The sequence below is a fragment of the Christensenella sp. MSJ-20 genome (genome assembly GCF_044357945.1).
Lineage (GTDB): Bacteria > Bacillota > Clostridia > Christensenellales > QAND01 > QAND01.
Genome location: NZ_CP076563.1, coordinates 57672 through 114846 on the forward strand (window position 1 = coordinate 57672; position 57175 = coordinate 114846).

53 protein-coding genes and 1 riboswitch (1 of these 54 running past the window's edge) are annotated in these 57175 nt (G+C 56.7%); of the genes, 40 read left to right on the top strand and 13 right to left on the bottom strand.

Annotated elements, in window-relative coordinates; all coding sequences use genetic code 11:
• Positions 1–80 precede the first annotated feature (80 nt).
• Positions 81–1655, top strand: a complete 1575-nt coding sequence (locus tag KP626_RS00235; RefSeq protein ID WP_395977188.1) for a hypothetical protein — start codon at positions 81–83, stop codon at positions 1653–1655.
• Between the two features lie 57 nt (positions 1656–1712).
• Here KP626_RS00235 and KP626_RS00240 read toward each other — a convergent pair whose 3' ends face one another.
• A complete protein-coding gene (locus tag KP626_RS00240; RefSeq protein WP_395977190.1) occupies positions 1713–2252 on the bottom strand; it encodes a 4Fe-4S single cluster domain-containing protein in 540 nt (179 codons plus the stop codon).
• The gene (locus tag KP626_RS00245; protein ID WP_395977192.1) at positions 2245–4575 is read right to left on the bottom strand and encodes an anaerobic ribonucleoside triphosphate reductase; all 2331 of its coding nucleotides are present in this window, start codon (positions 4573–4575) and stop codon (positions 2245–2247) included. The genes KP626_RS00240 and KP626_RS00245 overlap by 8 nt, the downstream gene beginning before the upstream one ends.
• A gap of 94 nt (positions 4576–4669) precedes the next feature.
• Positions 4670–4833: riboswitch (cobalamin riboswitch) on the bottom strand.
• Between the two features lie 148 nt (positions 4834–4981).
• Between KP626_RS00245 and KP626_RS00250 the strand changes: the two genes are divergently transcribed.
• Genes KP626_RS00250 through KP626_RS00265 form a run of 4 tightly spaced genes read left to right on the top strand, consistent with a single transcriptional unit; the run spans position 4982 to position 7391 of the window.
• Positions 4982–5359 carry a GntR family transcriptional regulator gene (locus KP626_RS00250; RefSeq protein WP_395977194.1) on the top strand — a complete coding sequence of 126 codons (378 nt, stop codon included), beginning with the start codon at positions 4982–4984 and terminating at the stop codon, positions 5357–5359.
• Positions 5359–6219 (top strand): ABC transporter ATP-binding protein, encoded by an 861-nt coding sequence (locus KP626_RS00255; protein WP_395977196.1) that lies wholly within the window; start codon positions 5359–5361, stop codon positions 6217–6219. Before KP626_RS00250 ends, KP626_RS00255 begins: the two co-directional genes overlap by 1 nt.
• Complete coding sequence (locus KP626_RS00260) at positions 6216–6830, top strand: ABC-2 transporter permease (protein ID WP_395977198.1); 615 nt, start codon at positions 6216–6218, stop codon at positions 6828–6830. Before KP626_RS00255 ends, KP626_RS00260 begins: the two co-directional genes overlap by 4 nt.
• A 51-nt stretch (positions 6831–6881) precedes the next feature.
• Entirely contained in the window at positions 6882–7391 is a 510-nt protein-coding gene (locus KP626_RS00265; RefSeq protein ID WP_395977200.1) for a GNAT family N-acetyltransferase, read from the top strand.
• A 32-nt stretch (positions 7392–7423) separates the two neighbouring features.
• Here KP626_RS00265 and KP626_RS00270 read toward each other — a convergent pair whose 3' ends face one another.
• Positions 7424–8077, bottom strand: a complete 654-nt coding sequence (locus KP626_RS00270) for a class II aldolase/adducin family protein (RefSeq protein ID WP_395977202.1) — start codon at positions 8075–8077, stop codon at positions 7424–7426.
• Between the two features lie 117 nt (positions 8078–8194).
• Between KP626_RS00270 and galE the strand changes: the two genes are divergently transcribed.
• A complete protein-coding gene (gene galE / locus KP626_RS00275; protein ID WP_395977204.1) occupies positions 8195–9205 on the top strand; it encodes a UDP-glucose 4-epimerase GalE in 1011 nt (336 codons plus the stop codon).
• Positions 9206–9223: 18 nt separating this feature from the next.
• Positions 9224–9973 (top strand): MBL fold metallo-hydrolase, encoded by a 750-nt coding sequence (locus KP626_RS00280; protein WP_395977206.1) that lies wholly within the window; start codon positions 9224–9226, stop codon positions 9971–9973.
• A gap of 98 nt (positions 9974–10071) precedes the next feature.
• Here the strand turns inward: KP626_RS00280 and KP626_RS00285 are convergent, their stop codons facing one another.
• Positions 10072–13461, bottom strand: a complete 3390-nt coding sequence (locus tag KP626_RS00285) for a pyruvate carboxylase (RefSeq protein ID WP_395978897.1) — start codon at positions 13459–13461, stop codon at positions 10072–10074.
• 305 nt (positions 13462–13766) lie between these two features.
• On the opposite strand from KP626_RS00285, the gene KP626_RS00290 reads away from it, so the two are divergent.
• Positions 13767–14462: an AzlC family ABC transporter permease gene (locus KP626_RS00290; protein ID WP_395977208.1), complete on the top strand. Its 696-nt coding sequence runs from the start codon at positions 13767–13769 to the stop codon at positions 14460–14462.
• A complete protein-coding gene (locus KP626_RS00295; protein ID WP_395977210.1) occupies positions 14459–14782 on the top strand; it encodes an AzlD domain-containing protein in 324 nt (107 codons plus the stop codon). The genes KP626_RS00290 and KP626_RS00295 overlap by 4 nt, the downstream gene beginning before the upstream one ends.
• Before the next feature lie 185 nt (positions 14783–14967).
• On the opposite strand, the gene mtnA is transcribed toward KP626_RS00295, so the two are convergent.
• Positions 14968–16026: an S-methyl-5-thioribose-1-phosphate isomerase gene (gene mtnA / locus KP626_RS00300; RefSeq protein WP_395977212.1), complete on the bottom strand. Its 1059-nt coding sequence runs from the start codon at positions 16024–16026 to the stop codon at positions 14968–14970.
• A gap of 131 nt (positions 16027–16157) precedes the next feature.
• Here mtnA and KP626_RS00305 point away from each other — a divergent pair, with 131 nt between their 5' ends.
• Positions 16158–17030 (top strand): GNAT family N-acetyltransferase, encoded by an 873-nt coding sequence (locus KP626_RS00305; RefSeq protein ID WP_395977214.1) that lies wholly within the window; start codon positions 16158–16160, stop codon positions 17028–17030.
• 57 nt (positions 17031–17087) lie between these two features.
• Here KP626_RS00305 and nagA (KP626_RS00310) read toward each other — a convergent pair whose 3' ends face one another.
• Positions 17088–18299, bottom strand: coding sequence for an N-acetylglucosamine-6-phosphate deacetylase (nagA, locus tag KP626_RS00310; protein WP_395977216.1), 1212 nt, complete (start codon positions 18297–18299; stop codon positions 17088–17090).
• Between the two features lie 239 nt (positions 18300–18538).
• Here nagA (KP626_RS00310) and KP626_RS00315 point away from each other — a divergent pair, with 239 nt between their 5' ends.
• On the top strand, positions 18539–19597 hold the full coding sequence (locus KP626_RS00315) for a M14 family zinc carboxypeptidase (protein ID WP_395977218.1): 1059 nt from the start codon (positions 18539–18541) through the stop codon (positions 19595–19597).
• Positions 19598–19645: 48 nt separating this feature from the next.
• Here the strand turns inward: KP626_RS00315 and KP626_RS00320 are convergent, their stop codons facing one another.
• Complete coding sequence (locus KP626_RS00320; protein ID WP_395977220.1) at positions 19646–20860, bottom strand: AI-2E family transporter; 1215 nt, start codon at positions 20858–20860, stop codon at positions 19646–19648.
• Between the two features lie 171 nt (positions 20861–21031).
• On the opposite strand from KP626_RS00320, the gene nagA (KP626_RS00325) reads away from it, so the two are divergent.
• The 3 genes from nagA (KP626_RS00325) (at position 21032) to KP626_RS00335 (ending at position 23781) form a co-directional block, all read left to right on the top strand.
• Positions 21032–22246, top strand: coding sequence for an N-acetylglucosamine-6-phosphate deacetylase (gene nagA / locus KP626_RS00325; RefSeq protein WP_395977222.1), 1215 nt, complete (start codon positions 21032–21034; stop codon positions 22244–22246).
• A 374-nt stretch (positions 22247–22620) separates the two neighbouring features.
• Positions 22621–23109 (top strand): hypothetical protein, encoded by a 489-nt coding sequence (locus tag KP626_RS00330; RefSeq protein WP_395977224.1) that lies wholly within the window; start codon positions 22621–22623, stop codon positions 23107–23109.
• Between the two features lie 108 nt (positions 23110–23217).
• Positions 23218–23781, top strand: a complete 564-nt coding sequence (locus KP626_RS00335) for a hypothetical protein (protein ID WP_395977226.1) — start codon at positions 23218–23220, stop codon at positions 23779–23781.
• An 80-nt stretch (positions 23782–23861) separates the two neighbouring features.
• Here the strand turns inward: KP626_RS00335 and KP626_RS00340 are convergent, their stop codons facing one another.
• Positions 23862–24350, bottom strand: a complete 489-nt coding sequence (locus tag KP626_RS00340; RefSeq protein WP_395977228.1) for a GNAT family N-acetyltransferase — start codon at positions 24348–24350, stop codon at positions 23862–23864.
• A 117-nt stretch (positions 24351–24467) separates the two neighbouring features.
• Here KP626_RS00340 and asnB point away from each other — a divergent pair, with 117 nt between their 5' ends.
• The 12 genes from asnB to KP626_RS00400 all read left to right on the top strand — a co-directional run bounded on the left by asnB (position 24468) and on the right by KP626_RS00400 (position 39252).
• The gene (asnB, locus tag KP626_RS00345; RefSeq protein ID WP_395977230.1) at positions 24468–26267 is read left to right on the top strand and encodes an asparagine synthase (glutamine-hydrolyzing); all 1800 of its coding nucleotides are present in this window, start codon (positions 24468–24470) and stop codon (positions 26265–26267) included.
• A 188-nt stretch (positions 26268–26455) separates the two neighbouring features.
• Positions 26456–27172, top strand: coding sequence for a DUF421 domain-containing protein (locus tag KP626_RS00350; RefSeq protein ID WP_395977232.1), 717 nt, complete (start codon positions 26456–26458; stop codon positions 27170–27172).
• The gene (locus KP626_RS00355; RefSeq protein WP_395977234.1) at positions 27169–27549 is read left to right on the top strand and encodes a DUF4363 family protein; all 381 of its coding nucleotides are present in this window, start codon (positions 27169–27171) and stop codon (positions 27547–27549) included. Before KP626_RS00350 ends, KP626_RS00355 begins: the two co-directional genes overlap by 4 nt.
• An 88-nt stretch (positions 27550–27637) precedes the next feature.
• Entirely contained in the window at positions 27638–29083 is a 1446-nt protein-coding gene (locus tag KP626_RS00360; RefSeq protein WP_395977236.1) for an LCP family protein, read from the top strand.
• Between the two features lie 31 nt (positions 29084–29114).
• Positions 29115–30239: a GNAT family N-acetyltransferase gene (locus KP626_RS00365; RefSeq protein ID WP_395977238.1), complete on the top strand. Its 1125-nt coding sequence runs from the start codon at positions 29115–29117 to the stop codon at positions 30237–30239.
• A gap of 78 nt (positions 30240–30317) precedes the next feature.
• Positions 30318–30950, top strand: a complete 633-nt coding sequence (locus KP626_RS00370; RefSeq protein WP_395977240.1) for a cyclodeaminase/cyclohydrolase family protein — start codon at positions 30318–30320, stop codon at positions 30948–30950.
• Positions 30935–31789, top strand: coding sequence for a bifunctional 5,10-methylenetetrahydrofolate dehydrogenase/5,10-methenyltetrahydrofolate cyclohydrolase (locus tag KP626_RS00375; RefSeq protein ID WP_395977242.1), 855 nt, complete (start codon positions 30935–30937; stop codon positions 31787–31789). The genes KP626_RS00370 and KP626_RS00375 overlap by 16 nt, the downstream gene beginning before the upstream one ends.
• Positions 31790–31806: 17 nt before the next feature.
• Entirely contained in the window at positions 31807–32370 is a 564-nt protein-coding gene (locus tag KP626_RS00380) for a uracil-DNA glycosylase (RefSeq protein WP_395977244.1), read from the top strand.
• 181 nt (positions 32371–32551) lie between these two features.
• Positions 32552–33904 (top strand): SH3 domain-containing protein, encoded by a 1353-nt coding sequence (locus KP626_RS00385; RefSeq protein WP_395977246.1) that lies wholly within the window; start codon positions 32552–32554, stop codon positions 33902–33904.
• Positions 33905–33977: 73 nt separating this feature from the next.
• Positions 33978–35204 (top strand): exonuclease SbcCD subunit D, encoded by a 1227-nt coding sequence (locus KP626_RS00390; protein ID WP_395977248.1) that lies wholly within the window; start codon positions 33978–33980, stop codon positions 35202–35204.
• Entirely contained in the window at positions 35201–38020 is a 2820-nt protein-coding gene (locus KP626_RS00395) for an AAA family ATPase (RefSeq protein WP_395977250.1), read from the top strand. The genes KP626_RS00390 and KP626_RS00395 overlap by 4 nt, the downstream gene beginning before the upstream one ends.
• 47 nt (positions 38021–38067) lie before the next feature.
• On the top strand, positions 38068–39252 hold the full coding sequence (locus KP626_RS00400) for a S41 family peptidase (protein ID WP_395977252.1): 1185 nt from the start codon (positions 38068–38070) through the stop codon (positions 39250–39252).
• 490 nt (positions 39253–39742) lie between these two features.
• Here KP626_RS00400 and KP626_RS00405 read toward each other — a convergent pair whose 3' ends face one another.
• The gene (locus KP626_RS00405) at positions 39743–40648 is read right to left on the bottom strand and encodes a hypothetical protein (RefSeq protein WP_395977254.1); all 906 of its coding nucleotides are present in this window, start codon (positions 40646–40648) and stop codon (positions 39743–39745) included.
• A gap of 118 nt (positions 40649–40766) precedes the next feature.
• On the opposite strand from KP626_RS00405, the gene KP626_RS00410 reads away from it, so the two are divergent.
• Entirely contained in the window at positions 40767–41060 is a 294-nt protein-coding gene (locus KP626_RS00410) for a hypothetical protein (protein ID WP_395977256.1), read from the top strand.
• A gap of 85 nt (positions 41061–41145) precedes the next feature.
• A complete protein-coding gene (gene nth, locus KP626_RS00415) occupies positions 41146–41814 on the top strand; it encodes an endonuclease III (RefSeq protein WP_395977258.1) in 669 nt (222 codons plus the stop codon).
• A 43-nt stretch (positions 41815–41857) separates the two neighbouring features.
• On the opposite strand, the gene KP626_RS00420 is transcribed toward nth, so the two are convergent.
• Positions 41858–42010 (bottom strand): hypothetical protein, encoded by a 153-nt coding sequence (locus KP626_RS00420; RefSeq protein WP_395977260.1) that lies wholly within the window; start codon positions 42008–42010, stop codon positions 41858–41860.
• Between the two features lie 193 nt (positions 42011–42203).
• On the opposite strand from KP626_RS00420, the gene gdhA reads away from it, so the two are divergent.
• From gdhA to KP626_RS00435, 3 genes are all read left to right on the top strand, one after another.
• Positions 42204–43538, top strand: coding sequence for an NADP-specific glutamate dehydrogenase (gene gdhA / locus KP626_RS00425; protein ID WP_395977262.1), 1335 nt, complete (start codon positions 42204–42206; stop codon positions 43536–43538).
• Between the two features lie 318 nt (positions 43539–43856).
• Entirely contained in the window at positions 43857–45125 is a 1269-nt protein-coding gene (obgE, locus tag KP626_RS00430) for a GTPase ObgE (protein ID WP_395977264.1), read from the top strand.
• A gap of 15 nt (positions 45126–45140) precedes the next feature.
• Complete coding sequence (locus KP626_RS00435; RefSeq protein ID WP_395977266.1) at positions 45141–45428, top strand: YhbY family RNA-binding protein; 288 nt, start codon at positions 45141–45143, stop codon at positions 45426–45428.
• Here the strand turns inward: KP626_RS00435 and KP626_RS00440 are convergent.
• Positions 45418–46293, bottom strand: a complete 876-nt coding sequence (locus KP626_RS00440) for a hypothetical protein (RefSeq protein ID WP_395977268.1) — start codon at positions 46291–46293, stop codon at positions 45418–45420. The two genes, KP626_RS00435 and KP626_RS00440, sit on opposite strands and share 11 nt — an antisense overlap.
• A 191-nt stretch (positions 46294–46484) precedes the next feature.
• Here KP626_RS00440 and nadD point away from each other — a divergent pair, with 191 nt between their 5' ends.
• The 4 genes from nadD (at position 46485) to KP626_RS00460 (ending at position 50488) form a co-directional block, all read left to right on the top strand.
• Positions 46485–47084, top strand: a complete 600-nt coding sequence (gene nadD / locus KP626_RS00445) for a nicotinate-nucleotide adenylyltransferase (RefSeq protein ID WP_395977270.1) — start codon at positions 46485–46487, stop codon at positions 47082–47084.
• Entirely contained in the window at positions 47071–47979 is a 909-nt protein-coding gene (yqeK, locus tag KP626_RS00450) for a bis(5'-nucleosyl)-tetraphosphatase (symmetrical) YqeK (RefSeq protein WP_395977272.1), read from the top strand. The genes nadD and yqeK overlap by 14 nt, the downstream gene beginning before the upstream one ends.
• Before the next feature lie 240 nt (positions 47980–48219).
• Complete coding sequence (locus KP626_RS00455) at positions 48220–48927, top strand: ATP-binding cassette domain-containing protein (RefSeq protein WP_395977274.1); 708 nt, start codon at positions 48220–48222, stop codon at positions 48925–48927.
• A gap of 265 nt (positions 48928–49192) precedes the next feature.
• The gene (locus KP626_RS00460) at positions 49193–50488 is read left to right on the top strand and encodes a hypothetical protein (protein WP_395977276.1); all 1296 of its coding nucleotides are present in this window, start codon (positions 49193–49195) and stop codon (positions 50486–50488) included.
• A 99-nt stretch (positions 50489–50587) separates the two neighbouring features.
• Here KP626_RS00460 and KP626_RS00465 read toward each other — a convergent pair whose 3' ends face one another.
• Together KP626_RS00465 and KP626_RS00470 are read right to left on the bottom strand one after the other, a co-directional pair.
• Positions 50588–51412 carry a hypothetical protein gene (locus KP626_RS00465; protein WP_395977278.1) on the bottom strand — a complete coding sequence of 275 codons (825 nt, stop codon included), beginning with the start codon at positions 51410–51412 and terminating at the stop codon, positions 50588–50590.
• Positions 51409–52773: a D-alanyl-D-alanine carboxypeptidase family protein gene (locus KP626_RS00470; RefSeq protein ID WP_395977280.1), complete on the bottom strand. Its 1365-nt coding sequence runs from the start codon at positions 52771–52773 to the stop codon at positions 51409–51411. Before KP626_RS00470 ends, KP626_RS00465 begins: the two co-directional genes overlap by 4 nt.
• A gap of 118 nt (positions 52774–52891) precedes the next feature.
• Between KP626_RS00470 and KP626_RS00475 the strand changes: the two genes are divergently transcribed.
• From KP626_RS00475 to KP626_RS00495, 5 genes are all read left to right on the top strand, one after another.
• Positions 52892–53233 carry an SLBB domain-containing protein gene (locus KP626_RS00475; RefSeq protein ID WP_395977282.1) on the top strand — a complete coding sequence of 114 codons (342 nt, stop codon included), beginning with the start codon at positions 52892–52894 and terminating at the stop codon, positions 53231–53233.
• Positions 53234–53342: 109 nt separating this feature from the next.
• Positions 53343–54047, top strand: coding sequence for a response regulator transcription factor (locus KP626_RS00480; protein ID WP_395977284.1), 705 nt, complete (start codon positions 53343–53345; stop codon positions 54045–54047).
• On the top strand, positions 54034–55479 hold the full coding sequence (locus KP626_RS00485; protein WP_395977286.1) for an ATP-binding protein: 1446 nt from the start codon (positions 54034–54036) through the stop codon (positions 55477–55479). The genes KP626_RS00480 and KP626_RS00485 overlap by 14 nt, the downstream gene beginning before the upstream one ends.
• A complete protein-coding gene (locus KP626_RS00490) occupies positions 55476–56414 on the top strand; it encodes a GerMN domain-containing protein (RefSeq protein ID WP_395977288.1) in 939 nt (312 codons plus the stop codon). The genes KP626_RS00485 and KP626_RS00490 overlap by 4 nt, the downstream gene beginning before the upstream one ends.
• On the top strand, positions 56392–57175 hold the 5' portion of the coding sequence (locus tag KP626_RS00495; RefSeq protein WP_395977290.1) for a GerMN domain-containing protein. Its footprint extends 566 nt past the window's final position; the window shows 784 of its 1350 coding nt (coding positions 1–784); its start codon is at positions 56392–56394; its stop codon lies off the right edge, out of view. The genes KP626_RS00490 and KP626_RS00495 overlap by 23 nt, the downstream gene beginning before the upstream one ends.

Sequence of the window (57175 nt, forward strand, 5' to 3'; positions counted from 1 at the left end):
ATTATGTTACCGTATATGTGATAATCGATGTTATATATCTTGTGATTTGAGGCGGAATGGAGAAAGAGGGAGGAATTTCGATGCAAAGCAGGAGAGCGTATCGGCCGTTGGCCATCTTGTTCGCCTTTGTCCTCATGGCGGTTATGGCGCCGATGACGGTGTTTGCAGGGGGTGAGACGGTACAGATTACTTCGCAGCTGGGCATCACCCAGGATACCGATGACGCCACCTTGCAGGCGCAATCCAGCGGCGCTTTGACCATTGCTGCCAACGGGGATGGAACCCATACGGTGACGGTTCTCAAGGATATTTCCTCAAGCGCCCTTATCCAGTTTGGCGTATTTGATTACACCGGCCAGGGCGGCGAAGGAATCGGAGCGGATCAGCCCTATCTGATTCTGGATTTGAACGGCCATACCATTACCGGTACGAGCATTGTCATAGCAAACCTGGGGAACCTGATCATCCGGGATACCTCTGAGGGCAAGACGGGACGGATTGTTTTTGATAATCCCAGCGGATATCTTGTCGCGATCCAGAACGCGGGCTACAATCTGAAAATTGAGGGCGGTACCTTTGTGTGCAATGGAGCTGGCAGTGCTAGCTACAACGCCGTTGTCAGCACCACAGCGCCGAGCTCTCAGACGGTAATTGACGGAGGGACCTTTGATGGCGGAAACGGTCCGGCCATCAAGGGGTACGGCACCACTGTTATAAACGGAGGCACCCTAAAGGGCGCCTATGGAGCGGTGACCCAGGTTAGTGCCGAGGGACATGAGGGGAGCATCCTGTTCCCCGCGGATTCGGATGCCGTTGTGGAGGCCACCAAATTTGCCTTTGTAGCCACCGGCCATAGCAGCTATCCTGAAAAAACCGGAACCGTTACCGTGGAGGGGGGCTCCTTTGACGCTCCTGTCCTTGTGGGGAGATCCGGGGTTACCGCGGAAGCCAGCGAGATCGCTACGGTAACGGGCGGTACCTATACCATCGATCCTTCGGGCCTTGTGCCCGCTACCCAGGGAACCCCTGTTGCAAAGGTTACGCTGGGGAGCGACAGCGCGTTTGCAGTGGGCCAGAAGGCCATTGAGGAGCAGATGGAACATGCTGGAGAAGGGGATAAGGTTGACGTGCTTTCCGGCGATGTCCAGCTTGGAGGGCTGCCCGATGGAGTGACCGTTACCAATTCCGGCGCCGGGGACGTTACCGTCAATGGGAACCCGGTGACCACGGATCCGGTGATCAGCCATACCCATGCATGGGGGGAGCCGGTCTGGGCTTGGGCGGCGGATCATAGCGGTGCTACCGCCACCTTTACCTGTACAAAGGACAGCAGCCATCAGGAGATTGTAGCGGCCACCATTGGCAGCGAGACCGAGGCTGCCAGCTGTACGGCGGATGGCAAGACCGTTTACACCGCTACCGCGGCGTTTGGCGGCAAAACCTATACCGATGTTCAGACCGTGACCATACCTGCCAAGCATCAGTTTAAGGATGGGGTTTGCGCGGTATGCGGCGCGGCAGATCCCGCCTATGATACGGACATTCCCCAGATGGGCGACGAGGGCAACCTGGCCCTGTGGACCAGCCTGCTGCTCCTGGGCGGCATGGCCGCTGTGGGGATGGCCTTCTTCCTGCGGAGGAAGGCTGCGCGATAACGCGGATTGATATGATCAAGAAAAAACGGCTCCATTTGGAGCCGTTTTTTTGTTCTATCATTGGGGCGGCTGGGGCCCGCCGCCCCAGCGGAGGGAGGTTTCCCAGACGGCTTGACCCGCCGTGAGGGAAGCGGGGACGTTGAGAATCCGTTGGTTTTCGGAGCCTCGGAAGGGCAGGGCCAGATTTCGCCGTTCCCGCAGAAAGGGGCCGTCTACCACCACGTCCAACAGAGCCAGGAGCGCCAGGCGGTGGGGATCCCCTTCTTCCAGCAGCTCCTCCAGGATATAGCCGGTATAGGCGGCAAGCTCATAGCCCTTTTCCCGGAGAGCCCGGCATAGGGGCAAAAGGGCCTCCGCCTGGCAGAAGGGCTCTCCACCCGATAGCGTAACCCCTTTTAAAAGGGGATTGCGCTGGATTTGGGCCAACAGGTCTTCCCAGGCGGTGGGGACGCCTCCATGGAATTCCAGAGCGGTGGGGTTGTGGCAGCCGGGGCAGCGGCGGGGACATCCTTGAACGAACAGGGTAAACCGCAGGCCGGGGCCGTCGGTGATGGAATCCCCCACCGTTCCAGCCACCTGGATGGGCAGGTCAGACATGGTGCTTCACCCGGTCCCGTTCCTCGGCCCGCTTGGCGTCGTTGAAGCGGTCCAGGGTTCCCACCAGATAGCCGGTGATCCGCCGAATCCGCTCGAAGCCAACGCCGCCGGTGAATTCGCGCCGGCCGCAGCCGGGACACTCCTCATCGATGATGCCGTTATAGCCGCAGACGGGGTCCCGATCCACCGGATGGTTGATGGAGCCATAGCCCACCCCGCACTCCGCCATATAGCGTACCACCGTCTCAAAAGCCTCCAGATTGTTGGCGGTGTTGCCGTCCAGCTCCACATAGGTGATGTGGCCGGCATTGGTGAGCGCATGGTAGGGAGCCTCTATGGCGATCTTCTCATAGGCGGGAATATCGTAGTATACCGGCACGTGGAAGCTGTTGGTGTAGTATTCCCGGTCGGTGACGCCCAGGATCACACCGTATTTCTTCTTATCCATCCGGACAAACCGGCCGGACAGCCCTTCGGCAGGGGTGGCCAGCAGGGTGAAATTTAGGCCGGTCTTCTGGGAGAGATTGTCCACATAATCCCGCATGAACCCCACGATCTCCAGGCCCAGGTTCCGGGCCTCGAGGGATTCTCCATGGTGCTTGCCGGTGAGGGCAACAAGGCTCTCAGCCAGGCCGATGAACCCGATGGACAGCGTACCGTGGCGGAGGATCTCGCCCACCTCGTCATCGGGGCCCAGTCCCTTGGAATCCAGCCAGACCCCCTGGCCCATGAGGAAGGGGAAATTGCGGACCCGTTTTTTGCACTGGATGGCGAATCGCTCCAGGAGCTGGCCGGATACCAGTTCCATCTTCCGCTCCAGTTCATCGAAGAACCATTCCAGGTTTTTGTTGCTGTTAATGGCGATCCGGGGCAGGTTGATGGAGGTAAAGCTCAGGTTGCCCCGGCCAAAGGTGATCTCCTGGTTTCTATCATGAACGTTGCCCATGACCCGGGTACGGCAGCCCATGTAGGCCACCTCGCTTTCGGGGTGCCCGGGCTTATAATACTGGAGGTTGAAGGGGGCGTCCAGGAAGGAGAAGTTGGGAAACAACCGCTTTGCGCTGACCCGGCAGGCTAGCTGGAACAGATCGTAGTTGGGATCGCCGGGATCGAAGCTGACTCCTTTCTTCACCTTGAAAATATGGATGGGGAAGATGGGAGTTTCCCCCATACCCAGCCCCGCCTCGGTGGCCAGGAGGACGTTTTTAGTTATCATCCGGCCTTCGGGCGAGGTATCGGTGCCGTAGTTGATGGAGCTAAAAGGGGTTTGGGCGCCGGCCCGGCTGTGCATGGTATTGAGGTTGTGGATCAGGGCCTCCATGGCCTGGTAAGTGCTTTTCTCGGTTTCGGCATAGGCGTTGCTCCGAGCAAAGTCATGGATCCGGCCGTAGACGGCCTCGTCTCCGCCCAGGTGGGGAAGCAGGAAGGCCTCCCGTTCGGCGGCGTCATAGGTGTCGTCCTGGGTCAGGCGGGGGAAGAGACCCGTTTCCTCCCGGATGGCCGTTAAACGGTCTTTGACCTCCTGTGCGGAAAGATCAAAGCTGGCGCATAGGAGGGAAGCGGCCTTGTGGAAGTTGGCGGCATAGTGCTTTCTGTAGGTTTTGGTGACGCCGGGCGCCAGGCCGTAATCGAAGTTGGGGATGCTCTGCCCGCCGTGCTGGTCGTTCTGGTTGGATTGGATGGCGATACAGGCCAGAGCCGCATAGCTCTGGATGTCGTTGGGCTCCCGCAAAAAGCCGTGACCGGTGGAGAAGCCGCCCCGAAAAAGCTCCAGCAGGTCGATCTGGCAGCAGGTGGTGGTAAGGGTATAGAAATCCAAATCGTGGATATGGATATCCCCCTCCTTATGGGCTTTTGCGTATTTGGGCGCCAGGATGTACTTCTCGTAATAGTCCTTGGCCCCTTCGGAGCCATACTTCAGCATGGTGCCCATGGCGGTATCCCCGTCGATGTTGGCGTTATCCCGCTTCATGTCCGAAAGGCTGCTATCCGCAAAGGTAAGCTCGTCGTAGATGCGCATGAGCCGGGTGTTCATCTCCCTGCGGCGGGTCCGGTCGTTGCGGTATAGGATATATTTTTTGGCTACAAATGCGTAGCCGTTGTCCATGAGTACCGTCTCCACCATATCCTGGATATCCTCCACGCCGGGAGGGGAATCGGGGAACCGCTGGGCCAGCCGGGCCTCGCAGTCCTGGGCCAGGGTCAGGCTTTGGCCTTCGTCCCGGCGTCCGCTGGCCGCCATGGCTTTGCTGATGGCGGTGGCGATTTTCTCGATGTCATAGGGGACGCTTCGTCCATCCCGTTTTACGATGGTGTCAAACATGGTGAGCCTCCTTATTCTGCCAGCGGATGGCGCAAAAGAAAACGCCCCGAAGGGCGTAACTCCACAGATGCAGGAGCGGCCCTTCATCCTCACCGATGGCGGCATTGCCTTCGACCGGTCTCCTGGCTTGGGCCGTTGCCTACTTACTCCGCCTTCCCGTTGCCGGTGGCGCGTGGAGCGTTCGTGGCCGATACAGTAAAGTGAGCTGCTGCGGATTCTCACCGCATTCCCATCATCATCGAAAGCCGATATCTTGTTATCGATGGAATAGTATCACACTATATCTAGTGATTTCAAGGGAGTTTTTCTGAAAAATGCCCATTGGAATAAAATTTTCTTGACAGGGACATCTTTTTTGTCTATATTGTATATAAAGTATATATACAATGTTGCAATGGAGTACGCCATGGACATCGTTATCAGCAATGCCTCGGGGAAGCCCATCTATGAGCAGATCACGGGGCAGATCAAAGGTATGATTTTATCAGGGGTTCTTTTGGAGGGGGATGCGTTGCCATCCATGCGGCTATTGGCCAAGGAGCTGCGGATCAGCGTCATCACTACCAAACGGGCCTATGAGGAACTGGAGCGGGAGGGCTTTATTGAGACCGTCATGGGCAAGGGAAGCTTTGTGGCGGGCCGAAATATGGAGCTGATCCGGGAGGAACAGCTGCGGCTGGCGGAGGGTTATCTGGCCCAGGCTATGGAGGTAGCCCGTCAAGGCGGCATCCAGCGGGAGGAGCTTCACCGCATGCTGGACCTACTCTATGAGGAGGAAGAATGATGGAACAAGCACTGAGCGTCCGCGGCCTTAGGAAGCAGTATGATGGATTCTCCCTGAGGGATGTGAGCTTCGATTTGCCAAGGGGCAGTATCATGGGGCTCATCGGGGAGAATGGGGCGGGAAAGACCACCACCATCAGCGCTATCCTGGGGTTGATCAACCCCGATGCTGGCCGGATAGAGATTTTGGGAAAAGGGCCGGATGCTGACGTTCGGGAGGTTCATGAGAAACTGGGCGTGGTACTGGATGAGTTCGGCTTTCACGGTAATTTAACTATCCAAGACATCGACGCCATCATGGCCCGGATGTACCGCGGCTGGAGTCGGGAGGCCTTTCGCGGGTACTGTAAGCGATTTGGCCTGACGAGTTATAAGGCGATCAAGACCTTCAGCCGGGGAATGAAGACCAAGCTGTCCATCGCCGTGGCCATCTCCCATGACGCGGAGCTTTTGATTTTGGATGAAGCCACCAGCGGCCTGGATCCGGTGGTGCGGAACGAGATACTGGATATCTTTCTGGAGTTCATCCAGGATAAGCGCCGGTCTATTTTGATTTCCAGCCAAATCACCAGCGACTTAGAGCGGGTAGCGGATTATATCACTTTCTTCCATAGAGGTGAGGTGGTCCTCAGCCAGAACCGGGATGAGCTTTTGGAGCGGTATGGAGTGCTCCGGTGCGGTCTGGGGGACTTTGGCAAACTGGATCCTGCCCTGGTGGAGGGGGTCCGGAAAAACCAGTTCGGGTACGAGGTCCTGGTGCGGGATCGCAGGGATGCCGTCCGGCGGTATCCTAACTACCCGGTGGATCCGGCCAGCCTGGAGGAGATCGTGGTGTTTTATGTAAGGGGGAAGGAAGCATGACCGGTCTGTTGATGAAAGACCTTTTGCGCTTTAGGTGGAGCATTCTCGGTATGTTGGGAGTGATGGCGACCTGCGGGGTGGTATTTTCCATGAGGGGAGACGGCTCCGTAAGCCTTTTTTGCGGTATGTCCATTGTGTTGGTTCTCATCATTACCGATAGCTCTTTTCTCGACGACGCCTTGGCCCGGTGGGATCGGTACGCCCTGTGCCTACCGGTGCGTCGCCGGGATTTGGTGGCCAGCAAGTACCTTTTTGTAATCACATTGGCGGTGATCGGAGCCGCTCTAGCTTTTGTCATGGGCACAGTTATAGGCTTTTTGTGCCAAGAACTGTTGCTGGAAGAACTGGTCTCATCCATAGCAGCCGCCATCGGCGAGGGATTGCTAATTATGTCTATCCAGCTACCCTTGATCTTTAAATTTGGGATAAAGAAGTTTCGCTTCATAATCTTAGGGGCCATGTTGATTTCGCTGGTGATGATCAGCCTGCTTCCTTTGCTAAACCTCAGCATCCTGATGACCCAGGCTTGGCTGGCGCCCTTGGCCGGGCTCCTCTTTCTGGGACTCTCCTATTTTATATCGGTGGCCATCTTCCAACGGAAAGAGCTTTGATTTTTTGTGCGTACCTCCTATAATAGAGGCATATCACAGGAGGTGAAGAAGATGGCATGGACGCTTTGTGCGGTAACGGATGAAAATCAGGTAAATACCGTGGCTCAGGTGGCGCAAGAGATATGGCACCAGCATTATGGAGATTTATTGGGAAAGGATCAAGTGGACTATATGGTGGACCGGTTTCAATCGGCGCCCGCCATCTCCCGCCAGCTGCGGGAGGAAGGTTACCGGTATTATCTCGTTCTGGTAGATGGGAAGCCCAATGGCTATGTGGGACTGGTTCCAGAGGGTGACCGGCTGTTTTTGAGCAAGCTGTACCTGCGCGCTCAGGTCCGGGGGCAGGGGATTGCCCGTGGAGTGATGGACTTTCTTTGCAATCTATGCAGGCTAGAGGGGTATCAAACCATCTGGCTTACCGTCAACAAACACAATGCCGGGTCCATCGCGGTTTACCAGCATCTGGGCTTTCGGACGGTGGACAGCCAGGTGGCGGATATTGGCGGCGGCTATGTGATGGACGATTACATTATGGAGTTTACCGTGACCAATCCATGTTAAGAAAACGCCTTGGAAGGATCCAAGGCGTTTTTCTAATAAAGGCCGCGTTGCTTGCGGGACTGCGCCATGGCCTCTACAAGATATTCCTCCGGTAGGGCTCTGGGACGTCCCCTGCCTACGGCGGTAAGATAGATTTGGCAGAGGCGCTCTAAGTGGTCGGTCGCTGAAAGGGCGTCTTCTATGGAACGGCCTACCCCCACGCCTCCGTGATTTTGCAGCAGGACTGCCGCGCGATCCCGCAAAGAGGCACCTGTGTTTAGTGCCAGAGGGGCGCTTCCGGGCGGCGCGAAGGGAGCGACGGCGATGGAACCGCCCAGATAGAGAACCGCTTCAATATCCACGGGCGGGATGGTGGCGATCCCCTCCAGGCTGGCGGCGGTTACGGCATAGGGGGAATGGGTGTGGACCACTGCCATGACATCGGGCCGCAGCTCATAGATTCTCCTGTGCAGAGACATTTCGATGGAAGGCGGATAGGGGCCCTGGGCGCCTGAGCCATCCAGCCGCACCAGACAGAGGTCTTCCCGGGTCGTTATGGGGTAAGGCCGTGAGGAGGGCGTGATGACAAAGGCGTCTTCATGGGTCCGGACGCTGACGTTGCCGGACGTTCCCAGGGCATAGCCCCGCTGACAGATGGCCTGGATGGCGGCGATGACCGCGTCTCTGGCCTGATCCTGGGTATACATGGGCAGTCCTCCTATTCAGATGTTGTGTTTTTTTATAGTGTAACATGACGGGATGTTTCCATCCATCCCATTGAGGAATTTTGTGGTATGATAAAGGAAAAGACAAAGGAGGCGACTATGGCCAGAATCCTTGTGACCGGCGGAGCCGGGTATATTGGCAGCCACACCTGTGTGGAACTCCTCAACGCCGGGTATGATGTGACCATTGTGGATAATCTCTGCAACAGCAAACGGACGGTGGTGGACCGCATCCAGCGGATCACCGGCCGGCAGATAACCTTTGTTGAGGCGGACGTACGGGACCGGTCGGCGCTGCTGTCCGCCCTTGCCGGGGTGGACGGGGTGATCCACTTTGCTGGGCTGAAAGCGGTGGGGGAATCGGTAGCCAAGCCCTTGGCCTACTACGACAACAACCTGGGCAGCACCATTGCCCTTTGTGAGTCCATGGCAAAGAGGGGAATCCGCGCCCTAGTGTTCAGTTCCTCGGCCACGGTGTACGGTGATCCCGCTGCCGTCCCCATAAAGGAGGACTTTCCCCTTTCTTGTACCAACCCATACGGCTGGACCAAGCTCATGGGAGAGCAGATCCTGCGGGATACCGCGGCGATCCATGGAGACTGGGGCGTTCTGCTGCTCCGGTACTTTAATCCCATCGGAGCCCATGAGAGCGGGGAAATCGGAGAGGATCCCAATGGGATCCCCAATAACCTCTTGCCCTATATTGCCAAGGTAGCGGTGGGCCTGCTTCCCGCCCTCACCATCTATGGGAACGATTATCCTACCCGGGACGGCACCGGTATCCGGGACTATATCCATGTGGTGGATCTGGCCCGGGGCCATGTAAACGCCATAGAATACGCCCTAAACCATCCTGGTGTGGAGGAGATCAACCTGGGTACCGGAACCGGATCCAGCGTATTGGAGGTGCTTCACGCCTTTGAACGGGCCTGCGGCAGGCCCCTACCCCATGTGATTGGCCCCCGGCGGGCGGGGGATGTTCCCGCCTGTTATGCTGATATCACAAAAGCTGCCCGGCTGCTGCACTGGCGGGCGGAGAAGAACTTGGATCAGATGTGCCGGGATACCTGGAATTGGCAGAGCAAAAATCCCCATGGCTATGGGGACTAACGTAGAGGAGGGACGTTTATGCGGTTGACCTTGATGGGCACGGCCCATGGGTATCAGACCTACTGCCGGTTTGTATCCTCCTCCCTTTTGGAGGTAAACGGCAGAATGTATTTGATTGACGCCGGTCCTCCGGCGGATGGATTGATCATCCGGCAAGGGAAGGATGTAAAACGGCTGAACGGCGTATTTATCACCCATATGCACGAGGATCATGCTGGGAGCCTGCCGGGTATTGTAAAATGCCTCAACCGCCACCCTTATGAGGATCAGCATACCCACTTTGTGCTGCCCCAAGAGGGGGCTTACGAGGCCCTTATGGCTTGGTGCACCATGCTCCATACCAACATGAAGGAGGGGCTTATCTCCCATACCGTAGCTCAGCCTGGCGTATGCTTTGACGACGGCGTGCTGAAGGTAACGGCCATCGGGAACCACCATCTGCCCTGCGATGAGGGGTACCTCTCCTACAGCTATCTGATGGAAGCGCAGGGAAAGAGCATCCTGTTTACAGGAGATCTTTCCTTCGGATGCGCAGACTTTCCCATGATCGGCACGGAGCGGGATATCGATCTCTGCGTCTGCGAGTCCGCCCACATCACCCCGGAGAACACCTTAGATAAACTGATGCGGTGCCGGTTTGGACGGCTGGTGTTTAACCATCTCCATGAAAAATGGCATGGAGAGGGGGAACAAACCCTTTACGACAGCTATAAGAGCGTTCCCTATCCCATCCAGATCGGTCATGACGGGGACGTGCTTGAGCTATAAAAAGCGGCTTACGCCGCCCTGTTTGGAACGGGAGATATGAAAAAGACGACTGCCATTGGCAGTCGTCTTTTTTTAGAATGGACACGGAAAACCGCTATCTACTCCACTCGGAAGAGAAGTTGGCCTGCCGCTACATTATCGCCTTTTTCCACGTAGATGGCGGATATCGTACCCGCCCGGGGGGAGACCACGTTGGTTTCCATTTTCATGGCCTCGATGACGGCTAGAATGGTGTTGGGAGTGACGGCATCGCCTACCTTCACCGGCACCTTGGAGACCATACCGGGGATGGAGGCTCCGATCTGGGTTTGGTCGTTGGAATCCGCCATGGTGGGGGCGTTCCGCTGAGCGGCGTCCTCATCCACCTGGATGGAGACCGCCCGCTGTGCGCCATTGAGTTCGAACAGCACGTTTTGGGTGCCGTCCTGGTTGATCTCTCCAGGGCCGATATATTTGATGATCAGGGTTTTGCCGTCCTCGATGGTCAGCTCAGTGGAATCCCCGGGATCCATGCCACGGAGGAACACATGGGTGTCCATGGAGGAGAGGTCGCTGTATTCCGAAAGGAAGTCCAGATACTCCTCAAAGACCTTGGGATAGAGGCAGGCGCTTAGTACGCTGGCGTCGTCCCTATGGGTCTCGGGAAGGCTGGCTCGGACCGCCTCCAGATCCACGGGGGGCAGGAGCTGTCCCGGGCGGCAGGTGATAGGTTCCTCACCCTTTAGCACGGCCTTTTGCAGGTCCACCGGGAATCCGCCCTTGGGCTGGCCCATCATTCCCTTGAAGTAGGAGATCACGCTGTCGGGGAAGTGAAGGGTGGCGGCTCGCTCCACGATGTTGTCGGGGGTCAGGTTATTTTGCACCATGAAGATGGCAAGATCGCCTACCATCTTGCTGCTGGGAGTCACCTTGATGATATCGCCCAGCATCTGGTTGACGGTGGAATACATGGCCTTGACCTCCTCAAACCGATGGCCGAGGCCCAGGGATTCCACCTGGGGCTTGAAGTTACTGTACTGTCCGCCAGGGATCTCCAGCTGATAGATCTGGGTATCCGGGCTGTTGAGCCCCGCCTCAAATTGGGCGTAGAGAGGGCGCACCTGGGACCAATATTCGCTGAGCCGGCTGAGGGCCTGCTTATCCATACCAGGATCCCGCTCGGTGCCGGCCAGGGCATAGCAGATGGCGTTCAAAGAGGGCTGGCTGGTAAAGCTGCTCATGGAGCTTAACGCGCAATCCACGATATCCACCCCAGCCTCGGCAGCCAGCAGGTAAGCGGCCACCTGGTTTCCGCTGGTGTCATGGGTATGGAGATGAACTGGAATGGAGAGCTCCTCTTTTAGCGCCCGGACCAACCGCTGGGCGGCGTAGGGCTTTAGAAGCCCCGACATATCCTTGATGCACAGCATATGGGCGCCGGCCTTCTCCAACTGTTTTGCTAGATCCACATAATAGGAGAGGGGATACTTATCCCGGGCGGGATCGTCAATATCTCCGGTATAGCAGATGGTGGCTTCGGCGATCTTTCCGGCGCTGGCTACTTCGTCCAGGGCAAACGCCATCCCGGGCAGCCAGTTGAGGCTGTCAAAGACCCGGAATACATCGATACCCCTGCGCGCGCTCTCCCGGATAAAGCCTTTGACCACGTTGTCGGGATAGCTGGTATAGCCTACGGCGTTGGCACCCCGCAACAGCATCTGGAACAGCACGTTGGGGATCCGGGCCCGGAGCTCATCCAGCCGCTTCCAGGGGGATTCGTGAAGGAACCGGTAGGCCACGTCAAAGGTGGCCCCTCCCCACATTTCAAAGGAGAAGGCGTTTGCCATGGTATGGGCCATAGCCCGAGCGGGAAGGAGCATATCCAAGGACCGAACCCTGGTGGCCAAAAGGGACTGGTGGGCGTCCCGCATGGTGGTATCGGTAATTAAAAGGCGCTTTTCCGCCAGCACGGCGTCGGCTACCGCACGGGGGCCCTTTTCATCCAGAAGCTGTTTGTAACCATTGGGAAGGGGGCCATCGGGAACTCTGGGAACCTTGGGCAGCAGCACCGCGGGGCGGGGCTGACGATCGGACTTGATGGATTCCTGAGCGATATACCGGAGGACCTTGGTGGCCCGATCCTGAGGCAGCTCGAAATTGAACAGGGAGGGAGTGTTATCGATGAACCGGGTATCACACTTGCCCATGAGGAATACGGGGTTCTGCAAGACGTTGACCAGGAAGGGGATATTGGTCTTTACCCCTCGGACCCGAATTTCGTTGAGGGAACGGAGGGCTTTGCGGACCGCTCCCTCAAAGGATCGGTCAAAGGTGGTGATCTTTACCAACAGGCTATCGTAGTAGGGGCTGATCACCGCGCCGGCGAAAGCATTGCCGGCGTCCAGCCGAACGCCGTTGCCGCCGCCGCTGCGGTAGACCGTCATCCGCCCGGTATCGGGGGCAAAGTTGTTTCGGGGATCCTCGGTGGTAACCCGACACTGGATGGCGAATCCTCGATGGGAGATATCCTCCTGGCGCAGGTTCAACTCGGGAGAAAACAGGGAATAGCCCTGTGCGATCATAATCTGTGCCTGGACCAGGTCTACCCCGGTAGCCACTTCGGTGACGGTATGCTCCACCTGGATGCGGGGGTTCATCTCAATGAAATAATGGTTGCCATGCTTATCCACCAGGAATTCCACCGTCCCAGCGTTGACATAGCCCACCTCATGGGCGATCTTTAGAGCGTCCGCATACATGGCCTCCAGCTCGGACTTGGCCACCGTAAAAGCGGGGGTGAACTCCACCACTTTTTGATACCGCCGCTGGACGGAGCAATCCCGCTCATACAGGTGCACGATGTTGCCGTAGTTATCCCCCAGTACCTGGATCTCGATATGTTTGGGATCCTCCAGGTATTTTTCAATGAAAATATCGCCGTTGCCAAAGGCCTTTTCCGCCTCGTTCTTTACCAGCTGAAACTCGGAGCGAAGGCTATCGTCATCATAGCAAAGGCGCATGCCGCGCCCGCCGCCGCCTGCCGCTGCTTTGAGCAGAACGGGATAGCCGAACTCCTGAGCCAGACGAACGCCTTCTTCCACCGATTCCACCGGCTTGGTGCTGCCGGGAATGGTGGGAACACCGGCGCGTTTCGCGATGGCCTTGGCGGCCAGTTTATCGCCCATCTGGGCCAGCACATGGCTGGGAGGGCCGATGAAGATGATGCCCTTTTCCTCACAGGCTTTGGCGAATTCAGCATTTTCGCTTAAAAAGCCGTACCCTGGGTGGATGGCGTCCACATGCTTTTCTACCGCCAGGTCCACGATACGGTCGATATCCAGATACGCGGCAACCGGCCCCTGGCCGCGACCGATGAGATAGCTCTCGTCCGCCTTACTGCGGAAGAGGCTGGTGTTGTCCTCCTTCGTATAGATGGAGACCGTCCGAAGGCCGAGGTCGTAGCAGGCTCGAATGATCCGTATGGCGATCTCGCCGCGGTTGGCGACCATCACTTTAGAAATGGAGTGTTCCAAGTTATAACCTCCTAGAATTGAATCTTTCTTATCATATTATAGATGTGGATATTTTGCAATCTTAAAATTAAAAAATTGCAAAATGCGGTGTAGTGGAACGAAAAATGGAGGTGGGGGAGCGAAGGGCGGGAAGCGGAGAAGGACGGGGAGGTCCAAGAGCACGTCAGACCCAAGGAATTTTCCCGAAAACCCGGTTGACGGAAGGGGGGAAAGAACGTATCATAATACCATTCTAAAATGGACGGACAGGCGAAAAAGGCGGCCTCCGGAGGTTGTGGGAAATGGAAAGGATGCAGGATCATAGAGCGCGTATGGGCATGGCGGCAGCCATCCCCATCTGTGTAGGATATGTGCCGCTGGGACTGGCCTGCGGCATTGTGGCCGCAAAAGCAGGGTTGAACCTTTTGCAGGTGGCCCTGCTTTCGGTGTTCCTATACGCTGGCAGCGGCCAGTTTATGATCTCCAGCATGTTCGCTTCGGGAGCGTCGCCTCTGTCCATCGGGGTCTCGGTGGCCATGGTGAATATGCGGCATCTGCTGTATGGGTCGGCTTTGGCAAAGTATTTCTTTGGGGAACGGCGGTTGCATGCCGCGCTCTTTGCCGCGGAGCTCACCGATGAGGCATTTGGGGTCAATATGGGACGGTTTCAGCAGGGAAACTGGACGCCGCATTCCGCCCGTTTTGCCAATACCACTGCCCATCTTACCTGGATTCTCTCCAACTGCCTGGGGGTGGTGGTAGGGGGATTTTTACCCCTGGATACCACCATCATCGGCTTTAGTATGACCGCCATTTTTATCTGCCTTTTGATGATGCAGAAGAAGACGCCGGATCACCTTTGGTCCATGGGAGCTTCCGCTTTAGGGGTCGTGACGGCTAAGCTCATGGGATGGGGTCAGGTGGCCGTACTCCTGGGCGCTCTCCTTGGCGTGGCCGCGGGGATGCTTGCCGGGGAGAAGAGGGGGAAAACGAGATGAGCTGGCAGAGTTTTTGGATCATTTTTGCCATCACCGTGGGGTGCAACCTTCTCTGTCGGCTGACGCCGATGCTGGCTCTTTCCGGCCAGCGGATGGGGGAGAACATTACAAGGGCGCTGTCCTATATTCCAACGGCGGCCTTTGCGGCCCTGGTCATGAGCGACCTGTTCAACCCCGCGGCGCTATCCCTAGGGCTGTGGCCATTTTTGCGGCCCGCCGCGGCGGCGATTCCCGTACTGCTGACGGCCCGCTGGACCAAGTCTCTTGGCGCGTGTATTCTGGTGGGAGTTGGAGGATATTGGCTTTTGACACTTCTATAAAAATGCAAGTGGACAGGCAACGAACTGCAAATTTTGAAGAGAATGGGAGAAAAGAGTACGCCGAAAGGGATTCGACGTACTCTTTTTTGGCCGGGTTTGGCCAGGGATTGGCCGTAAAGGGCCGGTTCATAGGAGAAACGGAGGATGAGAGATGCCCTATTGGCGGCAGAACCCAATTTGTGGGATCAGCGGGTGTTTTCGCCGGCTAGGCGGGGAAGGCTCTCGGAAAAGGGCGGATAGGCCACGCCGTTTTCGGTTATGATGGCGGCAATGAGCTGATGGGGAGTTATATCGAAGGCGGGATTGTACACCGGAACATCCTGAGGAGCGGAGGGCGTTCCACAAAACTCGCGGACCTCCTGGGGATCTCGTTCCTCGATGGGAATCGCGTTGCCGTCGGGACATTGGAAATCCACGGTGGTAAAGGGGGCGGCGATGTAGAGGGGAATTCCATGATAGGCCGCCAGCACCCCCAGGCCATAGGTTCCGATTTTGTTGGCGGTGTCCCCATTGGCGGCGATCCGGTCCGCTCCGACGATCACGGCTTGGACCTTGCCCTGAGCCATGACCCAGGCGGCCATATCGTCACAAATGGTGGTGACGTCCGCGCCGGCGGCCAGCAGTTCATAGGCGGTGAGCCGAGAGCCCTGTAAAAGGGGCCGGGTTTCATCGGAATAGATTTTAGGCCGAATCCCCTCCTCCAAGAGGGTATAGATGGGAGCTAGGGCGGTGCCATAGGCTCCGGTGGCCAGAGCGCCGGCATTGCAGTGGGTAAGGATCCCATTGCAGCGCATCAATAAGGGCGCCCCCTGCCGTCCAATGGCTTTACAGGTTTCAATATCCCGCTCTAGCACCGCCTGCGCTTCTTGAAACAGCGCTTTTAGCATTACGGCTGGGGAGGTGTCCTGAGGCAGCCCATGGGCAAACTCCTCCATATGCCGGATGGCCCAGAAGAGGTTGACCGCCGTAGGGCGGGCGGTGGACAGATATACGCCGGTTTTTTCTAAAAGGGCGATGAGTTTCTGGTGGTCCTGAAAGGATCCGCATTTTGCCCCCAGGTACATGCCGAAGGCCGCCGCGTTCCCTATGGCGGGGGCGCCCCGCACCATAAGGGTACGGATGGCATGATGCATTTGCTCTGGGGTTTCCACCTGCACCACAATCCGCTCCTGGGGAAGCCGGGTCTGGTCTAGGATCAGGATTTTACTGTCTTCCGTCCACAAGGGCATCAGGGGTTGCGTCATGGGGAAGCCGCCTTTCTTTTGGAGTATGAATTTATCATAGCATGGGCGGCTAGCTGGGAAAAGGGAAATATGTTATGCTGAAAAATATAGGATTGCCTGCAGAAGGATATGGAAAAAGGTGGAGAAAAGCGATGGACCTACGGATGGTGGAACGGGTGCGGGAGGACCCGGTTGCGCGAAAAGGGTTCTTTGATTTGGCCCAAGAGGTGTTTGGCCTGTCCTTTGCACCATGGTATGAGGGAGGATATTGGACGGACCGGTACATTCCCTATCTGTTGATGGATGGGGAACGGGCGGCGGCCTGTGCCGCCGTGAACCTCATCTCCACTCGATTGGAGGGAGTTCCCCGGCGCTACGTGCAGATTGGCACCGTGATGACCCGCAGAGAATTTCGCGGCAGGGGATTGGCGCGGCGGCTTCTGGAAAAAATCCTCCATGACTGGCGGGACCGGTGTCATGGCGTCTATCTCCATGCCAATGATAGGGTACTGGACTTCTATCCAAGGTTTGGATTCGTGCCGGAACGGGAGTATCAGCGGATGGGGACGATCCAGCCCCGGCCTGGAAAGGTCAGAAAGCTGGATCTTTCCCATCCCGGCGACCTGGCTCTGCTTCACAGGTGTTACAGGGAGGCGCCCAATCCCTTTTCCGCCCTGCCTATGCTGGATAACCTGGGCTTATTGATGTTCTATTGCGGCGGCCCCTTAAAACACTGCGCCTATTATTTGGAGGATTTGAACGCCGTGGTGCTGTTGGATCATGCGGGTCCGGAAATGATCTGTTATGATGTGTTTGGCGGGCAGGGAAGCGCCCTTGGCGCGGTGTTGGAGGTGGCGGCTCCAGTGGGAGTGGAAACTGTGCGGCTGGGCTTTACCCCTCTGGATGAAACGGGCTGGCGGACAGAACCCTATGTTGAGGAGGACACCACGCTGTTTGTGCTCGAGGGGAAGGAAAACCCCTTTGCCGGCCGAAAAGTGATGATGCCTTTGCTATCCCACGCATAGCGCTGGTGAGATAAAAATAAAAAGGCGGTTCCATTGGAACCGCCTTTTTGAATGAACTCAATCGAAGGCTTCGATGAGCAGATCGTACATTTTAGGATTGGTGAGGTCGGGGCTGGTGGCCTTGTCATAGGCCAGCTCGCCCTCTACGAAGGTGGCGATGGATTCGTATTCATCATCAATCACTGCGAGGTCAGCATCCTTGGTGGGCAAGATAGAGCCCTTGTGCCGCTGGATCCCCATCAGCTCCGCCGGAGTACGGCTGGCCATCTGGATGGCGTCCTCCATGGAGACGCCCAGTTTTTCCACCAGGTTGCCGATGCCATACAGCACATATTTGCTAGAGCTGTTGATGGTGCCATCCTCCAGATGCATCAGGCCGTTTTTTTCGGAGATATTGATGACGCCTTTGATGTTGTACTTTCCGGGCCGCATGGCGCTCATGGCATCGGAGTCGCTCATGAGGAGAATCTTGTGGGTGGGCTTCATCCGCAGAAGGATCTGGATCATCTCAGGACAGACATGGTAAAAATCCGGGATCAACTCGTTGTATACCCGGTTATCCAACAGCACAGCGCCGTAGAGGGATACCTCCCGCTGGTGGATGGGACGCATGGCGTTGAAACTATGGATGCCCACCTTTACGCCTTTGTTGAAGGCGTGCATAGCCTCGGCGTAGGTTGCGTCGCTGTGGCCCATGCCAAGGATCATCCCACGCTCCAGGCAGAAATCGATGACCTCATCGGCTCCCGGTACCTCGCAGGCGATGGTCATGTAGGTGACGTGGCCCCGGCCCGCATCCCAGAATTGTTTCATCAGCTCCAGAGAACAGGGTTTCACATCCTTGGCTGCGGTACCGCCATGGCGTTTCACGTTATAGAAAGGCCCCTCCATGTGGATACCCAGCATCCGGGCGCCTTCATAGCCTTCTTCCATGGCGTCGGCGATGGCGGCGTTATTCTCCACTTGATAATCCCAAGCGCTGTTGGTGGGCTGAAAGGCCGTTACCCCTACACTGGGCAGGGCACGGGCCATGTTTTTGACCTCTTCCTTATCCAAGGTCTTGGCGGCCCAGCCTTTGAAGCCGTGGACGTGGAGGTCGATGATGCCGGGGATGATACGACTGTCGCCATAGTCAAACACCTGGGCGTCCACGTCCGGAATGGCGTCCCGCTGGAAAAGGGATGCGATCTTGCCGCCCTCTACCAGGATGGCGCCGTCCATCAGCCCGCCTTCCCCATAGATGCGACTGGATTTAATGAGTTTTTTCATGGTATCTATCTCCCTTTCTGGCCCTGCGGCCGTGTGGTCGAATGGATTCCTATTAGGATGCCCAGGCTTGGGAGAATCTATCCCAGCCATCAACAGGCGGGGTCAGATGATCTGACCAAATGGGCATGCGTTCCATTCCATACTACTATACTTCTTTCATGGGCTCAAGGGAAAAAAGGAAGGGTTTGGAATGGAAGCGCTTCCTACTATGATAAAATAAAAAACAGAGGAGGCGGGCCATGGGGCAGAGGAAACGGCGCATCTATTTAGGCGGGCTGGCTGCGATCCTTGCGGTTTGTTTTGTGGCGGCTGCGAGAGGCGTTCCGCAGCGTTGGCTGGAACGGCTTTTTGAGCTGGACCGGTTGAAGGAAAGCTATATCAGCGTGATTGGCCGGACACAGGAATACTCCTATGAACGGTGTAAAGCCGATATGGAGGAGTTGCAGAAGCGCTGGCCGGAGCTGGTTCGAGTGGAGAGCATCGGGACGACGGCCTTTGGACGGGATATCATGATGCTAACTTTGGGGAACCCCGATTCTCCCAACCGGATTTGGGTGGATGGAGGAATCCATGGCCGGGAATATATGGGGGCTCAGGTGATCCTCAGCCAGGTGGAATTCATTCTGCAAAATGAAAAGGATGGGAGGTTCCGGGGCTGGGAGATATCCGCTCTTTTGGAAAACTGCGGGGTATATATCGTTCCGATGCTGAATCCCGACGGCGTGATGCTTTCCCAGCAGGGGGTGTTTTCGGCTCCTGAGGCGTTTCGAGAGGAACTGGCGGCCATGAACGGGGGATCCCAGAATTTTTCTCGATGGAAGGCCAATGGGCGGGGAGTGGACCTTGGATGCAACTTTGACGCTCGGTGGGAGTTCATTGAAGGAAAACCGGCTCCGGGACCCATGGGGTATAAGGGAACAGCTCCTTTCTCGGAGGCTGAAAGCCGGGCGGTTCAGGATTATCTGGCGGACCGCCCCATGGGAATCACCCTAAGTTATCATGGGGCGGGGGCGGAAGTGTACTGGTGGTACTATCAAAAGGGGGAACGGCTGGTCCGGGATGAGCGCCTGGCTCGGGAGCTGTCTCGGATCACCGGGTATGACTTGGTCAGCGAGGAGCGGTCCAGGGAGAGCAACGGGGGGCTCAAGGACTGGTATTTATCCACCTATGGGAACCCGGGGTTTACCATCGAAATGCGGAGTCCCGAGCCCTGTCCCATCCCCATTCAGGCGTTTTTGGAGGTATATGAGGAGAACAAGCGGGTGATCCTATGGGCCATGGCTTGGATCGCGAAATAGAAAAAGCGCCGAAGGCGCTTTTTTGTTTTGTACGAGTGGATGGTGCGTTTAGTCGGTTAAATCGTCGTTCGTTGCTGTTCTCGGCGGGACGATGGGATCGTCGGGGGTATGGCCGGAGCGGGCAGCTTCCCGCTGGGATTTGGTTTTAATCCGCTGATTGATGAGCACTGAACAGAGGTTGTAGAGGATGGCCCCTACCGGTACGCTGAGGATCATCCCTAAAAGCCCGAACATGCCGCCGCCCAAAAGGATTACCACCAGGATCCAGAAGGCGGGGAGACCTACCTTGGTGCCCATGATCCGGGGGGTGATAAGGTTGCTCTCCAACTGCTGGGCGACCACCGAGATGATGACCAGCGTGATGATCAGGCTGGGATTTACGGTGAGCAGTAAAAGACCGCACAGTACCGTACCGATGACGGGGCCAAAATAGGGGATGATGTTGGTGACGGTCATAATCACGGCGAACAGCAGGGCATAGGGGAATTGGAAGACCAGGAAGGCGATATACTGGGCAAAGCCTAGGCCGATGCTGGTGAGGATTTTGACGCTGATATAGGCGGTAAAGACCCGGTTGGATTCCCGGAGGGTTTGGGTGGCATCCCGCCAAAGGCCCGTGGGCAGCAGGCAGAATACCAGCTTGCGGAACTGGCGAATGAACATCTCCTTGCTGAACAGCAGGTAGATGGAGATCACCACGCCCAGGAAGAAATCGAAGGTAAAGGTGGTGACCATGATTCCCACCCCGATGATGGAGTTTGCCGCCGTCCCCAGGGAGGACATGACCGCTTGCAGGATGCTTTCCCAGCTTAGGGAGATGCCGGCGATTTCCTGGCTGGATACATGGAACCGCTCCAGAAGGTTGGTTAGCATAGCCTTGAAGTCCTCCACATAGCGGGGAAGCTCCTCCATGACGGTAGCTACGTTGGCGGCCACATCGGGGACGACGTAGTATACCAGCAGTACCAGGGACAGGAACACCAGCAAATAGACCAGGGTGATGGACAGCCCGCGCCGGATGTTTTTATGCCGATCCCCCAGAAAGCGGTTTCGACCCAGCAGACGCTCCATTCGATTCATGGGACGGTTTAACAAAAAAGCGATGGCCACGCCGATGAAAACCGGCTTTAACACCGTCAGGAATTTGCCGATGGCCGCCCGCCATAGATCCCACCTTAGAAGCAGAAACACCAGGAGGATCAACAGGGTGCCGATGAGCAGCGAATATTTGACGATATCCCGCCATTTGTTGTTCTGATCCATGACGCCCCCAGAGAATCCCCATCATATGGGGAGAGTATTTCATACTTTACCATATTCCAGCCAGCCCAGCAAGGCGGAGCCCAAGGGCTTTCGGAAATACGCGTGTCTTTTATGGCAGGATATGGTATACTAAACTTATCTTTTAATTTGGTTACGGAAAGGGGCTATGACATGAAGAAACTCATCAAATCCAGCCGCATTTACAGCCATCGGGGCTTGGTGGACGGCGCCATTCTGGTGGATGGCAAGACCATCGTCCGGGTGATGCCCAAGAACCAGATCCCCCAGAATTTCGATGGGGAAGTGGTGGATTACGGTGATAGCCGGATCATTCCCGGCATCATCGATGTGCACAACCATGGGTTCATGGGCTGGACCGCTGAGACCGTGGATCCCCAGGAGATTACCAACTGCGCCAAGGGCTTGGCGAGCGTGGGCGTTACCGGCTTTTTGAGCACCAACGGCAAATGGGAGGGCGTTTTGGAGAACAACGCCATGGCCCACGAGTATATGAAGGAGTATCATCCCGGGGCTAAGATGCTGGGACTCCACATGGAAGGCCCCTTTATTAACCCCGATCGGCGGGGCGGATTTGGCGACGAGGGCATGACCGCGCCCGATCTTGACACCTGCAAAGCCTATTACGAGTCCAGCAAGGGCGCTCTAAAATACATGACCTTGGCGCCGGAGCTTGCTGGAAATCTGGAGATCATCGATTACCTGGTGGAGAAGGGAGTCATTGTGGGAGTGGCCCACAGCGACGCCACCTATGCCCAGACCGTGGAGGCCATTGACCGGGGGGGGTCCATCGGCATCCACACTAGCAACGCCATGCGGCCCATCCATCAGCGGGAGGTATCCGTGCTGGGCGCCGTGCTGCTGGATCATCGGGTTCGCTGCGAGCTGATCCCGGATTTCTACCATGTTTGCCCCGAGATGATCCAGATTATTCTCAGGATGAAGGGCAAGGAGAACGTGCTGCTGGTATCCGACTCCGGCCTGATGTCCGGCAATCCCGCCGGGAAGTACCGCTATGCCGACGGCCGGTATGTGTTCATTGAGAAATCCGGCCTGGTCCATCTGGAGAACGGCACCATCTCTGGCAGCAGCAAGTATGTGCTGTTTGGCATTGGCAATCTGGTGGAGAAGCTGGGCCTGCCCATGGAGGATGTTATCGTTATGAGCGCTCTGGTCCCCGCCCGGGTTCTGGGCCTGGAGGCCACGAAGGGTTCCATTTTAGAGGGAAAGGACGCCGATTTGGCCGTTATCGATGACAACTATGAATCCATTGCTACCTATGTGGAGGGCTCCTTGGAGTACGACGTGAACCACAAGGAGGATTTGATGAATCCCGAAGCGAAGAAGTATCTGGTGGAAGCCTATTAAAAGAGGGAAAAAACGGCCCGCAGCAAAAGCTGCGGGCCGTTTTTTAGATCCGCCAATTATGGCATGGAAAGCATGGAAAAACGGCATCCTAAGTTGTGTTTCAAAAAAATCGCGGAAGTGATCTCATGAAGGAGACGGCATCCTTTCATGGGAGAAACTCCCTTGGGCAAAATGGAAAAGGAGAGGGATAACCGGACCGCTGCCCGTTAATACTAAGGATGCATCCGCGGCCATGGAAGCCATTTCTAGGCTGGTGCGCCATTAGGGGGAGTTCCTCGCCGCGGACGAAAAATAAAGTCCCCTGGGGACGGAGGTTTTGGTTCTGCCCAGAAGGGCAAGGGAACCTATGCCCCCCGGGCAGGAGGAGGCGCGGTATGAAAAAACGGTTTGTTCCGGAGGGAAATCCCATCATCGTAACCCCCGGTGGGCGGCAGAACAACACCACCAAGCGCATGCTTTTGGGATTTGGGCTGATGCTGCTCTACGGCCTGGTGCTGGGCCCGGTGGTGCGGACTCTTTTGCCCAAGGCCTATCTTTTGGTGTCCATCTCGGCGGCCATGGCCGTGGTGCTTTTGCTGAACGCCACCAACAGGCGTGTGCTATATGTATACCGGGATCGCATCGTGGAAAAACGTACCCTGCGTCCCGCCCATACGTTTTATTTTTATAATGTGACCCAGATCAAAAAACGCCGTGGGCAGAAGTATCACATTCAGTTTGGGCACCGGCGGCTGACCATCCCACTGCATCTTACCAATGCTGAGGCCATTTTAAGCTCCATGGAACGGTACTTCAAGCACAAGGACAATGTGGTGCCCATCAGCCTGCTGCGGATTTTGAAGGAGATACAGGTATCCGCATAGGGAAACTGGGTATAAAGAAAGCATGAAATTACCGGAATGCGCCTAGGCAAGGACCGGGAATCATATTATAATGAATGCAAATCAGGGCATAAGGCCCCAAGGAGGATCATGGCTGGATTGTTTGTAAACCGGAATCGGACCGCAGAGGACTGCGTAGAGATCAAATATCCCCTTCAGGTACGGATCACCGCCCTGTTGCTCACCGCCTTTTCCATGCTTTGCTATGCCATGATTCTTTTGGGCTACATGCCCCTTTATGGCCTTACCCTTTTTGTGGTATCCACCCTGGTGCTGTTTTCCGTCATCATGCTGTGTAACGTCAGCATGAATTACCTCAACTGGCGGATTCAGGTCTATGGGGACCGGCTCATTGCCCGGAAGTGGAACATGGCTGAAAAGGAGCTGCCCTTTTCCGAATTGACCGCGGTTTGGGATCCCGCCATGATGAATGAGCTGCGCCAGATGCAGGGAAAGGCTCCCACGAAAAAGAGCGGCAAGCAGTATTGCGCTCTGGTCTTTGGAGGGGACTTTATCTTTGTGCCCATGGACAATGCCAATTCCCCGGCCCTGGTTCAGCGCATCCGCCGCTACTGCGAGGGAATGGATGGCCCGCAGGCTGAAAAGGTCCGCAGGACGCTGGCCTCCATGGAGGATGGCAATTCCAAGGACTAGCCGCATCTGGCCGCGGAATAGCTGGAGAACGGCGGCGCCAAAGAATAGAAAGAAAAGCCCGGCCATTGGCCGGGCTTTGTTTATGGATCCGCAAGAGGGGGACGCTCCATGATGTGATAAGGAAGTCCGGTTCGGGCGTTGGGAATGACGCGGGAGGTTTGGAACCCTGCCCGGCTGTATACCGTTATGGCGCGCTGGTTAAAAGCGGCCACCGAAAGCCGAAAGGGAAGGGGGCCGTAGAGACGTCTTCCGAAATCCAGCCCCACCCGCAGGAAGGATTCTCCTGCTCCACGGCCGCAGAGGCTGGGATGGAGCCCCAGGCCGATGTCCACCGCTGTAGGGGGATAGACATTGGGCAAGAGGGTAGGAATTTGGGCGGAAGGGCCGTAGCAGTACAGTCCCACGGGACAGGGCTGCTGATCGTCCACCACGGCAAAATAAGCGCCGTTCAACAGATGGGCGATGGTCTCGGGGCTGTTTTGAAAGCTGTATTGAGCATAGATACCGGGATAGGTCCAACGGGCGATCTCCTGAGCCCGTTCCCGGTCCATGGGCTGAACACGGATCATGGACGGACGCCTCCTTTGGCTATAATAGCATGCTCGGGGAGAAAAGACCAGGCGGCCACGCACCCATCGACAGCCCTTTGCGTACTCTGATATGGAGTCTATAAAGGGAGTGATACCATGAGTGCAATCGCGGGATTCTTGTGCTGGGACGCCGGCCGTAAAGAGGATATCCTTCTTCAGATGCTAAAGGCCCTCCGCCAAAGGGGCGTCCATGGCCTGGGAGAGTTTCGGGGGGAGTCGGTGGCCCTGGGCAGCGTCCGCTGCGGAGGAGATGAGATCCAGCCCCTGGTAAAGTCCATCCATGGGCGGCAGCTGGCGGTGGTCTTCAGCGGGGAAATTTACAACGAACAGGAGCTCATCCGGGAGCTGGGAGGCCAAGGACACCGGCTGATCCTAAAGTCCGCTCCTGAGATCGTCTTACATAGCTATATCCAGTGGGGGGAACGGTTTGTTACAAGGCTTCGCGGCGTATTCTCCTTTGCCATCACCGACGGCACCAAGCTGTATTTGGCCCGGGATCAGATGGGAGTTCAGCCTCTGTTCTTCTACCGGTATGGGGGGCAGCTTGCCTTTGCTTCTCAGATCAAAGCGCTGTTTCAGTATCCTGGGGTCAGTACCGTGGTGGATGGGGAGGGCGTAGCGGAGCTCATGGCCATCCTGCCCGCCCGGACACCTGGGTATGGGGTGTTTCGGGATCTGGAGGAGCTGCTTCCCGGCCACTATCTTGTCTACGATGGACGGGAGTGCAGGACGGAGTGCTATTGGCGGATCATGCCCAGGGTCCATGGGGAAAACTATGAGGATACCGTGGCCGCCGTTCGGGAACTGGTACGGGACGCCATCCTTAGCCAGAACGCCGATGGGGCCAATGCCAGCATGTTATCTGGCGGTCTGGATTCCAGCATCGTGACGGGGGTGCTGGCCCGGGAACTGGAGAAAACCGGGGGACGGGTCCACACCTTCTCGGTGGACTTTGAGGAGAATGAGCGCCATTTTAAGAGCAATCTCTTTCAGCCCGAGCGGGACAGCAGTTATGCGGAGCTGATGGTTCTGGAAAAGAAAACCCTTCATGAGGACTGCGTCATCTCCATCGACGCTCTCAGCGAGGCCATCCTTCCGGCCATGGGATTCCGCGATTTGCCCGGTATGGCGGACATCGACGCGTCGCTGTACCTCTTCTGCCGGGAGATCGCCGGGCGAACCCATGCGGTCTTCAGCGGGGAATGTGCCGACGAGGTCTTTGGAGGGTATCCTTGGTTCTATCGGGAGGAGCTCAGAAATACCGGATACTTCCCCTGGAGCCGGGACATGGACTACCGGGAGTCCTTTTTGAAAAAAGGTATCCGCCTGGATCTGCCCGGCCATGTAAAGGCCCGCTACGACGCCTATATGGCCGCGCTGCCGGAGTTTCCGGGGGATCAGGACGCCAAGGAGCTTTGGAAGCTTTTCAACCTGAACCTCTCCTACTTTGGCTCCAACCTGGTGGAACGTACCGAGCGAATGAGTTCTCACGCCGGGCTTATGGTGCGGATGCCTTTTGCGGATCCTGCGCTGGTGGAATACGTGTTCTCCATCCCCTGGGAGATGAAGTTTAAAGACGGACGGGAAAAGGGCCTTTTGCGGGATGCCATGCGGGAATACCTCCCCGAGGCCATCTTTGCCCGAAAGAAGAGCCCCTATCCCAAGACTTACCATCCTCGGTATGAGGAGCGAATGCGGGCCATGCTCGGCCAGGTGCTGGAGGATGGAGACGCCCCCATCTACGAATTGGTGGAGCGGCAGGCCCTGATGGATCTGGCCGAGGGAACCGTGGCGCGGCCCTGGTTTGGCCAGCTGATGGCGGGTCCCCAGCTCATGGCCTATATGGTGCAGCTCAACGGATGGCTGCGGGAGTATGACGTGCGGATTCGGATTTAGGGATGTCGATTGGCTTTAATCCTCTTTGTAGGCGAAGCCGCCGACGGCACGTGGCTGCCGCCGCGCGGCGGGGAGGTCTGCCGCCATGCCCATGGCGCCCTTGAGGAGGGGACGGTATCCGGCGCATGTTTTCAAGGGGTATTCGGGCATACTCTAGGGAGAAGCCTTGAGAAAAAGGAGGAATCCCTATGCTGGTTGTATTGGTGCGCTCCGCCATCCTATACATTACGGTGGTGGTGTTTATGCGCATGATGGGGAAACGGCAGATCAGCCAGATGCAGCCCTTTGAACTGGTTATCACCATCATGGTGGCCGATTTGGTGGCGGGGCCCATGGAAAACATGGGCATCCCGCTCATCGAAGGCGTGATTCCCTTGATCACCCTGCTGGTGATCCATAATCTCTTCGACGTCCTCTGCCAGAAAAGCAAGGTGATGCGGCGCATCATCTGCGGTTCTCCCAGCATTTTGATCGAGAATGGGGTGCTCAACCAGAAGGAGCTCCGCAAGCTCAACATCAACATGAGCGATCTGATGGAAAACCTGCGGAACACGGGCAATATGGATATCAGCCAGATCATGTACTGTATCATCGAGACCAACGGCACCATCAGCGTGATCCCCAAAGCGGCGAACCGGCCCGCCACCAGCCAGGAGGCGGGGGTAAAGGCCCAGGAGACCACCATGACCTATACCGTCATCTACGAGGGAAAGGCCGATAAGCAGAACTTGGCCGTTCTAAACCTTTCGGAGGCGACGCTGGAGCGGAACCTGAAGCGACTTGGCTTTCAGGGGATTTCCGATGTCTATGTGGCTATGCTGGATCTGGAGGACAAGCTTTTTGTTCAGCAGAACAAGACCATGAAGGCGTGCACCGCCAATTTGAAAAGGACGGGTACCCTATGAAGAAGATGGCCATATCCCTTTTGATTTTAGCTGTTTTCTGGGGCGGCTCCCTCCTGTGGCAAAACCATGTGGACGAGCATGTGCTATCCCTATCGGGCAAATGCCAGGAGGCGCTGGATAACATTGCCCTAAAAGAGAGCGACCGCGCCGAGGATGCCATGGCGGAGTTCCATCGGATGTGGAAGGATTCCACCGACCATTGGGCCATGATGATGGACCACGCCACATTGGCGGCCATCGAGGAGCATTTTGTGCTGGCTCAATCCTATTGCGCCGCCGAGGAATTTGGATTGGCCTATGGAGAGCTGGCGGCGCTGCTCAACGATTTGACGGGCATTCCGCGGCTCTATCGCTTGGAATGGAAGAACATCTTATAGCCCTCTGGATACAGAAAAGGTTGAAAATTGATGGGTTCTGTGTCACAATAAATCATGTTTTTACGATTCATGAGACGAGGTTATTAGCGTGAAACGTTGGTGGAAACGACATTGGAAGAAGGTTATGGCGGGGCTTTGCCTGGTGTTGATCGTAGGGCTGACCTGGCTAACCATCTACTTTAAGGATATCTATAACCCGCAGAACCTATTTGGGGATACCAAGCCGCCTTCGGTCGACGAACCCAGCGACTACGATACCCTTTTGAGCCAGGCCGATCTGGATTTCCTGAAAAACCGGGTGAATATCCTGCTGTTGGGCATCGACAGCGACAATACCCGCGCCAACAGCAACGATCTGTTCCGCACCGATACCGTGATGCTGTGTACCATCAACTTTGACACCAAGAAGGTGGATATCATCAGCATCCCCCGGGACAGCTATGTCGTCCTGGCCAGCGGTGGCAAAAACAAGATCAACGCCGCGTTCCCCTTTGGCGGAGGACTTAAGGGGAACGGGTTCCAGTCCACCATGGCTACCGTCCAGAAGCTGGCGGGGGGCATTCCCATCGATTACTATGTGGCTGTGGATATGAACGGCCTTTATACTGTGGTGGAGGGCATCGGCGGCGCCGACGTCAATGTGGAGGCGGAATACGTCCACTGTACCTTTGATAAGGCCCACAACAACTGCGGCACCCAGCACGAGCTGGGGGTTCAGCATTTGGACGGCTATCACTTCCTCTCCTATGTGCGGCAGAGGAAGGGCAGCAGCGACGTGGCCCGGGCGGGCCGCCAGCAGCGGGCCATTGTGGACGTGGTAAAACAGTTGAAAAAGAGCAATATGCTCACCCAGGTGACCACCCTCTACAATACTTTTGTTAACGATGTCTATACCAACCTTGATATTCGGCAGCTGGCGGCTTTGGCCGTCTTTGCCATGGATTTGGATATGGAGAACGGCGTGGCCACCCATACCGTGCCGGGAGACTTTTTAAACCTGAAGAGCGGCTCCACCAACATCAGCTACTGGGGCATCAACCAGACTGCCTGGAAGCAGATGGTTAAGGAGATCTTTGGAGTGGATATCAAGGTGGATATGTCCATGGATGTATCCAACATCAAGAGCGAGCTTCAGCAGAGCCAGCAGGCCCTTTTGAGCCTTATCAGCAGCGCCAACGGGGAGATTGAAAGCGCCAACAGCACGATGAGCAGCTTGGGAGAATATATGACCGCTGAGGAGAAAAGCAGCCTTTCCGGCGCCATTGCCAGCTGTTCCAACGCGGTGGACGGGGAGATTGAAAGCGACATTCGGTCTGCATTGTCCGATCTGCGGTCCATCCACAGCGCGGTGAAGACCGCTGCCCAGAACCGGAAGGCGTCCGCTACGCCCACCCCAAGACCCACTACCACGCCATCGGCGGATCCCAGTCCCACGCCGGGCCAGCCCACGCCTACCCCCTCGGCTCAGCCAACCCCTGTGCCGTCTACGGCGCCCACTCCCTCCGCTACCCCTGAGACGGTCCAGGGGGAATGAGTCCGTCATTGTTATGTAAAGGATTTGTGTGATGATTACAATCAAAGAGGTCAAAACCAACCGGGAGCTGAAGCGGTTTATCGAGTTTCCCATGAGCCTATACGGGGAGAACCCCAATTACATTCCGGACTTGGTCTCCGATGAGGTCAACAACCTGCGCAAGGATAAGAACCCTGCTTTTGAGTTCTGTGAAGCGAGGTACTTTATGGCCTATGAGGATGGCAGACCGGTGGGACGCATTGCCGGCATCCTTAGTAAAAAATCCAACGAGAAGTGGAATACCAAGCGATTGCGCTTTTCCCGTATCGACTTTGTGGACGATATGGAGGTTTCCGGCGCTCTCCTTGACGCCGTGGAGGAATGGGCCCGGGAGCTGGGCATGGAGGAAGTCCATGGCCCCATCGGATTTACCGATATGGACAAGGAGGGGATGCTCATCGAGGGGTTTGACCGGATGAGCAACTTCATCACCATCTATAACGCGCCGTATTACAAAGACCATATGGCGGCTCACGGTTACCGGAAGGATGTGGATTGGATTGAGTACCGGGTCAAGGTGCCGGACGCGCTGAACCCCAAGGTGGACCGGCTCAGCAAGTTGGTGCTGGAGCGCTATGGCCTCAGCATCTTTCAACCCAAGAGCATCCGAGAGATACGGCCCTATATGAAGCCCGTTTTCCGGTTGTTGAACGACGCCTATGGGGAGCTTTACGGCATGGTGGAGCTGACCCCGGCCCTTATTAATAAGTACTATAATCAGTTCATCACCATGATCAATCCCCGGTATATCTCGGGGGTGTTGGACCAAGAGGGCAATGTAATGGCCATCGGCATCGTGGTGCCCAGCATGGGGCAGGCCATTAAAAAGAGCAAGGGGAAGCTGTTTCCCCTGGGATGGGCACGCATCCTGCGGGCAACCCGCCAGAAAAATACCGAGCTGGATCTTTTGCTGGTAGCGGTGGATCCCAAATACCAGGGCAAGGGCCTCAATGCAGTGCTGATGAATCAGATGGTGAAGTCCGCCATCGAGGACGGGATGACCTACGCCGAGACCGGTCCCGAGCTGGAAACCAATGAAAAGGTTCAGGCCCTATGGAAATATTTTGACGCGGAGCAGCATCGCCGGCGGCGGTGCTGGATCAAGCGGGTTGACTAGAAAGGCCACCGCTATCATTTTATTGACTGAGGCCGCGCCTTTTTGTTTGGGCGCGGCTTTTTATGGGGAGGAATTGCTTTGATTGAGCAGAGCATACAGGGATTTGTGGAGGGGCTGGCGGCCTGTGAACCCGTGCCCGGCGGCGGCGCCGCAGCTGCTTTGGCAGGCGGAATGGGCGCCGCTTTGGGCGCCATGGCCATCCAGTTTACCGTAGGAAAAAAGAAGTATGCCGACCTGCGGGAGGATCTTGAGCGGGATCTGGCTCTTTTGGAGGAGCTGTCCCAGGGCTTTTTGTCCCTGGTGGAGGAGGATGCCGCCGCGTTTTTGCCCTTAAGCCGGGTATACGCTATGCCCAACGGCACGCAGGAGGAAAAGGAGGCCCGGGAGCTGGCCATGGAAGCCGCCCTGATGGATGCGGTTCAGCCGCCTCTCGGGATGCTGCGGCTTTGCCGCCGTACCGCCGACGCGTTGGAACGGATTGAACGGATGGTGTCCCCCTTGATGATCAGCGATGTGGGTTGCGCGGCGACTTTAACCCAGAGCTGCGCGCAGGCTGCTGCGCTGAACGTATTGGTTAACGCCAAGCTGCTGAGGGACGATACCGTGGCGCAGCGATTGATCCGGGAGACCCAGGAAACCTCCCATCAGGTAGCGGAGATCCTGGGGCCGGTGTATGCTAAGGTGGAGGGCGCCCTATGCCGCAGATATTAAAGGGAGCCCCGGTGGCGCGGGATATCCGAGAGGAGTGCGGCAGACGGGCAGCGGCCTTAAGAGAAAGGGGAATCGTCCCGACCCTTTGCATCCTGCGGGTGGGAGAGCGGCCCGATGATGTTGCCTATGAGGCCAGCGCCATGAAGAAGTGTGAGCAAGCGGGGGTTCGCGCTATCAGCCGGGCGCTGCCTGAGGGTGCGGACACCCAGGGACTGTTGGCAGCCGTGGACCGGTTGAACGAAGACGACAGCGTCCATGGCGTGCTGCTGCTTCGTCCCCTGCCGCGGGGGGTGGACGAAGATGCCGCTAAAGAGCGTCTTTTGCCGCAAAAGGATGTGGATTGCATGGGGGACGGGAACCTGTACCGTGTTCTGGGAGGCGATGAGAGCGGGTTTTTGCCCTGCACGCCTCAGGCTGTGGTGCGCATCCTCGATCACTACGGAATCTCCCTTGAGGGGAAGGAAGCGGTGGTCATCGGCCGGAGCTTGGTGGTGGGGAAGCCTCTATCCATGATGCTTTTGTCCCGGAACGCTACCGTTACTATCTGCCATAGCCGTACCGCCAATCTGGCGGAAGTGTGCCGCCGTGCCGATGTATTGGTTTGCGCCGCCGGTGTTCCCGGTATGGTGGACCGTACCTTCGTAAAGCCCGGCGCCATTGTGGTTGACGTGGGCATCCATCTGGACGGGGATGGGAAGCTCACCGGGGACGCACGATTTGACAGCGTCCAGGAGGTGGCGGGAGGAACCACCCCTGTGCCGGGCGGCGTGGGGAGCGTCACCAGCTGGCTGTTGGTGGAGCATGTGATCCGTGCTTGCGAGACCGCAAAAGCAGAATAGGGAAGAGGGGGAAATCCATGGACCGCTATGAGGAACTGGTAAAGGAGATCGCGCTTTGTAAGAACTGCGTTCTGCATGAGGAACGAAATATGGCGGTGGCCGGTTCCGGCAGCATCGGCGCCGACCTGATGCTCATCGGCGAAGGCCCGGGAGCGGAGGAGGATAAGAATGGCGTTCCCTTTGTGGGAGCTGCCGGCCGGCTTCTGACGGATATGCTGGACGCCGTGGATATTGATCGGAATAAGCTGTATGTTACCAACATCGTAAAGTGCCGGCCGCCCAAGAACCGTACGCCCAAGGACGAGGAGGCTGCTGCCTGCCTGCCCTATCTACAGCGGCAGTTGGAGATCGTCGATCCCAAGGTGATTTTATTGTTGGGGGCCACCGCCCTCCGATATGTTCTCTCGCCCAACCTTAGGATTACCCGGGACCGGGGAACCTGGCATCAGGTGGACGGGCGGTGGATCATGGCCACCTTCCATCCCGCCGCTCTGCTGCGGGATCCCCGGAAGAAGCCGGATTCCTTTGACGATATGGTATCGTTGAAGCTGAAAATCCGAGAGCTGGGGCTAGATGTTTAAGAATATGAATAGTATGAAATAATTCTGTAATATGTTAAATAGCCAAAAAACCATGGTTTTTTGGCTATTTTCTCTTAAATGCTCCGTTTGATGGCGTTTGACGGGGATTTGATTGTGGTATAGAATTGACGAGAAAACGAATGCTAAGGAAAAATCCTTTTTTGGAAATAGGAGGAAGGTTTTGAAGAAACGGATTCTGGGCACATTGGGAGCCGCCGTGGCGGCCATGGCGGTCTTCGTCACGCCGCTTCATAGGGCTGGGGCCGTGGAGCAGAATGCGGCCGCTGGGGAGGATCCCGCCGTTTTGGCGGAGGAGATTGCCCTGGGGAATATCTTCCTGTTTCCGGACGAGCCCGCCGCCGCTTCCGACGTGATCCCGGTGGACAATCCGGAGCCCGCTTCCGAACCCGCCGTTACCGAGGCGCGGGCCAAAGAGGAAGCCCAGGTGCGATCCGGCGCCAGCGATGAGGCGGAGGCGGTCTTTACCATGCATCAGGATGAGACCGTCCAGGTGCTGGAGCAGGCCGACGGCTGGTGCAAGGTGAGCTATGGCATCATTGAAGGCTATCTTCCCGAAGACCAGCTCTTTGTTTTGACCCAGGAAGGATATGACGGCACCGTAATGAAGGACGGCGCTGTGATCCGTCAGGCTGCTGAGGCCGAAGCTGCCGAAGTGGGCAAGCTTTACACCGGCAACGGCGTGCGGGTTATGGACTATCAGAACGGATGTTACAAGGTGTCCTACAAGGACGCAGTGGGATATGTGGAGGCCGCCAGCCTGAAACTGGAGGGAGACTTTACCGCTGAGGCCGAGGTGCGCTATCTTAAGAGCGGCATGAGCGGCGAGGCGGTGGTCAAGATGCAGAAGGAGCTGGCCAGCCGCAATTACTTTACGGGGGAGGCCACCGGAACCTTTGGGGACCTGACCGTAAAGGCGCTGAAGGAATTCCAAACCGACGCCAAGGTAACCGCCTCCGGCGAGGCGGACGCTAAAACTCTGGAACTGTTGTACGCGGACAACGGCATCAAGAAAGTGATTCCCACTCCTACGCCTAAGCCCACTCAAACGCCTAGCACTGGCGGCAGCAGCAATGTGCCCGCTACCCAGGTGAAGGGCAAGGTGCAGCTGGTGGATTGGAGCATCATCAACCGGACCATTCCTCGGGGATATACCGGGCTGCAGGTCATCGATGTGCGGACGGGCATCTCCTTTAACGCCAAGCGCAAGGGCGGCACCGTCCATATGGATACCGAACCCCTGACCGCCGCCGATACCGCCAAGCTGAAGCAGGCATACGGCGGAAGTTGGAGCTGGGCCCGCCGTCCCGTTTGGGTGGTGTATAACGGCAACTACTATGCCGCTTCCATGAATGGCATGCCCCACGCCGATTCCACCATCTCCGACAACAACTTCCCGGGTCATATCTGCATCCATTTCTTAAACAGTGAGACCCATGCGGAGCCAGGCATTCCGCAGAAGGTTGACCCGGCCCATCAGGCTTGCGTTCAGGAAGCCTTTAACGCTGGGAAGTAGAAGCAAGGCATGACGGCCGGCAGCACCCGCTGCCGGCCGTTTTTTGTTTGCTGGGGTTTCCAGGTGGAATTCCATGGGCTATAATCGGAGCAAAGGGGGAACGGGAATGCGTTTTTTGCACTGCGGCGATCTGCATATCGGCGCCGGCCGGGGAGACGGACGGGAGGAGGATTTTGCCACCGCATTTTTGGAGGTGGCTGCCCTTGCCGTCGATCGGCAGGTGGATTTTGTGCTCATTGCCGGCGATTTGTTTGATCGCCGGGAGATCAATCCTCAGGCTTTAGGACAGGCCTCTCGGGGCCTGGGGTTGCTGCGGCGGGCTGGGATCCCGGCCTATGCCATTGAGGGGAACCACGACAAAGCCCTCTATGTGGACCGGGAATCCTGGATGGATTATTTGGACCGGGAGGGGCTGCTCCACCTTTTGCGCCGCCCGGAGGGGGAACGCCTTTATCTGTCCTATGAAGAGGGGGGAAACGTAGCCTACTGCGGGAAAACGCGCATTGTAGGGCTCCCATACGCCGGAACCCGCACCCGGGAATTGGTGGAGCGGCTGACGGAAGAGATCCCCTCTTATGATGGGTTTACCATCGTTATGCTCCATTGCCCGGTGGGCAGCCAAATGGCCATGGATAACGCTTATCTTCCCTCACAGGTGGTGGAAGCCCTGGGGGAAAAAGCGGAGTATATCGCTTTGGGGCATATCCATACCGCTTATCGTCATCTGGACATCGCTTACAATCCTGGGGCCCCGGAAAGCGTTCGCCTTGAAGAGGGCATTGGCGGGGAAAAGGGGGTTTACCTAGGAGAGGTTGGTCCAGAGGGCCTCCGGGTGGAATTGATTCCCATCCGCCGCCGGACTGCCGTCCGGGGGGAAGCGCTGCTGACCCCTTATATGGATGTGCCCGGCGCAGAGACCGCGATCAAAAGAGCCCTTGCGGAGACGGTTCAGGAAGCTGGAGCGCTGGTATGCCTGCGGGTACGGGGAGAGGTATCCTTTGATCCCGCTCACTTGGATCTATTGGATGTGCGGGCCTATGGCCGGGAGCTGGGGATCAAGATGTTAGATCTCCAGATCCGGCTGCAGAACCGGGATTCCCTGGGAAGCGTTGCCATGGACATGGAGGAATTGGAGCGGGAGGTTCTGTCCACTCTTTGGCGGGAGAAGGGGTTTGAGGAGGAACGGCTGGTGGAGATGACCCTTCAGCTTAAGGAACGGATTCTGGAGGATCGCAACGCCTATGCCGAGATCGCCCAGGATGTGGAGCGGTTTGCCATGGAGAGGAGGGAGCAAGCGTGATCATCCAGCGGCTGGCACTGAAAAACGTCAAGAGCTATCGGGAGGGGGTCATCGACTTTGCCCCTGGTGTGAACCTGATCTGCGGGGAGAACGGGGCGGGGAAGAGCACCATCATCGAAGCCATCGGGTTCGCTTTGTTTGGGGTACAGCCCCCCATGAAGAAGGAGGAATTCATCCACAGCGGTCAGAAAAGCTGCCTGGTACAGGTGTGGTTTTCCGCGGGGGGACGGGAATATCGGGTGGACCGCTCCATGCGGGCCAGCGGAGGCGGTGAGCGCTGGGAGGTATATTTTGGGGAGGAGCAGATGGATCTCCATAACCGGGCCGATGTGCTTCCCTTCCTGCGGGAGGCTATGGGGATTGCCCCTAGCATCGATCTGGACGAGCTGTTTTCTCAGATGATCGCCATCGGTCAGAATGAGTTTTTGACCCCCTTTCTCATGACCCCAGCGCGCCGTATCGCGGAATTCAACGGAATCCTGGGGGTGGAATCCTACCGCCGAGCCAGCGACGCCCTGCTGCCTGCCGAGCGGCAGATTGAGGAAAGGGTTCGGGATCTGCGGATGGCGATGGAGTCCCTTCGGGAGAGCCAAGAGCGTCTTTTGGAGTATGAACAGGGTTTGGCGGCGGCTCGGGAAACCCTAACGGCGGCTCAGGCTCAGGGAGAGCGGGCAGCCCAGCGCGCTTCCATTGCAGGGGAGCTGGAAACCCTGACGGAGCGGATTCAAAACCTTGAGGAAAGTCGAAAGAGCCTGCAGGAACGGGTGGAGCGGGCGGAGGACGCCGGTATTCGAACCGGCGCTCTGGAGACGGAATACAGGGAATATCGTACCTTGGAGGAGGAACTGGCTCGGCTGCTGGAGGAAAGCCGGATCCTTACCATCCAATGGAAGGAACAACAGGAGTTGGCCCGACGCCATGGGGAAGCCACCGCCCGGGCTGGAGAGCGCCGAAGCCGGGGGAAATGGCTATTGGAGGAGGCAGAGAAGGAACGCAAGCGGCTGGAGGAGGAAAAGGAGGTCTGTTCTTGTTCCATAGAGGAAGTGGCCTTGGAGGTATCCACCGCTCGGGATATAGCGGAGAAGGAAGCGGAGGCTCACCGGCGCGCTGAGGACGCGGCCGCTGGGGGGAGCGCCATCCGATACGCCGGTCGCCGGGGAGCGGAGCTGCTGGAGGAACGCAGCCGCGCCCGGGCGCTGGCCGGAAAGCGAACGGAGCTGCTGACGCGGCGGGAGGCGCTCCGCTCAGAACAGAGCCGGATGGAGCGGCTGGCCCAACGGGAGCGTATCCTGGGGGAAACCTCTGTACAATTACAGGAGCGGATCGCCTACATGAAGCAGGGCGCGGCACAGATGGCGTCGGGCACTTGCCCGGTGGCGGGGGTTCCATGCCCGCTGGGGGAGGGGACGGAACCCTCCTTTCTGGAAGCCCGTACCGCGGAATTGACCGAGGAGCTGGCGGCCCTACAGGAAGAACGTATGGATGTATCCCAGGCGCTGGCGGAATCCAACCTAACCGAGGCCTTTTTGGCGCTGGAACGGGAACTCACCCAATGCGCCCAAGGAGAAGCCCAGGCGATGGAGCTGACGGAAGCCATGGAGGAATTGATGCTGGGACTGCGGGAATCCTTGGCTCCGGAGGAGCAAGTTGCCCTGGAACGGTTTCTGGACGTCCTACCGGAGGAGGGTTTGCCGGAGTTTGAGGGATGGGCTCAGGAAATTGCCCAGGAACGGGAAAAGGAAGAGCGCCGCCTTAGGGAAGAACTGGATGGAGCACGGCAGATCCTCCGGGATGCTGAAACCCGGCATGAGCGGCTGAAGGAGGAGCTTTCCGCTCTGGACAGCCGTTTAGCCGATTGCCTGAAAAAGCAGGAGGAAGGGGAGCGTCTTTTAGAGGAGGCTGGGGCGCTGGAGTTGGAACTTCAAACGGAGGGGTATCGGGAGGAGGCTCTGAAGTTGGCGGAAGAGGCCTATGCCCAGGTCATGGCGAAACAAAACGCCTGTGCCCAGAGGATGCAGACGCTCCGGCCAGTGTATGAGGAGTACCGAATCCAGCAAAGCCTGGCACAGACGGCGGATTCCCTGAAACGGGAGCGGAAGGCGGCGGATGAGGAACTGGCGGCCTTGGAAGAACGCCGGGGGCGTCTGGTCCATGCGCTGGAGGAGCTGGGATCCCTGGGGGAATCCGCCCAGAAATTGCGGCAAATGGCTCAGGAGGCGGCTCTTGCTGTGGGCCAGGCCCAGGAAGCGGTCAACGGCGCTCAGGCCCGGTATCAAGAGGCGGAGGAGCGGGCCGGCCGGTACCGGATGCTCCAAACCCAAGCGCAGGAGAAGGAACGGGCGCTTTCGTGGATGGGGGATCTTCGGGATGTGCTGAAACGGGCGGGCGGGCCCATGGCTCGGGCCATTCGGGAGCGGGTCTCCGCTCGGGCGGGAGAACTCTACCGCTCCATATCGGGGGAATCGGGACAGCTTAGATGGGAGGAGTCCTTCGACATTTTGATTGGGGATACCTTGGGCGGGATGTACCGCCAGAGGAGGTTTGGACAGTTGTCCGGCGGGGAGAAAATGACCGCCGCCTTGGCGGTTCGCTTGGCGTTGATCCAGACCTTTAGCAGCCTGTCCCTGGCTTTTTTTGATGAGCCTACCAGCAATCTGGACGCCCAACGCCGGGGCCGGCTGGGGGAGATGCTCCCCCGGGCGGTGGAGGGTTTTGACCAGCTTTTTCTCATTAGCCATGACGACGCATTTTACAGTATAACTGAAAATGTTGTGTATTTGGAAAAGACTTCCGGGGGTACCATAGTACGGGAATAGGATTTGTGGTAAAATACAAGGAATGACCAAGGATAAGGGATGAGAACATGAAGAAATCCACAGCCTTTTTGATGGCGCTGGCTTGTTTGTTGATCGGGTGTTTTGGCACCTATTTGATTACCACCGAGGTGCTTAGCGGCGGGGAGGGGGAATCCGGAGCCCTGGCCAAGGGAATGGAAGAACTCTACTGGTATCTGGACACCTCTTATTATCAGGACGCTGATTTGGAGCAGGTGAACGTGGGGGCTTATAAGGGGGCTATCACCGCCTTAGGAGATCCTTACTCCGAATATCTTACCACCGCGGAATACAACAGCATGCTGGAAGAGGAATCGGGGGAGTACAGCGGCATTGGGGTGACCGTATCCATTGATCAGACTACCGGATATCCCTATGCGGTAATCGTCCATAAGGGCTCTCCTGCGGAAGCGGCGGGGGTGCAGGTAAACGACCTCTTTATGGCCATCGATGGGACGCCCATCGACACCACCAAAAGCCTGAGCCAGATTGCCTCGGAGCTCAAGGGGGAGGAGGGTACTAAGATTGTGGTTACCGTCTACCGGGATAATGCTCCCATGGAGATTGAGATTACCCGGGGCCATGTGACCATTGACAAAGTGGAGTACCGTCTGCTACCGGACGACATTGGCTATCTGAAGATCCTGGAGTTCAATGGGAATTGCATAGAGGGCTTTGATCAGGCCATCGCTTTTTTCCAGGCTCAGGGGGTTCGAGGAATCGTCCTCGATCTGCGGGACAACCCTGGCGGCTATGTGGATTACGCTACGGCCATTGCCGATGCGCTTTTGCCGGCTGGGGACATCGTTACCACTCGGGATAAGCAGAGGAGGGAGCAGACCACCCGCAGCGATGCCAAGACTTTGGGGCTGCCCATCTCGGTGCTGATGAACGCCGGATCGGCTTCCTCCAGTGAAATTCTGGCGGGCGCTCTCCACGATAACGAGGTAGGGGAGATTGTTGGGGTAACCAGCTTTGGAAAGGCATTGGTTCAGCGGTATTACCCTCTTCGGGATAGCGATGGATTTTTGAAGATCACCATTGCCAGCTACTTTACCCCCGGAGGAACGGACATCAACGGCAAGGGTATCGAACCCGATTATGAGGTGGAACTGGCGGAAGAGCAGGTGCTGAAGCCCTCCACCCTAACCGATGAAAACGATTTGCAACTGAAGAAGGCCATCGAGGTGCTAAAACCCCGTATGGCCCAGTAAAATGGATGAAAAACAGCGCTTCGGCGCTGTTTTTTTGTATGGAGGGAAAAGGGCGAATGTTTTGTCTTGGATGAGGCTCTCGCTTTACCGGTATGGCGTGGCCCCAGCGGCACGCTGGAGGGGGGCCGTGGGAGAACCCATACCGCGGGCAGGACGATTGGATGTGGGAAAAAGGATGCCAGCGTATGGGTCCAGCGGCACGCTGGAGGATGACTAGTGCCATGGGAGAACCCATACCGCGGGCAGGACGATTGGATCTGGGAAAAGGGGGATGCCAGCGTATGGATCCAGCGGTACGCTGGAGGATGACTAGTGCCATGGGAGAACCCATACCGTGGGCAGGGCGATTGGATGTGGGAAAAAGGATGCCAGCGTGTGGGTCCAGCGGCACGCTGGAGGATGACTAGTGCCATGAGAGAACCCATACCGTGGGCAGGACGATTGGATGTGGGAAAAAGGATGCCAGCGTATGGGTCCAGCGGCACGCTGGTTAGTGGTTACTGGAGCCCATGGATTGCATCAGAAGGGGTAATAAACTTGCCATGCTGTTGCCGCCTCCTTGGTTTTGCCCGCCCATAGCGCTCATCAAGAGAGGCATCATGGCGGCCATGTTGCTGCCCTGGCCTGCCGTTCCCTGGTTTTGCCCACCCATAGCACTCATCAAGAGGGGCATCATGGCAGCCATATTGTTGCCCTGTCCGCCGTTATCTGCCGTCTGCTGGCCCATCATGGACTGCATCAGGAGGGGCATCATAGCAGCCATGGGATCCTGAGCGGCGCCAGAGCTGCTTTGTCCGCCCATGGCCTGAAGGAGAAAGGGCATCATGGCGGAGAGCTGGCTGTTGTTGGTTCCCGTTGGATTGGACGCATCTTGGTTTGTAGGGGGTTGCTGGCCTGCCATAGCCGATAAAAGGCTAGCCATTTGAGCGGCCTGATTGGCCGAATTATCAGGCTGGCCGCTTTGGACAGCCTGGCTTGGGCTAGACGTCTGAGGCGTCTCCATCCTGGGGGATGGGTTAGCGGCCTCGGGCAGAGGGGTTGCCGCAGCCTGGGCGGACAGCTTATGCAAAAGCGCCTCCAGCTCCTGAAGCTGGTCAGCCAAACCAGCCCCTGCGGCGACAGTGCCGGAGGCAGCGGAAGGGTCCTCCTGAGGCCCTCCATGCCGCCGTTCCTCCTGGGCGATGGTGCCCCGGATATAGGCGCTTTGGGCTATCTCCTGAGCGGCCCGTTGAGCAGTGGCGGCGGTATTGATCACCATGCGGCTCTTCTGTGGGAGGTACCGGCCAAAGGTATTGGCGACGCCCTCCAGGGTTCCGTTGAACCGCAGAGGCCGGGCCGGAGACCGGGGAGCTTCCTTGTGGGGAGCCATGGGGTATTTATGATAACGGGTATTCATGGAACCGCCTCCTTTCTAATCATACTATGCAGGGAGGGCTCCATTGGTACCCCCTTGGGCCGTTGTAAACCTTGCCGTTTTCTTCGCATAGGATATGGGACGGAGTGGAGGTGATACGATGGCACGTAGCTTGCGGAATTCACAAAAGCAGCAGGGACAAAAAATCCCCACCAATGTCCCGGGATTTTCTGAGAATGAAGTGATGGCGGCTTATAATTCTGTCCAGGGAAAGTCCCCTAAGGAGATGGAGGAGGAGCTCTTCCGGGTGGCGGCAAAGGAAATGCAGGACGGTACCTTTGATCCCAACCAGATGGACGATTTTTTAAAGGCGGTATCCCCTATGCTCAACCCTCAGCAACGGGAACGCATGGCCAGCCTCATCGCAATGGTAAAGGCACAGGCCAAGGGCTGACCTTAAGGCACAGGGATCGAGATCTTTTGCGAAAATAGCGAAATCATAGTATAATAAGGCTATCTTTTGCGAAAAGAGGGATACCATGGCCTATCAAATGAAGCAGGAAGAGATTGACGCCGTTCTTTCCATCCTGCCCCAGATGTACCCGGACGCTAAGGTGGAGCTGCGGTTTGAGGACGGGTTCACCCTTTTGGTTTCCACCATCCTGGCGGCTCAATGTACCGATAAACAGGTGAACAAAGTAACGCCGGCGCTGTTTGAACGGTTCCCGGATCCCTATGCCTTTGCCGCCGCGACCCCCGAAGAGGTGGAACCATACATTCGCAGCTGCGGGTTTTATTCCACCAAGGCCAAGAACATTGTGGCGGCCAGCAAAATGATCTGTGAGGTGTACGGAGGAGAGGTACCCCGGAGCATCGAGGAGATGCAGAAGCTGCCCGGCGTAGGCCGCAAAACCGCCGATGTGGTGGGAGCCGCTGCATTTGGGCTGGACGCCATTGCTGTGGATACCCATGTGTTCCGGGTCAGCAACCGGATCGGCCTTGCCGACGCCAAAGACGTGCTAAAGACCGAGTACCAGCTGATGGAGAACATCCCCAAGGATAAGTGGAGCGTGGCTCATCTTTGGCTGATCTTCCTGGGGCGGCGCCAATGCAGCGCCCGTAAACCCAAGTGCGAGACCTGTCCTTTGGCGCCCTACTGCCGGTATTACCGGGAGAACCACGGGATGATAGCGGAGAAAGCACAATAGCCGGGAGTTTTCCCGGCTATTTTTATCCGTTTCTAAATAATGGTTAGTTTTTTAACGTATTTTGCGTAATGAGATCCAGCATGGCTTCCCCAATGGAATAGAGAAGCATGCCCAGGACCTCGGATTCCTCCAGGCTCAATCCCTTACAGAAGGAATGGGCTAGGGCTGTGATCAATTCCTGGACATCCTGTTTCATGGGCACCCGGCTCCTAGATGGTCTGTTATCAGAGTACGCGTCGCTGCGCGCTACGGTTCCTCTGCCGGATGGATCTTAAGAATTGGGCCAAGGCCAAGAAAAGGATTGATCTCAGGGGGGATTTGTGGTAAAAAAGAAAAGTGAGCACAACGATACATTAGCGCACTAAATTATCCATAGGGAGTTGATTGTGATGTCCTACGTACAGGAAGCATATGCGAAAGTGGAAGCCCGCAGCGCCGGGGAACCGGAATTTTTGCAAGCGGTAAAAGAGGTTTTCCAGTCCCTGGAGCCCGTCTTTGAAAAACGTCCGGATCTGGCTCAGGCCCGTATCTTGGAGCGGCTGGCCGAGCCGGAGCGGCAGATCATGTTCCGGGTGGTTTGGCAGGATGATGAGGGAAATATCCAGGTAAACCGGGGATTCCGCATCCAGTACAACAGCGCCATCGGCCCCTATAAAGGCGGTCTGCGGTTCCATCCCAGCGTCAACCTTTCCATTATGAAGTTTCTAGCCTTTGAACAGACCTTCAAAAACAGTGGTACCGGCCTTCCCATGGGCGGTGGCAAGGGCGGCAGCGATTTCGATCCCAAGGGAAAATCCGACGACGAGATTATGCGGTTCTGCCAGGCCTTTATGAGTGAGCTGTATCGGCATATCGGTCCAGATACCGACGTTCCCGCTGGGGATATCGGCGTGGGTGCTCGGGAGATTGGATATCTATACGGCCAGTATAAGAAGATCCGAAATGATTTTACCTCCGTTCTTACCGGCAAGGGCCTCACCTATGGCGGCAGCATCGGACGGAAGGAGGCTACCGGCTATGGCTTGGTGTACTTCATGGACAACATGATCGGCGCCAAGGGCAAGTCCTTCCAGGGAGCTAAAGTGGTGATTTCCGGTAGCGGCAATGTAGCGACCTATGCCCTGGATAAGGTCAACCAGCTGGGCGGCATCGTTCTTGCCATGAGCGATTCCGGTGGATATATCTATGATCCTGACGGAGTGGATCTGAAGACCATCCAGAAGATCAAAGAGGTGGAGCGCAAGCGCATCAGCGCCTATGTGTCCTATCGGCCCAAGGCCCAGTATTTTGAAGGCTGCACCGGCATCTGGACCGTACCCTGCGACATTGCTCTGCCCTGCGCTACCCAGAACGAGTTGGATCTTGAAGGGGCCCAGGCGTTGGTGAAGAACGGCTGCTATGCCGTAGGCGAAGGCGCTAATATGCCTACCACCATGGAGGCCACCAATTACTTTATCGAGAAGGGGATCCTGTTTGCTCCCGGCAAGGCGGCCAACGCCGGCGGCGTTGCCTGCAGCGGGTTGGAGATGTCCCAGAACGCCATCCGGCTTTCCTGGACCATGGAGGAAGTAGACGCCCGGTTGAAGGAGATCATGGCGAATATCTATCGGAATGCCGCCAACGCTGCTAAGGAGTTCGGATTTGAGGATAACTTCGTGGTGGGCGCCAACATCGCCGGCTTTATGAAGGTTGCCGAGTCCATGATGGCTCAAGGCTTGGTATAAGAGCGGCATAGAGACATAGCAAATCGGGGCAGACTAGGTCTGCCAGGGAAAAGCCCGGCATATGCCGGGCTTTTTTTGGGCAGCGCGAGCGTCCATCTTAACGCATATTTTTGTCGATGGTTCTGAAATCCTTGCGCTTTACCAGCGTCTTGGAGCACTGAACCGAACAGAACCCATGCAATACGGAACCACCTGTATGAAAACGCAGATGGATTGGAGCAGAACTATATGCCGAAGGCATATAAAAAGGGTGCAGGCTCAGCCTGCTTGCGGGGTGGGGGAGAAACAAGGTATAATGAGGGCCAAGGAGTCGATGATATGTTTGTAGATAAAGCGAGAATTTTCATTAAAGCGGGGGACGGCGGCAACGGCTGCGTTTCCTTTCGGCGAGAGAAGTATATCCCCGCGGGAGGCCCGGACGGCGGGGATGGCGGCCGTGGGGGAGATGTGGTCTTTGTGGCGGATCCAGCCCTCCGCACCCTGATGGATTTCTCCTATAAGCGGAATTTCAAGGCCCAGAACGGCACTCCAGGCCGGGGAGCCAATATGACCGGCCCCAGCGGAGAGACCATGCGTATCCCGGTACCTGTGGGTACCGTGGTATACGATGAGGAGACCGGCGCTGTGATGGCCAATATGGACGAGCCCAATAAGGAGCGCAGAGTGCTGACCGGGGGGCGCGGAGGCAGGGGCAACGCCAAGTTTGCAAAGCCCACCCGCCGAACGCCTCGGTTTGCCCAACCGGGGGAACAGAGGGCGGGCCGCTTTGTGGTGCTGGAGCTGAAATCCATTGCTGACATCGGCCTGGTGGGCTTCCCCAATGTGGGAAAGAGCACGATTCTTTCTATGCTGACCCGGGCCAACCCTAAGATTGGGGACTATCACTTTACCACCATCTCTCCAAACCTTGGGATGTGCAGCGTGGACGGCCGCAGCTATGTGATGGCGGATATTCCCGGATTGATCGAAGGGGCCAGCGAGGGCTTGGGCCTGGGCCATGATTTTCTCCGTCATGTGGAACGGACCCGAATGTTGATCCACGTGCTGGATGTGTCCGGCTTTGAGGGGCGGGATCCGGTGGAGGATTTCGAGATCATCATGGGGGAATTGGAACGGTACAGCGAGGAACTAGCCCGCCGGCCTATGATCGTGGCCGCCAACAAAATGGATATCCCTCCCGCGGAGGAAAATCTTGCGCGGCTGCGGGAGTATCTTGAGGAGAAGGGGATTGAGGTGTTTCCGGTTTCCGCAGCCACCAACCAGGGGCTTTTGCCTCTGATGCGGAAGGCCGCCGCTATGGTGGACGATTTGCCGGAGCCTGATTATATCCTGGAGGATTTTCAGGAGGAGGAGATTCTGGAAGACCGCACTTTCAGCATCGATCAGGTGGAGGAAGGGGTCTTTGAGGTGAACGGTCCCCTGGCCGAGGATATCATGCGACGGGTAAACCTGGGGGATCGGGACAGCCTCAGCTTTTTTGCAAAAATGCTGGAACAGAACGGGATTGTGGACGCTCTGCGCCAGCATGGAGCCAAGGACGGGGACACCGTCATTATGGCCGAAACCGAATTTGACTTTGTGGATTGATAGGGAGAGAGACGAATGATTACGACGAAACAACGGGCCCAGCTGAGAGGAATGGCCAACAACCTTGCGCCGGTGCTCCATGTGGGAAAGGCCGGCATTACGGAGAATTTGATCCAGCAGGCGGATGAGGCCCTTGCGGCCCGGGAGCTCATCAAGGGCGCCTGCTTGGAGACATGCCCCATCACCGCTCGGAAGGCTTTGACCCAACTATGCGAGTTGACCCGTTCTGAGCCGGTCAGCCAGATAGGGCGGCGGTTTGTCCTCTACCGGAAGAACCACAGGGATCCTAAAATCATCCTTTAGGGGAGGTTCTGGTGTGGTAGTGGCTGACAAAAGCCAGCAAAAAGCAGAGCGCTGCCACAAAGGGATAATAAAGGTTGAATCCAGTGAAATAGGTGGTGGCAAGCAACACTAGGCCGCAGAAAAGATACGCCTTGGTCTTGCCGCTATAGAGAGCCTGCATCCTCAGCTTTTGCAGGCTCATCTCGTTTTGGCGAAGAGCCTCCAAAAGGGCGTTTTCGGTGGCGGCGGGGCTGGGGAGTTTTCCCGTCCGCTCGGCGGCTTTCAAGAGGGTGGCGCGGCTCAGTACGCTGAACCGGGTGGGATACAGCTTGTGGAGGAAGGTACGGGTTTCATCCGCCATGGGACAGGTGGCAACCACCACAATATCCTCGATCTCCTTGCTATGGGCCATACGGTACATATCCAAGGCGTCCTGGGGGGAAAGGGAATAGCTTTGGTGATACTGCACCGGGAACACCATGGAGATCTCGCCCTGGTTTTCGCAGATGAGAGCTCCCCGCAGGCGCCCTTTGACGGTATAGCCCATGGAGCCGATTAGCTCCACCACCAGAGAGGAAAACTCCTTGCCATCCATGAGCACCAACTGCTCTAGCCAGTATTCCTGGCTGAGTTCCCTGCGCTTGCGCTGGATAAAGGCGGCCAGCTTCCGTTCCTTTGCCACCTCGATGGCGGCGGATATTGCTAGGGTGGCGATGAGGGCCATCACCGCTCCCTGCCAAAGGCTATGTAGGCTTTGGCCAAAGAGAATCCAGAAGGATAGAAAGAAGACCAGCCGTAGGGCCAAAAAATCCAGGCCGCGAGCAACCGGCCCCCGGTTTTGATAGAGCATTCGTTTGTAGTAGCCTCGCAGGGTTTTGTTCAGCATATACCGTCGCCTCCATAGGAAAAGTGGTTTTTCTTAGTATTGCCACAAATTGGGCCTTTAACCTTTTAAAACCGAGAAAACTCCCGTATAATAGGAGCATCCGAAAGGAGGGGATTCCAGCGAGCGATTTTGTCTGCCATAGGGAGCAGTGTGCTCCCCGGTGCCGCCTTGAAGCGGCTCGGGTGGGGATTATGGGGGGAACCTTTAATCCCATCCACGTGGGACATACCGAGATGGCCCAGGAGGCTTATCGCACTCTGGGGCTTCGGGAGGTGCTGTTTATCCCCGTGGGCACGCCGCCCCACAAGCCGGGAGTTTTTGTGGCCAGCCCCCAGGATCGGCTGGAGATGGTCCGTCTGGCGGTGGAGAATGATCCCCATTTTACGGTAAATACCATGGAGCTTCAGCGAAAAGGGTATACCTACGCGGTGGATACCCTCCATCAGTTGATTGCCGACTACCCCCCGGGAACGGAGTTTTATTACATCCTAGGCGGAGACGCTTTTTTGTATCTGGAGAACTGGTATCGGTTTGAGGAGGCCATTGGCCTGTGCAACTATGTGGTTTTTGAGCGGGCGGGGGTGGAGCCCCGGCTGGTTCAGGAGCTGGCTCAGAAGCTGCGGGATCGGTATGGCGCTCGGATTTTATTGGTGGATTACGAGCCCACTCCGGTATCCTCCACCCTGCTGCGCCGGTGTATTCAGGGGGAGATGGGAACGCTGGGGCTGCTCCATCCCAAGGTTGAGGCTTACATCCGGGAAAAGGGGGTGTACCGCCATGGACCACGATAGCCGGATGGCGCTGGCCCAGGAGCTTTTGCCGCCCGGCCGGGAAAGCCACACCGCGGGGGTAGTGAAGATGGCGGCGGAGCTGGCCCAGCGATATGGTGTAGATGTGGATCGGGCCGAGACGGCGGCGCTGTTCCACGATATCTTTCGCTATTTAGGGGAGCGAGCGGAGGCTTTTCTACCGGAATCCGGCATAAAACCGGAGGATTATCCCAATGCTAATCTATTGCACGGCCCCTTGGCTGCGGCCTATCTCCAGCAGAAGCTGGGGATTACGGATCGGGAGGTATTGGATGCGGTTTGGTACCACACCACCGGCCGGCCTGGCATGGGACTGCTGGAGAAGATCTTGTTTGTAGCGGACAAATGCGAGGAGGGACGGCGCTACCCGGGGGTGGAGACCCTGCGGGAGGCCGTCCGTCAAGACCTGGACCAATGCGTCCTGCTGATTTTGCGCCAAAGCATGGCGCATCTTAAGGAGAAGGGGGAGGCGGCGGATCCTATGACGGAGGCTGCCATCCGCTATTTGGAAAAGAGGAGGAATGAAGGATTGACCAGTGAAAACATGGCCCAGTATGCCGCTCGAGTGCTGTATGACCGGAAGGGCGAGGATATAGACATCATCCATGTGGCCGATATGACCATCATTGCCGACTATCTGGTGCTGGCTACCGGCAATACCACCGTACAGGTCAAGGCCCTTTGTGACGAGCTTATGGAAAAGATGGAGGAGGCCGGCGCCAAGCGCTTCCGGGTGGAGGGCTATGGTCCCGGGCGGTGGATTGTCTGCGATTACGGAGATGTGCTGGTGCATATCTTCCATCGGGAGGAGCGGGAATTCTATAACCTAGAGCGCCTCTGGAGCGATGGGGCCAATCTACGCCACTATGAGGGATAGATCGAGCTTGGACCATGGCGTGTGTGCACTTTTGAACATACGCTGAAAGCTTGCGGGCGCGGCACAAGCGGCCATGGGACTTCGTTTATGGGATGAAGTCCCATGGCTTTTTAAAGGAGAAATCGATATAAAATGCTTGGGCCGTTGCATGGGGGATTCGGCGTTCTCTTTGCTGCGCCGAGGTTTTTTGTATGCCATCTATGAATAGGCCGGATTTGCGTACGGCTATGGGGGAACCGCATGAAATTTGTAATCGAACACCTATCAAAGAAATTTGAGAACAAAGAGGTTTTGAAGGATATAAATTTTACCTTTAAGCAGGGGAAGATCTATGGACTTCTTGGCAGAAACGGCGCGGGAAAAACCACGCTGTTTAATTGTTTGAACCGCGATTTAAAAATGGATAGCGGCAGCTTTTATTTGAAGCAGGACGGCATCCGCCGAGAGGTCGCGGCAAAGGATATCGGCTATGTGCTGTCCACGCCCACCGTTCCGGAGTTTCTCACCGGAAGAGAATTTTTGAAGTTCTTTATGGAGATCAATGAGACGTCTATTGCACATCCAAAGCGGATTGACGAGTATTTTGACGAGATGAGCATTGAGCCAGAGGACAGGGATAAGCTCTTGAAGGATTATTCCCACGGCATGAAAAATAAGATGCAGATGCTCATCAACATCATCGCGCAGCCCAACATTTTGTTGTTGGACGAGCCGCTCACCTCCTTGGACGTAGTTGTAGCGGAGGAGATGAAGCAGCTGCTCCGCTCCATAAAGCAGGATCGCATTACCATTTTTTCCACCCATATTATGGATTTGGCGCTGGATCTTTGCGATGAGATCGTGCTGCTCAGCCACGGGGAGCTGGAGGTTGTGGAAAAGTCCGATCTGGACAGCAGGGAGTTTAAGGAGAAAATCATAGCGGCGCTCAGGGAGGAAGGAAATGAATAGAACCCTGAGACAATCCTTTTCTTTAAAAAATACGTACCGCGTCAATGCTATCCTTTATTCCCTCAAGCAAATCCCCTTGCTCAAAAGGATTCTGCCGGGGACGCTATATCGGGTAAAAGGACTAAAGATTTTTGCCAGCGTCCTTGCCGCCATATGGGAAATCATCTCAATTTTTCTTGGAAAGTTTCTCTATTTTCTTGCCATGGTACAGTTTTCCATGGTTTATAAGAATTTATCGGCAAGTCATGTTTTCTTGCATGCTTTTTTGTTTTTAACCATCATTGGCAGCTTTACCAATACCCATCTGTTTAATCCCACCAAGGACAAATACTATGCCATGTTCCTTCTGAGAATGGATGCGCGGGAATATACGCTGATAAACTATCTCTACTCCCTCATCAAGGTTGTGGTGGGATTCCTTCCATTTACGGTTTTGTATGGACGGAATCAGGATATGCCGCTTTGGTTTTGCTTGCTCATCCCCTTTTGCATCGCGGGAATAAAGCTGTTTGTTTCTGCACTCTCCCTTAGGGATTACGAGAGGAGAGGCTTTGGTTATAACGAAAATAAGCTGTCAAAATATACCTGGTGCTGCGTCGCCTTGCTTCTGGCGGCCGCGTATGGTTTGCCGGCAGTTGGGTTTGTCCTTCCCAATCAAGTCTTGGTGACCGCATTCCTCGTCTGCATTCCTCTGGGGATCTTTGGAATCAGAAGGGTATGGAATTTCCAGGATTACCGCGCCATCAACCAGGAACTGCTGGCGGGGCTAACAACCCAGATGGACGCCGCTGCACAGGCCGTCAAGCGGGCCAACGAGAACAAGATATCCACCGATACCACCATTACAAGCGACCGCAAGGGCTTTGAATACTTAAATGAACTGTTTATCAAGCGCCATAAAAAGATTCTATGGAACGCTACGAAAAAGATCTCCTACGTTTGCTCTTTTCTGGCTGCGGGGGTTCTCTTGATCGTCTACCTAAAACCGGAGGTAAAGCCGGAAATCAATGAAATGATCCTGACCTGGCTTCCGTACTTCGTCTTTGTTATGTATTGCATCAACCGAGGCACGGGCTTTACACAGGCCCTCTTTATGAACTGTGACCACAGTCTGTTGACCTACTCGTTCTATAAGCAGCCGAGGTTTGTATTGAAGCTATTTCAGATACGCCTTCGGGAAATTATGAAGATCAACGCCGTTCCGGCGGGAGTTATTGGCGTTGGACTGGCGCTCATTCTCTTTGCCACCGGAGGGACGGATAACCCGCTGAACTATGCCGTGTTGGTGGTCTCCATCCTCTGCATGAGCCTGTTTTTTTCCATCCATTACCTGACAATCTACTACCTGCTGCAGCCCTATAACGCTGGGACGGAACTCAAAAGCGGAACGTATAGCCTTGTTTTGTCGGCCACCTATCTTGCCTGCTTTTTTATGATGCAGCTGCGTATGCCAACCCTGGTATTTGGAATGATGACGATTGTTTTCTGCGTGCTTTACAGCGTCGTTGCATGTGTTTTGGTCTACCGTTTTGCCCCTAAAACCTTTCGGATCCGGACCTGAGAACACCGGATTTTCAAGAAAGAAGAGCGGCTCCTTGGGAGGATTCCGCTTTTACCAAAGATAGATAAAAAAGGACCGCAGTTGCGGTCCTTTTTTCTTTTATCGCTTTTTGCGCGGGTCGGTGGGAAACTGTCGAACCTGGCCCCGCTCCTGTCCGCTGGGCCGGTTTCTGGAGGATCCATTGTTTGTTCGGGGCGCTGCTGCTGGTCTCCGGGCGGACGATCCGCCGGCAGCGCCGGCTGGAGGACGAGGGGGTGCAGGGCGGCGGGAGGATTGTCCCTGGGGCCGAGGCTGTCTTACCGCGTCTGCCTTTGTGCGCACCGGTCCCCGCTGTCCAGGCCGTGGAGCGCTGGAATCGGTAAGCCGTCCCGCGCCCGTGCGAATGCGGATCCGGGCATCGTTTTGACGGCGATCATTGTTCCAATACACCTTCTCTCGCTTGTCCAAAGGAGAGGGACGCTGATCGTAATAGTCGATGAGATCCAGATCCGACCGGTGCGGGGAGGGCTTTCGAAGCGGCTTTGCCCTGAGGACGCTCTGTTGCCGCCGCTTCCGGCGGATGCTGGGCGTTAGAAGCACTTTAATCAAAAGCGAACCGGATAAAAGCAGACCTACGACGCCCAAGCCGATCATCAGCGGCCGTTTGCCCATGGGATCCGGCTCCACGGGCTCCTCTGTGCCGTCGTCCAAAGGCGGCGGCGTGACCGAAGGGGTAGCGTTGGGGTCGGGGGTGGCGCTCGGGTCGGGCGTAGCGCTGGCTTCAGGAGTAGCGCTGGGATCGGGTTCGGCATAAACGGGGATAGGGCCAAAGCGCAGAGAGCTTGTCCCATCGGGCTGCCCTGGGGATGGACGTATCATAACGCAAAGGATCAGGCAGCAAAGAAACAATGCTGTCCGGGTTATCTTATGACTATGCTGGTTCATGGAGCGATTCTCCTTCCCGCTGAAGCCGTTCTGCGCCGCCGTCTTCCATGGTGTAGATATGCCCACAGCAGGAGCAGCACTCCGAAAATGGCGCCCGCGGTATAGATGATGAGATGATAGGCGTTGGCATGGGACTGGGTGGATAGGACGTCACAGCTGAGAAGCAAGGCTCCGTCAAAGAACACTTCTGCCCGCCCAATGACCTGATCCACTTGGATGGGGGCACGAAGTCCCTCCATGGGGAGCAGGTTTATGGTGACTCCTTCCCGAGCTAGGAAACGATCCCGGTCACTGTTGGTCATCAGAAGCCGGGAAGGAACTTCCTCGCCGATACGCAGCCTGGCGGGGAGCTCCCGGCCCAGGATTCCCGTGTTTTCCGCCTCTAGAGTAAGGGGGATGTCGGCAAGGGTATCCCTTATCTCCACTAAGCTGGTGTGTTCAAACCCGTAACGCAAAAGGGCGGCGGCGCTTTGGTTCCGAAGGCCGATGGTTTTGGCGCCCAATACCACGGCGATCAGGGTTCGCTCCTCCTGGGTTGCGGCGGCGACCAAGCAATAGCCCGCTTCGTCGATAAACCCTGTCTTGATTCCCTGGGTTCCCTCCACATAATAGGGGTTTGCGCTTGGAGCGTCCTGAGAGTTGCTTTCCACGGTGGTTTCATGGAGCAGGGGATTGGAGTTGACGACCGTTCTCCCCTGGGGATATTTGCTGTTGGCGGGCAGGGTGTATTCACGGGTGGATACCACCTCCAGCAGAGTGGGGTTTTTGAGTACCTCCTGGGCCAGAATGGCCAAGTCCTCTGCAGTGGAATAATGTCCAACGCCATAAAGTCCGTGGGGATTTTCAAACTGGGTATGGGACATGCCCAGCTCCTTGGCCCGCTGGTTCATTTGTTCCACAAAAGCCGGAATGGAGCCGGAAACCGCCACGGCGATCACCTGAGCGGCGTCGTTTCCCGAGGGAAGCATCAGGCCGTAAAGCAGATCCTTATAGCTGAGGGTCTGCCCCTTGACCAAGCCGGCCAGAGAGGAGGCGGGATCGCTGACGTAGACCTCGTCTCCACAGGTGACCATGGCGGAAAGATCGGAGACCTGTTCCACCAGCACAAGGGCTGTCATCATTTTGGTGGTACTTGCGATGGAGACTTCTTCCTGGGCATTCTCTGAGAAAATGGCGTCCCCGGTCTCCACATCCAGCAATAGATAGGAGCGGGCCTGGACCAAAGAAAGGGTTTGGGCGGGGTCGTCCGGGTTGCCCGCAAAGGCTTGCGGATCGGACAGCAGGGCCCCCTCCGCTGCGATGGCGTTTGTGGGGAAAACCAGATATAGGGCCGTCAGCAAAAACAGCGCGGCTTTTTGCAAAAAACGGTTGGAACTCATGTTTAATAGTATAGCATAATCGGTCTGGGATATGTACATATGGACAGGTTTAAATGTATAATACTTAGAGACAATTCCGGCGAAAAAGGGGGAAACCGGTATGAAACGGCATCAGAGATATGCCCTTGCGGTTTTGGCGGTGGTGCTGCTTTCCCTGTGCGGCCGGTATTTTCTTTCCCATCTGTTCCATACCCCGCCTTTGGCAGCGGAGGCTGCGGCGCGTTCCCAACCGTCGGCCATACCCGATTCCGAGCCCACCCAGTACACCATACTGGTTACGGTGATGGGGAAGGTGGAGAATCCCGGTGTGGTGTTGATGCCCATGGGCTCCACGGTGATGGACGCCATCCTGCGGGCGGGCGGTCCCCTTGCGGACGGCGATCTTTCGGATCTGGATTTGGAACGGAAGCTCTATGAGGATCAGGGGATATTTGTTCCCTGATTTCCATATCTGAACGGTAAAAAATCAGGAGCCATCGGTTTGGATTCAGTCCCTGGCTATGGTATACTGAACGAGATAATATGACCGACGGGAAACGGAGGATGTGTAAGTGGCTATCCGTATATTGATCGTGGACGACGAACCGTTGATCCTAAAAGGACTGCGTTTTTCCCTGGAACAGGACGGATACCTGGTTCAAGAGGCCTTGGACGGGGAGACCGCCCTAGCTCTTGCCCAGAGCAACCAGTACGATATCATTCTTTTGGACGTGATGCTGCCCAAGATGAGCGGTATGGACGTGCTCCGCGGAATCCGGGAGCGCAGCCAGGTGCCGGTGATCATGCTCACCGCCAAGGGAGACGACATGGACAAGATCCTTGGCCTGGAATACGGTGCGGACGACTATATGGTCAAGCCCTTTAATATTCTGGAGGTAAAGGCCCGCATCCGCTCGGTGCTTCGCCGCATGGGTCAGCAGAGCGCCGGTAGCAGCTCCAAAATCGCCATTCGGGATCTGGAGATCGACCTGTTTTCCCGCAGCGTGGTTCGGGGCGGGGTGGAAATCGCCCTAACGAGCAAGGAGTTCGACCTGCTCCATGTTTTGATGGAGAACCCTGGCCGGGTTTTTGACCGCAAGGCCCTGATGGAGATGCTGAACGCCAAGGATCGGTCGGAGGACTCCATCGCCCGCCATGATCTCCGCACGGTAGATGTCTATGTGCGCCGCCTGAGGGAGAAGGTGGAGAAGAATCCCGCCAATCCCGAGTACATCATGACTCGGTGGGGGGTTGGCTACTACTTTGCGAATAAGTAGGCTGTTTTCTACAATTCGGGCTCGGATCACCGGCCTTTTTACCATCCTATTTCTTGCTTGCATGCTGCTGGTGTATGTGATCATCAGCTCCATGGTGGGACAGTTTTTGGTGGACCAGCGCATCGTGGCGCAAAGCCAACAGGTGGAGAGCTTTGCCGCTACCATGGGCCGTACGGTCTTTGACCGGGATGCCGGCGCCATGTATGATGCCGCGGTTTCCCAGGGGAAGAAGATGTCCGGCCGGGTGTTGATCCTGGATACCGCCGGTACGGTGCTGGCCGATGGGTTTTCCGAGCTCAACGGCCGGGTGCTGCAATACCAGGAGGTTCAGCAGGTGGTTTCGGGACAGGCTACCGCCTCCTATGGGTTTCATCGCATCTCTCCTAAGGAGGAGTCCTTCTTTGCGGCCAGTACCTGGGCCGTCTATTACACCGCCCAGGTGGTGAACGAATCCACCCCCGTGGGTGTGGTTCTGGTGAGCGTTTCCATCCAAGACGTCAGGGATTCCCTCATGACCTCCATGCTGAAAATCGGCCTTGCAGGGGTGGCGGTGGTAACGCTGCTGATCCTTTGCTGCGTCATGATCTCCCGGTGGATCAGCCGTCCCATCGTATCCATGACGGATATTCTGGAAAAGATGAGCCGAGGCCGTTTTGATCTTCGTGTGCAGGTCCCCTCCAGCAGGGAGATTGCCAATATGGCCACCACCATCAATATGATGAGCCAGAAGCTGGAGGACCTGGATAAGACCCGCAGCGATTTTGTGGCCAACGCATCCCATGAGTTAAAGACGCCCCTTAGCTCCATCAAGATCCTGGCGGAATCCCTTTTGTACCAGGATCACGTGCCCGAGGAAACCTACAAGGAGTTCCTGGGGGATATCAACCAACAGATTGACAGGATGGTGGCGCTGCTCAACGATTTGCTTGTGATTTCTCAGACCGAGCAACCCGAATATCAGCTGAATCGGACCAGCGTGGATCTGGATGGGCTCATTGGCCGCGTGATTACGGTGCTGACCCCTTTTGCCGAGGAGAGCGACATCCAGCTTACAGGGGAGAAAAGCGGTGTTACGGCCTATTGTGACGCGAACCTGATGCAGACCGCCGTGGAAAACCTGGTAAACAACGGCATCAAATATACCCCGCAGGGCGGTTTGGTAACGGTATCCGCTCGAGCTGGATCCGATGGGGTGGAGATCGTGGTTCGGGATACCGGCATCGGCATTCCTGAGAAGGATCAGATCCACATTTTTGATCGGTTCTACCGGGTGGATAAGGCCCGGGCCCGTCAGACGGGCGGCACTGGGTTGGGGCTCTCCATCGTGGATACCATCGTAAAGCTCCATGAGGGCAAGGTGACGGTGGAAAGTCAGGAGGGTAAGGGTTCCACCTTTATCATCTGGATTCCTGGAAGGAGGGAAGGGCTATGACGCGAAGATACCTGGCGTTGTGCTGCTGGTTGCTGTGCCTGTTTACCTTGGCCGGATGCGTTTCCCCCTTTAGGGAGGTGGATCGGGTTGGGGAATACACCCCGGAGATCGATCCTCAGGCTGGGAACCGGTCCGGGGGAACCATCACGGCGGATCTCTGGCTGCCGGTAAAATCCAGGGATTATTTTGCGGTAAAGACCTTCTCGGTTGCCGTAGCCTCAGGGGAGCGGCCTGAGATGGCGGTCTTGAAGGAACTTGGCCGCCAGCAGGAGCCGGGGGACATTCTGGTGGCCCCCATGTGGAGCTCCCTTCAGGTGCTGGAGGTTACCGATGACAACCAGACCCTTTATGTGACCCTCAGCAAGGAATTTTTGAGCCCGCCCACCGCCGACGAGAGCCAGCGGGCCGCCATGTGCCGGGCCGCGGTATTGTCCATCTCCAATACCCTGTTGGGGATGGGGGAATACAGTCAGGTTCAGATCTTGGTGGAAATGCCATCCACGGGAAAAGTTCAGCGGCCCACCAGAGGGCAGGCGGGCTTTTTGGGCTCCGATGAAAATACCGTTCTGGGGCTTCTTACCGCCCAGCCTGAGCTGATTCTCACCCCTTGGACGGCTGCCGAAATCGCCATGCGGGCCGTAAGCAATATGGACTCCCTGGTGCTGTACGACATCCTCTATCGTTCTGGCGGCAAGATGCCCGATATCTTTGCTTTCCAGAGCGTTCTTCAGGAGATGCCGGAGAGCATAAAGGAGTATGAGATTGTGGATTACATCCAGGAAGGGGAGAGCCAGGCCACGGTATACGTGGACATCCTTTTTTTGGATGGTCAGGAGCAGGAGCGGCTGGAGACCCGGGTTCCTCTGACGTGCGTGCAGGAAAACGGCATTTGGAAGGTGGAGTACCAAACCTTTGAGAAACTGGTCATACGGTAAAACCATAAAACGACTGGCAGGGCTGATGGGCCTTTGCTTGGCCCTTGCAGGCTGCGGGGGACAGGGGTCTTTCGCGGATCTGCCGGAGGTTATGCCCTATCCCGTCCCCCAGGGCCAGACCATGCGTGCCGATCTCTATTTCTTAGATGAGAGCGGCGCCGGTACCCTGGCGGTGGAGTCCAGGGAGGTGGATCTAAGCTATCGGGAGCAGGGAACCTACTGGCAGGTGATCCAGGAACTGATCCTGGGACCGCAGACCGCTCTTTTGCCCGTTTGCCCAGGAAATACGGCGATCAACAGCGTCATGGTTTTTCGGGGCCTGGCGGTGGTGGATATAGGGGAGACGGATATGGATCCCGCCGCGCTGCAAATCTTTCGGCAGGCCCTTGCCGAAACCCTGTACGCAAACGCCATGGCCCAGTATACCCTCTTGACGGTGAATGGCCGCCTGCCGCAGGTGGAATATCCTCTGGAAAAGGCCGAAGGAGTCTATGCCCAGCAGGAGGTTAACCGGGTGGCCTTGGGATTCTATAAAAGCCGGACGGGGGAATGGGCCATTCTCCGGCCGGTGGAGTTGCCGGAGGACGCCGTGTCCGTTGAGGGAATGGTCACGGCGGTCAGCGGGGAAAACCGGGGAGAATACGCCATCTGTCCGGTGGGGCCCACCGCCCGGCTGGAATCCTATTCCCTGGAGGGAGGAACGGCTCGGTTGAGTCTGCGGGGAGAGAAACAGGATAAGCCCGATGAACTGGGGGTTGCCT

What these genes read in the sequence shown, in the direction of transcription:
- KP626_RS00235 (WP_395977188.1), top strand. Translation starts at nt 81, where the DNA reads ATGCAAAGCAGGAGAGCGTATCGGCCGTTGGCCATCTTGTTCGCCTTT.
- KP626_RS00240 (WP_395977190.1), bottom strand. Translation starts at nt 2,252, where the DNA reads ATGTCTGACCTGCCCATCCAGGTGGCTGGAACGGTGGGGGATTCCATC.
- KP626_RS00245 (WP_395977192.1), bottom strand. Translation starts at nt 4,575, where the DNA reads ATGTTTGACACCATCGTAAAACGGGATGGACGAAGCGTCCCCTATGAC.
- KP626_RS00250 (WP_395977194.1), top strand. Translation starts at nt 4,982, where the DNA reads ATGGACATCGTTATCAGCAATGCCTCGGGGAAGCCCATCTATGAGCAG.
- KP626_RS00255 (WP_395977196.1), top strand. Translation starts at nt 5,359, where the DNA reads ATGGAACAAGCACTGAGCGTCCGCGGCCTTAGGAAGCAGTATGATGGA.
- KP626_RS00260 (WP_395977198.1), top strand. Translation starts at nt 6,216, where the DNA reads ATGACCGGTCTGTTGATGAAAGACCTTTTGCGCTTTAGGTGGAGCATT.
- KP626_RS00265 (WP_395977200.1), top strand. Translation starts at nt 6,882, where the DNA reads ATGGCATGGACGCTTTGTGCGGTAACGGATGAAAATCAGGTAAATACC.
- KP626_RS00270 (WP_395977202.1), bottom strand. Translation starts at nt 8,077, where the DNA reads ATGTATACCCAGGATCAGGCCAGAGACGCGGTCATCGCCGCCATCCAG.
- galE (WP_395977204.1), top strand. Translation starts at nt 8,195, where the DNA reads ATGGCCAGAATCCTTGTGACCGGCGGAGCCGGGTATATTGGCAGCCAC.
- KP626_RS00280 (WP_395977206.1), top strand. Translation starts at nt 9,224, where the DNA reads ATGCGGTTGACCTTGATGGGCACGGCCCATGGGTATCAGACCTACTGC.
- KP626_RS00285 (WP_395978897.1), bottom strand. Translation starts at nt 13,461, where the DNA reads ATGGTCGCCAACCGCGGCGAGATCGCCATACGGATCATTCGAGCCTGC.
- KP626_RS00290 (WP_395977208.1), top strand. Translation starts at nt 13,767, where the DNA reads ATGGAAAGGATGCAGGATCATAGAGCGCGTATGGGCATGGCGGCAGCC.
- KP626_RS00295 (WP_395977210.1), top strand. Translation starts at nt 14,459, where the DNA reads ATGAGCTGGCAGAGTTTTTGGATCATTTTTGCCATCACCGTGGGGTGC.
- mtnA (WP_395977212.1), bottom strand. Translation starts at nt 16,026, where the DNA reads ATGACGCAACCCCTGATGCCCTTGTGGACGGAAGACAGTAAAATCCTG.
- KP626_RS00305 (WP_395977214.1), top strand. Translation starts at nt 16,158, where the DNA reads ATGGACCTACGGATGGTGGAACGGGTGCGGGAGGACCCGGTTGCGCGA.
- nagA (WP_395977216.1), bottom strand. Translation starts at nt 18,299, where the DNA reads ATGAAAAAACTCATTAAATCCAGTCGCATCTATGGGGAAGGCGGGCTG.
- KP626_RS00315 (WP_395977218.1), top strand. Translation starts at nt 18,539, where the DNA reads ATGGGGCAGAGGAAACGGCGCATCTATTTAGGCGGGCTGGCTGCGATC.
- KP626_RS00320 (WP_395977220.1), bottom strand. Translation starts at nt 20,860, where the DNA reads ATGGATCAGAACAACAAATGGCGGGATATCGTCAAATATTCGCTGCTC.
- nagA (WP_395977222.1), top strand. Translation starts at nt 21,032, where the DNA reads ATGAAGAAACTCATCAAATCCAGCCGCATTTACAGCCATCGGGGCTTG.
- KP626_RS00330 (WP_395977224.1), top strand. Translation starts at nt 22,621, where the DNA reads ATGAAAAAACGGTTTGTTCCGGAGGGAAATCCCATCATCGTAACCCCC.
- KP626_RS00335 (WP_395977226.1), top strand. Translation starts at nt 23,218, where the DNA reads ATGGCTGGATTGTTTGTAAACCGGAATCGGACCGCAGAGGACTGCGTA.
- KP626_RS00340 (WP_395977228.1), bottom strand. Translation starts at nt 24,350, where the DNA reads ATGATCCGTGTTCAGCCCATGGACCGGGAACGGGCTCAGGAGATCGCC.
- asnB (WP_395977230.1), top strand. Translation starts at nt 24,468, where the DNA reads ATGAGTGCAATCGCGGGATTCTTGTGCTGGGACGCCGGCCGTAAAGAG.
- KP626_RS00350 (WP_395977232.1), top strand. Translation starts at nt 26,456, where the DNA reads ATGCTGGTTGTATTGGTGCGCTCCGCCATCCTATACATTACGGTGGTG.
- KP626_RS00355 (WP_395977234.1), top strand. Translation starts at nt 27,169, where the DNA reads ATGAAGAAGATGGCCATATCCCTTTTGATTTTAGCTGTTTTCTGGGGC.
- KP626_RS00365 (WP_395977238.1), top strand. Translation starts at nt 29,115, where the DNA reads ATGATTACAATCAAAGAGGTCAAAACCAACCGGGAGCTGAAGCGGTTT.
- KP626_RS00375 (WP_395977242.1), top strand. Translation starts at nt 30,935, where the DNA reads ATGCCGCAGATATTAAAGGGAGCCCCGGTGGCGCGGGATATCCGAGAG.
- KP626_RS00380 (WP_395977244.1), top strand. Translation starts at nt 31,807, where the DNA reads ATGGACCGCTATGAGGAACTGGTAAAGGAGATCGCGCTTTGTAAGAAC.
- KP626_RS00390 (WP_395977248.1), top strand. Translation starts at nt 33,978, where the DNA reads ATGGGCTATAATCGGAGCAAAGGGGGAACGGGAATGCGTTTTTTGCAC.
- KP626_RS00400 (WP_395977252.1), top strand. Translation starts at nt 38,068, where the DNA reads ATGAAGAAATCCACAGCCTTTTTGATGGCGCTGGCTTGTTTGTTGATC.
- KP626_RS00405 (WP_395977254.1), bottom strand. Translation starts at nt 40,648, where the DNA reads ATGAATACCCGTTATCATAAATACCCCATGGCTCCCCACAAGGAAGCT.
- KP626_RS00410 (WP_395977256.1), top strand. Translation starts at nt 40,767, where the DNA reads ATGGCACGTAGCTTGCGGAATTCACAAAAGCAGCAGGGACAAAAAATC.
- nth (WP_395977258.1), top strand. Translation starts at nt 41,146, where the DNA reads ATGGCCTATCAAATGAAGCAGGAAGAGATTGACGCCGTTCTTTCCATC.
- KP626_RS00420 (WP_395977260.1), bottom strand. Translation starts at nt 42,010, where the DNA reads ATGAAACAGGATGTCCAGGAATTGATCACAGCCCTAGCCCATTCCTTC.
- gdhA (WP_395977262.1), top strand. Translation starts at nt 42,204, where the DNA reads ATGTCCTACGTACAGGAAGCATATGCGAAAGTGGAAGCCCGCAGCGCC.
- obgE (WP_395977264.1), top strand. Translation starts at nt 43,857, where the DNA reads ATGTTTGTAGATAAAGCGAGAATTTTCATTAAAGCGGGGGACGGCGGC.
- KP626_RS00435 (WP_395977266.1), top strand. Translation starts at nt 45,141, where the DNA reads ATGATTACGACGAAACAACGGGCCCAGCTGAGAGGAATGGCCAACAAC.
- KP626_RS00440 (WP_395977268.1), bottom strand. Translation starts at nt 46,293, where the DNA reads ATGCTGAACAAAACCCTGCGAGGCTACTACAAACGAATGCTCTATCAA.
- nadD (WP_395977270.1), top strand. Translation starts at nt 46,485, where the DNA reads ATGGGGGGAACCTTTAATCCCATCCACGTGGGACATACCGAGATGGCC.
- yqeK (WP_395977272.1), top strand. Translation starts at nt 47,071, where the DNA reads ATGGACCACGATAGCCGGATGGCGCTGGCCCAGGAGCTTTTGCCGCCC.
- KP626_RS00455 (WP_395977274.1), top strand. Translation starts at nt 48,220, where the DNA reads ATGAAATTTGTAATCGAACACCTATCAAAGAAATTTGAGAACAAAGAG.
- KP626_RS00465 (WP_395977278.1), bottom strand. Translation starts at nt 51,412, where the DNA reads ATGAACCAGCATAGTCATAAGATAACCCGGACAGCATTGTTTCTTTGC.
- KP626_RS00475 (WP_395977282.1), top strand. Translation starts at nt 52,892, where the DNA reads ATGAAACGGCATCAGAGATATGCCCTTGCGGTTTTGGCGGTGGTGCTG.
- KP626_RS00490 (WP_395977288.1), top strand. Translation starts at nt 55,476, where the DNA reads ATGACGCGAAGATACCTGGCGTTGTGCTGCTGGTTGCTGTGCCTGTTT.